Annotated in this window: 50 protein-coding genes (1 of these 50 cut by a window edge); 26 read left to right on the top strand and 24 right to left on the bottom strand. The window is 72.5% G+C overall.

Annotation, left to right across the window (positions count from 1 at the left end):
- The first annotated feature begins 182 nt into the window (after nucleotides 1–182).
- Together IE195_RS03470 and IE195_RS03465 are read left to right on the top strand one after the other, a co-directional pair.
- On the top strand, nucleotides 183–1454 hold the full coding sequence (locus tag IE195_RS03470) for a L,D-transpeptidase (protein ID WP_191267878.1): 1272 nt from the start codon (nucleotides 183–185) through the stop codon (nucleotides 1452–1454).
- 132 nt (nucleotides 1455–1586) lie between these two features.
- On the top strand, nucleotides 1587–2858 hold the full coding sequence (locus IE195_RS03465) for an FAD-binding protein (protein WP_191267877.1): 1272 nt from the start codon (nucleotides 1587–1589) through the stop codon (nucleotides 2856–2858).
- Nucleotides 2859–2890: 32 nt separating this feature from the next.
- Here IE195_RS03465 and IE195_RS03460 read toward each other — a convergent pair whose 3' ends face one another.
- The 13 genes from IE195_RS03460 to IE195_RS03400 all read right to left on the bottom strand — a co-directional run bounded on the left by IE195_RS03460 (nucleotide 2891) and on the right by IE195_RS03400 (nucleotide 15873).
- Entirely contained in the window at nucleotides 2891–4084 is a 1194-nt protein-coding gene (locus IE195_RS03460; protein WP_225942583.1) for a PP2C family protein-serine/threonine phosphatase, read from the bottom strand.
- 488 nt (nucleotides 4085–4572) lie between these two features.
- Complete coding sequence (locus tag IE195_RS03455) at nucleotides 4573–4803, bottom strand: hypothetical protein (RefSeq protein WP_191267875.1); 231 nt, start codon at nucleotides 4801–4803, stop codon at nucleotides 4573–4575.
- A gap of 25 nt (nucleotides 4804–4828) precedes the next feature.
- The gene (locus tag IE195_RS03450) at nucleotides 4829–5632 is read right to left on the bottom strand and encodes a RelA/SpoT-related domain-containing protein (protein WP_191267874.1); all 804 of its coding nucleotides are present in this window, start codon (nucleotides 5630–5632) and stop codon (nucleotides 4829–4831) included.
- A gap of 154 nt (nucleotides 5633–5786) precedes the next feature.
- Complete coding sequence (locus tag IE195_RS03445) at nucleotides 5787–8144, bottom strand: FtsX-like permease family protein (RefSeq protein ID WP_191267873.1); 2358 nt, start codon at nucleotides 8142–8144, stop codon at nucleotides 5787–5789.
- Complete coding sequence (locus IE195_RS03440; protein ID WP_191267872.1) at nucleotides 8141–8863, bottom strand: ABC transporter ATP-binding protein; 723 nt, start codon at nucleotides 8861–8863, stop codon at nucleotides 8141–8143. Before IE195_RS03440 ends, IE195_RS03445 begins: the two co-directional genes overlap by 4 nt.
- Nucleotides 8860–9387, bottom strand: coding sequence for a PadR family transcriptional regulator (locus IE195_RS03435; protein WP_191267871.1), 528 nt, complete (start codon nucleotides 9385–9387; stop codon nucleotides 8860–8862). The genes IE195_RS03440 and IE195_RS03435 overlap by 4 nt, the downstream gene beginning before the upstream one ends.
- 123 nt (nucleotides 9388–9510) lie before the next feature.
- Entirely contained in the window at nucleotides 9511–10803 is a 1293-nt protein-coding gene (locus IE195_RS03430) for a multidrug effflux MFS transporter (RefSeq protein ID WP_191267870.1), read from the bottom strand.
- A gap of 364 nt (nucleotides 10804–11167) precedes the next feature.
- Nucleotides 11168–11638 carry a hypothetical protein gene (locus IE195_RS03425; protein ID WP_191267869.1) on the bottom strand — a complete coding sequence of 157 codons (471 nt, stop codon included), beginning with the start codon at nucleotides 11636–11638 and terminating at the stop codon, nucleotides 11168–11170.
- Nucleotides 11639–12056: 418 nt separating this feature from the next.
- Nucleotides 12057–12803: a protein phosphatase 2C domain-containing protein gene (locus IE195_RS03420; protein WP_191267868.1), complete on the bottom strand. Its 747-nt coding sequence runs from the start codon at nucleotides 12801–12803 to the stop codon at nucleotides 12057–12059.
- 106 nt (nucleotides 12804–12909) lie between these two features.
- The gene (locus IE195_RS03415; protein ID WP_191267867.1) at nucleotides 12910–13704 is read right to left on the bottom strand and encodes a L,D-transpeptidase family protein; all 795 of its coding nucleotides are present in this window, start codon (nucleotides 13702–13704) and stop codon (nucleotides 12910–12912) included.
- A gap of 78 nt (nucleotides 13705–13782) precedes the next feature.
- Nucleotides 13783–14619: an ACT domain-containing protein gene (locus IE195_RS03410; protein ID WP_191267866.1), complete on the bottom strand. Its 837-nt coding sequence runs from the start codon at nucleotides 14617–14619 to the stop codon at nucleotides 13783–13785.
- A 160-nt stretch (nucleotides 14620–14779) separates the two neighbouring features.
- Entirely contained in the window at nucleotides 14780–15331 is a 552-nt protein-coding gene (locus tag IE195_RS03405; RefSeq protein WP_191267865.1) for a hypothetical protein, read from the bottom strand.
- On the bottom strand, nucleotides 15322–15873 hold the full coding sequence (locus IE195_RS03400; protein WP_191267864.1) for an RNA polymerase sigma factor: 552 nt from the start codon (nucleotides 15871–15873) through the stop codon (nucleotides 15322–15324). Before IE195_RS03400 ends, IE195_RS03405 begins: the two co-directional genes overlap by 10 nt.
- Before the next feature lie 203 nt (nucleotides 15874–16076).
- On the opposite strand from IE195_RS03400, the gene IE195_RS03395 reads away from it, so the two are divergent.
- The 13 genes from IE195_RS03395 (at nucleotide 16077) to IE195_RS03335 (ending at nucleotide 25769) form a co-directional block, all read left to right on the top strand.
- Nucleotides 16077–16595, top strand: a complete 519-nt coding sequence (locus IE195_RS03395; RefSeq protein WP_191267863.1) for an Asp23/Gls24 family envelope stress response protein — start codon at nucleotides 16077–16079, stop codon at nucleotides 16593–16595.
- Between the two features lie 36 nt (nucleotides 16596–16631).
- Nucleotides 16632–16817, top strand: a complete 186-nt coding sequence (locus IE195_RS03390; RefSeq protein ID WP_191267862.1) for a hypothetical protein — start codon at nucleotides 16632–16634, stop codon at nucleotides 16815–16817.
- Complete coding sequence (locus tag IE195_RS03385; RefSeq protein ID WP_191267861.1) at nucleotides 16811–17455, top strand: DUF6286 domain-containing protein; 645 nt, start codon at nucleotides 16811–16813, stop codon at nucleotides 17453–17455. Before IE195_RS03390 ends, IE195_RS03385 begins: the two co-directional genes overlap by 7 nt.
- Nucleotides 17452–18060, top strand: a complete 609-nt coding sequence (locus IE195_RS03380) for a hypothetical protein (RefSeq protein ID WP_191267860.1) — start codon at nucleotides 17452–17454, stop codon at nucleotides 18058–18060. The genes IE195_RS03385 and IE195_RS03380 overlap by 4 nt, the downstream gene beginning before the upstream one ends.
- Before the next feature lie 285 nt (nucleotides 18061–18345).
- Nucleotides 18346–19341, top strand: a complete 996-nt coding sequence (locus IE195_RS03375; RefSeq protein ID WP_191267859.1) for a dihydroxyacetone kinase subunit DhaK — start codon at nucleotides 18346–18348, stop codon at nucleotides 19339–19341.
- A gap of 14 nt (nucleotides 19342–19355) precedes the next feature.
- Nucleotides 19356–19982, top strand: a complete 627-nt coding sequence (gene dhaL / locus IE195_RS03370; protein ID WP_191267858.1) for a dihydroxyacetone kinase subunit DhaL — start codon at nucleotides 19356–19358, stop codon at nucleotides 19980–19982.
- A gap of 223 nt (nucleotides 19983–20205) precedes the next feature.
- Nucleotides 20206–20970, top strand: a complete 765-nt coding sequence (locus tag IE195_RS03365) for an SDR family oxidoreductase (protein ID WP_191267857.1) — start codon at nucleotides 20206–20208, stop codon at nucleotides 20968–20970.
- 62 nt (nucleotides 20971–21032) lie between these two features.
- Nucleotides 21033–21188, top strand: a complete 156-nt coding sequence (locus tag IE195_RS03360) for a hypothetical protein (RefSeq protein ID WP_191267856.1) — start codon at nucleotides 21033–21035, stop codon at nucleotides 21186–21188.
- A gap of 143 nt (nucleotides 21189–21331) precedes the next feature.
- A complete protein-coding gene (locus tag IE195_RS03355) occupies nucleotides 21332–22132 on the top strand; it encodes an ABC transporter permease (RefSeq protein WP_191267855.1) in 801 nt (266 codons plus the stop codon).
- Nucleotides 22125–23018, top strand: coding sequence for an ABC transporter permease (locus IE195_RS03350; RefSeq protein WP_373295625.1), 894 nt, complete (start codon nucleotides 22125–22127; stop codon nucleotides 23016–23018). Before IE195_RS03355 ends, IE195_RS03350 begins: the two co-directional genes overlap by 8 nt.
- Before the next feature lie 3 nt (nucleotides 23019–23021).
- Nucleotides 23022–24053, top strand: coding sequence for an ABC transporter ATP-binding protein (locus tag IE195_RS03345; protein ID WP_191267854.1), 1032 nt, complete (start codon nucleotides 23022–23024; stop codon nucleotides 24051–24053).
- A gap of 159 nt (nucleotides 24054–24212) precedes the next feature.
- Complete coding sequence (locus IE195_RS03340) at nucleotides 24213–24719, top strand: hypothetical protein (RefSeq protein WP_225942582.1); 507 nt, start codon at nucleotides 24213–24215, stop codon at nucleotides 24717–24719.
- Nucleotides 24720–24854: 135 nt separating this feature from the next.
- Complete coding sequence (locus IE195_RS03335) at nucleotides 24855–25769, top strand: DMT family transporter (RefSeq protein WP_191267853.1); 915 nt, start codon at nucleotides 24855–24857, stop codon at nucleotides 25767–25769.
- A gap of 128 nt (nucleotides 25770–25897) precedes the next feature.
- On the opposite strand, the gene IE195_RS03330 is transcribed toward IE195_RS03335, so the two are convergent.
- Entirely contained in the window at nucleotides 25898–26938 is a 1041-nt protein-coding gene (locus IE195_RS03330) for an Lrp/AsnC family transcriptional regulator (RefSeq protein WP_191267852.1), read from the bottom strand.
- A gap of 115 nt (nucleotides 26939–27053) precedes the next feature.
- Here IE195_RS03330 and IE195_RS03325 point away from each other — a divergent pair, with 115 nt between their 5' ends.
- A complete protein-coding gene (locus IE195_RS03325) occupies nucleotides 27054–28250 on the top strand; it encodes a M20 metallopeptidase family protein (protein WP_191267851.1) in 1197 nt (398 codons plus the stop codon).
- A 35-nt stretch (nucleotides 28251–28285) separates the two neighbouring features.
- On the top strand, nucleotides 28286–29695 hold the full coding sequence (locus IE195_RS03320) for an MFS transporter (protein WP_225942580.1): 1410 nt from the start codon (nucleotides 28286–28288) through the stop codon (nucleotides 29693–29695).
- A 70-nt stretch (nucleotides 29696–29765) separates the two neighbouring features.
- Here IE195_RS03320 and IE195_RS03315 read toward each other — a convergent pair whose 3' ends face one another.
- The gene (locus IE195_RS03315; protein WP_191267850.1) at nucleotides 29766–31496 is read right to left on the bottom strand and encodes a GAF domain-containing sensor histidine kinase; all 1731 of its coding nucleotides are present in this window, start codon (nucleotides 31494–31496) and stop codon (nucleotides 29766–29768) included.
- A gap of 315 nt (nucleotides 31497–31811) precedes the next feature.
- Between IE195_RS03315 and IE195_RS03310 the strand changes: the two genes are divergently transcribed.
- Nucleotides 31812–32630, top strand: coding sequence for a prolipoprotein diacylglyceryl transferase (locus IE195_RS03310; RefSeq protein ID WP_191267849.1), 819 nt, complete (start codon nucleotides 31812–31814; stop codon nucleotides 32628–32630).
- A gap of 370 nt (nucleotides 32631–33000) precedes the next feature.
- The gene (locus IE195_RS03305) at nucleotides 33001–34002 is read left to right on the top strand and encodes a hypothetical protein (protein ID WP_191267848.1); all 1002 of its coding nucleotides are present in this window, start codon (nucleotides 33001–33003) and stop codon (nucleotides 34000–34002) included.
- 272 nt (nucleotides 34003–34274) lie between these two features.
- Here IE195_RS03305 and IE195_RS03300 read toward each other — a convergent pair whose 3' ends face one another.
- The 3 genes from IE195_RS03300 to IE195_RS03290 form a co-directional block, all read right to left on the bottom strand.
- On the bottom strand, nucleotides 34275–35969 hold the full coding sequence (locus IE195_RS03300; RefSeq protein ID WP_191267847.1) for an LCP family protein: 1695 nt from the start codon (nucleotides 35967–35969) through the stop codon (nucleotides 34275–34277).
- Between the two features lie 461 nt (nucleotides 35970–36430).
- A complete protein-coding gene (locus IE195_RS03295) occupies nucleotides 36431–37120 on the bottom strand; it encodes a hypothetical protein (RefSeq protein ID WP_191267846.1) in 690 nt (229 codons plus the stop codon).
- A gap of 353 nt (nucleotides 37121–37473) precedes the next feature.
- Nucleotides 37474–38661 (bottom strand): ROK family transcriptional regulator, encoded by a 1188-nt coding sequence (locus IE195_RS03290; RefSeq protein ID WP_191267845.1) that lies wholly within the window; start codon nucleotides 38659–38661, stop codon nucleotides 37474–37476.
- Between the two features lie 206 nt (nucleotides 38662–38867).
- On the opposite strand from IE195_RS03290, the gene zwf reads away from it, so the two are divergent.
- The 3 genes from zwf (at nucleotide 38868) to eda (ending at nucleotide 42909) form a co-directional block, all read left to right on the top strand.
- Nucleotides 38868–40346, top strand: a complete 1479-nt coding sequence (gene zwf, locus IE195_RS03285; protein WP_191267844.1) for a glucose-6-phosphate dehydrogenase — start codon at nucleotides 38868–38870, stop codon at nucleotides 40344–40346.
- Nucleotides 40343–42193 carry a phosphogluconate dehydratase gene (gene edd / locus IE195_RS03280; RefSeq protein ID WP_191267843.1) on the top strand — a complete coding sequence of 617 codons (1851 nt, stop codon included), beginning with the start codon at nucleotides 40343–40345 and terminating at the stop codon, nucleotides 42191–42193. The genes zwf and edd overlap by 4 nt, the downstream gene beginning before the upstream one ends.
- A 77-nt stretch (nucleotides 42194–42270) precedes the next feature.
- Nucleotides 42271–42909 (top strand): bifunctional 4-hydroxy-2-oxoglutarate aldolase/2-dehydro-3-deoxy-phosphogluconate aldolase, encoded by a 639-nt coding sequence (gene eda, locus IE195_RS03275; RefSeq protein WP_191267842.1) that lies wholly within the window; start codon nucleotides 42271–42273, stop codon nucleotides 42907–42909.
- A gap of 192 nt (nucleotides 42910–43101) precedes the next feature.
- Here the strand turns inward: eda and IE195_RS03270 are convergent, their stop codons facing one another.
- From IE195_RS03270 to IE195_RS03255, 4 genes are all read right to left on the bottom strand, one after another.
- Nucleotides 43102–43881 (bottom strand): TetR/AcrR family transcriptional regulator, encoded by a 780-nt coding sequence (locus tag IE195_RS03270; RefSeq protein ID WP_191267841.1) that lies wholly within the window; start codon nucleotides 43879–43881, stop codon nucleotides 43102–43104.
- A gap of 74 nt (nucleotides 43882–43955) precedes the next feature.
- Entirely contained in the window at nucleotides 43956–44813 is an 858-nt protein-coding gene (locus tag IE195_RS03265) for an ABC transporter permease (RefSeq protein WP_225942579.1), read from the bottom strand.
- Nucleotides 44810–45853 carry an ATP-binding cassette domain-containing protein gene (locus IE195_RS03260; protein WP_191267840.1) on the bottom strand — a complete coding sequence of 348 codons (1044 nt, stop codon included), beginning with the start codon at nucleotides 45851–45853 and terminating at the stop codon, nucleotides 44810–44812. The genes IE195_RS03265 and IE195_RS03260 overlap by 4 nt, the downstream gene beginning before the upstream one ends.
- Before the next feature lie 139 nt (nucleotides 45854–45992).
- Nucleotides 45993–46562 carry a DNA-3-methyladenine glycosylase I gene (locus IE195_RS03255; protein WP_191267839.1) on the bottom strand — a complete coding sequence of 190 codons (570 nt, stop codon included), beginning with the start codon at nucleotides 46560–46562 and terminating at the stop codon, nucleotides 45993–45995.
- Between the two features lie 155 nt (nucleotides 46563–46717).
- On the opposite strand from IE195_RS03255, the gene IE195_RS03250 reads away from it, so the two are divergent.
- The 3 genes from IE195_RS03250 to IE195_RS03240 all read left to right on the top strand — a co-directional run bounded on the left by IE195_RS03250 (nucleotide 46718) and on the right by IE195_RS03240 (nucleotide 51417).
- The gene (locus IE195_RS03250) at nucleotides 46718–47287 is read left to right on the top strand and encodes a GNAT family N-acetyltransferase (protein ID WP_229826063.1); all 570 of its coding nucleotides are present in this window, start codon (nucleotides 46718–46720) and stop codon (nucleotides 47285–47287) included.
- Between the two features lie 520 nt (nucleotides 47288–47807).
- A complete protein-coding gene (locus IE195_RS03245; protein ID WP_191267838.1) occupies nucleotides 47808–49346 on the top strand; it encodes a type 1 periplasmic-binding domain-containing protein in 1539 nt (512 codons plus the stop codon).
- A gap of 100 nt (nucleotides 49347–49446) precedes the next feature.
- On the top strand, nucleotides 49447–51417 hold the full coding sequence (locus IE195_RS03240; RefSeq protein WP_191268065.1) for a M3 family metallopeptidase: 1971 nt from the start codon (nucleotides 49447–49449) through the stop codon (nucleotides 51415–51417).
- A 94-nt stretch (nucleotides 51418–51511) separates the two neighbouring features.
- Here IE195_RS03240 and IE195_RS03235 read toward each other — a convergent pair whose 3' ends face one another.
- Nucleotides 51512–52684 (bottom strand): S8 family serine peptidase, encoded by a 1173-nt coding sequence (locus IE195_RS03235; RefSeq protein ID WP_191267837.1) that lies wholly within the window; start codon nucleotides 52682–52684, stop codon nucleotides 51512–51514.
- 117 nt (nucleotides 52685–52801) lie between these two features.
- Nucleotides 52802–56749: a type VII secretion protein EccCa gene (gene eccCa / locus IE195_RS03230; protein WP_191268064.1), complete on the bottom strand. Its 3948-nt coding sequence runs from the start codon at nucleotides 56747–56749 to the stop codon at nucleotides 52802–52804.
- 358 nt (nucleotides 56750–57107) lie between these two features.
- Between eccCa and eccD the strand changes: the two genes are divergently transcribed.
- On the top strand, nucleotides 57108–57389 hold the beginning of the coding sequence (eccD, locus tag IE195_RS03225; protein WP_191267836.1) for a type VII secretion integral membrane protein EccD. 1116 nt of this gene lie beyond the right edge of the window; only the first 282 of its 1398 coding nucleotides appear in the window; it begins with the start codon at nucleotides 57108–57110; its stop codon lies off the right edge, out of view.

The raw sequence follows: 57389 nt of genomic DNA, 5'->3' as shown, positions 1-57389 counted from the left end.
CTGCGGCTGCCCCGGCCCCATGGCCCCGGTCGGGGCAGCCCTCCCGGAGGACCGGGTGGCGGGAACCCGGCGGACGAAACAGTTGAAACCACAAGAAAACTTCCGTCGGACGCGAACCCTTCCGGCTGCCGCAGGTCTTACTACGTGTGGAGAGCGCACACGGCAGTAGGAGGTCCGGCAGGATGTTCAGGTTCCCCCGAACGGCGGTTCGCCGGTACGGCATCGGGGCCGCGGCGCTCGCGCTGGCGACCGCGGCCTGCACCCCCACCGAGGCCGAGCCGCAGGCCACGACCGGGGGCGGTGACGTCTCCATCAGCGTCACGCCCGAGGCGGGTACCTCCGAGGTCGTTCCCAACACCCCCGTGCGGGTCTCGGCCGAGGGCGGCACCATCACCGAGGTGCGGGTGGACCAGGACGTCTCCGCGGAGGCCGGGAGCGAGGACCCCGCGCTGGGGGAGATGACCGGCACCCTCGGCGAGGACGGGGCCGACTGGGTCAGCGACTGGAACCTGCGCCCCGGGGCGCAGGTCACGGTCACCGCGGTCGCCGAGGGCGAGGACGGTACCGAGACCGAGGAGGTCGCGGAGTTCACCACCCTGGCCGCCGGAGCCGAACAGGGTCTGGACCTGGCCTCCAACTTCCCCAACAGCGGGCAGACCGCGGGCGTGGGCATGCCCGTCATCGTCGACTTCACCCAGCCGGTCACCAATCAGGTTCAGGTCGAGAACTCCATGGAGGTCACCTCCGAGCACCCGGTCCCGGGCTCGTGGCGGTGGCTGAGCGAGACCAGGGCGGTCTTCCGGCCCGAGGAGTACTGGGAGCCTTACCAGACCGTCACCGTCGACATGCACCTGGCGGGGGTGGAGGCGTCCGAGGGCGTCTACGGGCTGCGCGACTACCGGCTCGAGTTCGAGGTCGGCCGCGAACTGATCGCCACCATGCACGTGCCCGACCACGAGATGGTCATCAGCGTCGACGGCGAGCAGCAGCGCACCATCCCGGTGAGCAACGGCGCCGCGACCACCGACTTCAACACCACCACCAGCGGCAGCCACGTCCTCATGTCCCACCACGAGCGCGAGGAGATGGACTCCAGTACCACCGCCATCCCCGACGGCCTTCCCGGCTACAGCACCGTGGTCTCCTACGCGGTGCGCACCACCAACAGCGGCGAATACGTGCACGAGGCGTCCGGCAACCCCGACATCGGCACGGCCAACACCTCCAACGGCTGCACCAACCTGCGGATGGACGACGCCCTGTGGTTCTTCGAGAACACCCTGAGGGGCGACGTCCTGGAGACCACCGGTACCGACCGCCAGGTGGAGTGGGACAACGGCTGGAGCTACTTCCAGCTGGAGTTCGACGAGTGGCTGGCCGAGAGCGCCACCGGTGAGCCGCAGCTGACCGACGGGAACGGCACCCCCGGCCCCGTGCACGGCGAGGGCCTATGAGCCCGGCGGGGAGTGGAGACCCCGCGGGCGCCCGCCCCTCTTGGCGGAGGGCCTGACGGTATGCGCCGCCCGGTCTCTGGAACCGCTCCCGGGTAGGGTCTGGCACAGCCACCCCTACCTCCGGAGCGCGCCATGTCCTCCTCTGTGCCTCCCTCGTTCGAGCCGGTCCGTAACTGGGCCGGGAACCTCACCTACGCCAGCCCGCGGATCCACCGCCCCACCAGCCTCGGTGAACTCTCCGCCCTGGTCCGCGACAGTCCGCGGATCCGTGCGCTCGGCAGCGGGCACTCCTTCAACGGGGTCGCGGACTCCGGGCACGACCTGCTCCGGTTGGACGCCCTCCCCGAGGAGATCGAGGTCGACCCGTCCGCGTCCACCGTGACCGTCGCGGCTGGGGTCCGGTACGCCGAGCTCTCCGCCGCACTGCACCGGGAGGGCTGGGCCCTGGGCAACCTGGCCTCGCTGCCGCACATCTCGGTGGCCGGGTCCTGCGCCACCGGAACCCACGGCTCCGGGGACCGGCAGCGCTGCCTGTCCGCCGCCGTGCGCGGCCTGGAACTGGTCGGACCGGACGGCGGCACCGTGCGGCTGAGCCGGGACGGCGACCCCGGGACCTTCCCCGGAGCGGTGGTGGCGCTCGGGGCGCTCGGTGTCGTCACCCGGCTCACCCTGGAGATCGAACCGGCCTTCGAGATGTCCCAGCGGGTCCGGTTGGACGTGCCCCTGGACGAGGCGGCAGCCGGGTTCGACGAGGTGTTCGGTGCCGCCCACAGCGTCAGCCTGTTCACCGACTGGAACACGGACACCGGCCGGGTCTGGCTCAAGCACCGCGAGGGTTCACCGGAGGGCGCCTGGGGCGGGGGACGCCCGGCGGCCGACCCCCAGCACCCGGTGCCGGGGATGCCGACCGGGGCCGCCACGGAGCAGCTGGGATCCGTTGGCCCCTGGTTCGAGCGGCTTCCGCACTTCCGGCCCGAACTGCCCCCGAGCGCGGGGGAGGAGCTGCAGTCCGAGCTCTACCTGCCGCGCGCGGCGGCCCCGGAGGCCTTCGCCGCGCTGCGGGGGATCGGGCACCTGATCGCCCCGGTGCTGTACACCGCCGAGGTGCGCACGGTCCGCGCCGACGACCTGTGGCTCAGCCCCGCCCAAGGACGGGACTCGGCGACCTTCCACTTCACCTGGGTCCGGGACCCGGAGAGGGTGGCCCCCGCGCTGCGGGCGGTGGAGGAGGGGCTCGCCCCGCTGGGCGCCCGACCGCACTGGGGCAAACTCACCACGCTGCTACCGTCGGAGGTCGTCGGCGGCTACGAACGCGCCGCGGACTTCGCGGGCCTGCTGGAGCGCTTCGACCCGGACGGGAAGTTCCGCAACCCCTTCACCGACGCGCTCTTCCCCCGGGGCTGAGCAGAGCCCCGGGACTGGTCCGGCACCCCGGTTCAGGGGCCCAGCCACTCCATGAACAGGACCGTGGCGTCGTCCTGGAGGGTGTCGCCGTGGTGGCTGAGGATGTTGTGGATCAGCCGCCGCAGGGTCTCCGGGACGGGCAGGCCCTCCGCGTTGTGGCGGACGATGAAGTTCACGAACCGGTCCAGCCCGAACTCGTCGCCGCCCGGGTCGTGCGTCTCGGTGATCCCGTCGGTGAACAGCACCAGGCGGTCCCCCGGTCGGAGCTGCTCCTCGCACAGGGCCGCGCCCAAACCCAGGTCGACGCCGAGCGGGGAGCCCGGGAGGCAGTCGGGGAGGTCGACCAGGCGTCCGCCCCGGATGCGCACCGGCGGGTGGTGTCCGTGGCTGACCCAGGTCAGCTGCCCGGTCCTCATGTTCAGGTCGGCCATGAGGGCGGTCACGTAGCGGACGGTGCCCAGGTGCTCCACCAGGGTCGCCTCGATCGCTGCTCCCGTCTCCAGCAGGGTGGCGCCCTCCCGCCTGCTCTTGCGGTAGGCGGCGACCGCGAGGTTGGCCGCCAGGCCCGCGGTCACGTCGTGGCCCATCGCGTCGAACACGGCCACGTGCGCCACGTCGCCGTCGATCCCGTAGTCGAAGGCGTCGCCGCCGACCTCGTAGGCGGGCTCCAGCACGGCACTGATCGTCACCTGGTGGTTGGCGAACTCGCTCGGCGGCATCAGGTTCCACTGGAGTTCGGCCGCCACGCTCATCGGCCGGGTGCGGCACAGTCGGGCGAAGGAGTCGCTGTACTCGCGTTTGACCACGACCAGCATCGCGACCATGACCGCCAGTGCCCGCATGGCCCGCAGGGTGTCGTCACCGGACTCCTCGGCGTCCACGCGCAGCGTCCCGAGCCGCTCGGCCCCGTCCTGGAGGGGGAGCCACCACCGGTCGAGCCCGGGTCCGGTCTCGCTCAGCGGCGTGAGGGTCTCGAAGGACCGTCCGGCCAGGGTGCCGTTGATCGGAAGCTCGGTCTCCTCGTACTCGGGGTCCCCCCGGTCCTTGTCGTGGAGCAGCAGTCGTAGCACGTCCTGCTGGAGGTCCGCCACGTAGATCGCCACGTGGTGGAGCCCGGCCCTCTCGGCGCGTCCGCGCACTGTCGCGGGGAGCTGTTCGATCGTCGTCAGGTGCGAGTCCTCCAGCAGCCCGGCGAACATCTCGACCAGCTCGTCGTTGACGGCCATGTCGACCACCCGTGTCTCGGCTTGAGGGTCACTTCATACCCGGTCAGGGCACCCTCCCACCATTGTGCCGTGTTCGGATCGGGACGGCTGGGAGACACGGGGCGGCGGGCGCGGCCGGGGCCCGACATGACCGCTCAGCTCCGGTCGACGCGGAACAGGGTGGTGTTGCCGGACACCTCGTTGGTGACGGCCAGCAGCGGCACGCCCGGGACGGGTAGTCCCCGGCACTGACGAAGGCCAGCCCCTCGGTGCCCAGGTCCCCGGCCTCACGTCTGCCCGGCTCGGCGGAGAAGTCACGGTGGTCGAGGTACTGGGTGAAGCCCAGAGCTTGTTCCCGGCGAGGCGGCGGACCTCGGTCACCTCGGCCCAGGGCCATCCGAGTGGGTGGACGGCAGAAAGCGACCCTGGTCAGCTTCTGACCGAGAGTCGCGCTGCTGTTCGAGTCCGGACCCGCCCCGGTGTCAATCGTCTCTTTGGCGTATGAGCTCTCAGGCGATGCGGGCGGACAGTTCGTCGAAGTCCAGGAAGTAACGTCCGTGGCTGCGTCGCAGAGCTTCACGGTTCTCCGCACCGAGAACCACAACTTCGACCGAGGGGTTCCCACGGAACTCCCGCTCAGCCTCGAAGCGTGCCTCCAGAGCCTTTCGCCTGTGTGTGTACTCCTGCTCACGCACCATGCGACCGGAGGAACGGTCATACACCACGAGGAGGTTGGTCATGGTTTCAAAGGTACCTGACACGTGCTCACCTGTCTCGGATCGGTTCCAGCTCCAGTACGCCTGACTGGAGCTCCTCCAGGTCATGCTCAACTGTTTGCCAGTGCTCCTGTACTTCGGGGGAGTCAGGGGCCACCCCGTCCAGTTCGGCCTCTTCGAGCACTGCGATCAAGTCGCCGACGGTGAGGGCCAGACGCACCATGAGGACTCTCTGCGTATAAGCGGCGTCGGCGAGTCTGCGCATGATGAGGCGTCGATCCTCTGTCGGCTCCAGATCCAGGTCCAGGGCATCTCGCCAGTCGGTCGGTGCCTCGCCGTATCGGATTCCCCGGCCGAGGACGTCCGCCAGTTTCTCGAACATCTCCGCCCACTCGTGCTGCCAGGCCGTCCGAACCTGGATCTCCACGGGGAGACCGTCCGGGTAGGCGATGACGTGGACGGCGCGATAACCGGAGCTTGGCTGGTCACGGCGGTCGGTGATTCGGGGTTGCTTGGCCTGCCCCTGAAAGGCGCGCACGATTCTGGCGACCGCGTCGTCCTGTTCTCTGCGTCCACCCCTGATGATGACGCGCATGCCAGCGAGGTCCTGGATGCTTTTCAGCCACGATCCGCCGTGCCTGCGTAGTTTCTCCAGGATCGTTCCGGTGTTCTTGATACGTCCGGAAGGAGCGAAGCCCAGGTCCCGGAGCAGCTCCATGGAGTGCTCCAGGGCCTCGTCGTAGGCCAGGAGAAGCTCGTTGAGGCAGCCGAGATCATCTTCCGCAGGCTCGGCCTGGCGCACCAGACGTTCACCGAGCCGCACGATCTGCGACTTGCTCAGGGGGAGGGGCATACCCGAGTGATAGCAGCGTGTTGCGGAGCGGGCGGCTGCTTTCGGAAAAACCTCTGGTGAGCGAAGCCACTGAACGGCCGCCGGGCACAAACCCGGTCAGGGCCCCGGCCCTTCCCGTCGGAAGGGTCCGGGGCCCGGCCGAACACCCGCCGGTTCACTCCCAGCGCAGACCCTCCGGGCGCATGGTCCGCAGCAGCGCGGGCATCGCGAGCAGGGTGGTCAGGACCGCCACCCCTGCGCCCGCGCCGACGATGGTCAGGATGTCGGCCGGGGCGAAGGTCACCGGTAGCCCGGCCAACCGCTGGATCAGGGCCCCCGAAGCGGTCCCGGCCACCGCTGCCAGGGCGATGCCGAGGAGCACGGGGAGCACGGTCTGCCACAGCACCGAGGCCACCAGGGTGCGTCGCCGGGCGCCGAAGGCGGTCAGTACCGCGTGCACCCTCCTGCGTTCGCGGATCTGCTCGACCGTGCCCACGACCAGACCGGCGGCGATCACCGTCAGGCAGGCGAGGGCTCCGGCCATGAGCGCGTCACGCATCCTGACCATGGCGGGGACGGTCGCGCTGGCGGTCGGGACCTGTACTCGGGCCGTCGGGTCCAGGGCCGCGACGGCGGCCTTGAGCTCCTCCCCCATTCCGGCGGCGGACGGGTCGACCCGGATCCAGAGCGAGCCCGGTACCGCGATCCCCTCGGGCAGTGCGGCCGCCTCCTCAGTGGCCAGGATCGCGTTCTGCGCCGTGTACCCCATCGAGTACCAGGGGTGCTCGGCCAGCGGCCCGTCGAACTCGGTGAACTCGGGCACCGTCCACGGGGCCGCGTCCACCTCCTCGCCGCCTCCGACCATGAGCGTCCCCCCGGGTTCCAGCCCCGGTACCCCGCTGAAGGCGTCCCCGGGGGAGCACTCGGGCAGGTCGGCCATCTCCCGCAGGTAAGGGCAGTCGGCGACGAGGACGCGGACCTGGGAGCCGTCGTCGGTGACGCCGCCCACGCTGCTGTAGGCCAGGACCTCCTCCACCCCCCGCACCTGAGCCACGGCACCGGCCGGGTCGCTCCCGACCGGGACCGACCGCAGTTCGGTCTGGAGCTGGAACCCGGACGCACCGAACTCCTGAGCCGCGTACACCTCCTCGACGGTCTCCGCGAGCTCCACCGTGGAATCGTCCCAGGCGTTCGCGAACAGGCTCTGCAACGCGATGGCGCCCGCGACGGTGACCACGATCCCGTTGACCGCTCGGGTGGGCCCGCCGCCCGCCGCGCCTAGGCGGCGCAGGGCCAGCTGGAGGGAGAGGGGGCCGCCCGAGGCGCGGCCGAAGAGCCGGTCGACCAACCAGGGCAGCACGGCCGTCGTGCCGAACAGGGCGGCCAGGAGCCCGACCGACACCATCGGGACCCACTGGCCTCCGGAGGGGCTGAGACGCATGCTCGCAACGATGAGGGAGATGCCCAGCACGAACAGGAGCAGTCGCCACCACAGCCTGGGGCGGGGCCGCTCGGCGCGGCGTACGGTGCCCAACGGGTCGACCACCACACCGCGCAGGGAGCCGAGCACCACCCACAGGGCCAACAGCGGTACCGCGACGAACACCAGGGGGCCGAGCACCGGGTGCGGTGTCACGTCGGCGGTGTACAACCCGGACGAGATCGGCACCGACTCCACGATCGGGCGTCCGGCGAGAAAGAACCCCACTCCGAGCGCCAGGCCGAGCGCGACCCCGGGGAGGGTCTCCCCGGCCGCGATGCGCCGGGTGGCCCCGCGGTCGGCGCCCATCAGCCGCAGCGCTGACAGGCGCCGGTCGCGCTGCTCGCCGCCGAAGCGCACCGCCGCGCCGAGGAACACCACCACGGGGGTGAGCATGACGACGACGCCCACCGCGCCGAGCAGCAGGATGACGGGTTCGTCCCCGCTGGGACTCGGCTCCCCGCCGTAGCTGGTGATCCGGTTCCCGGCGCTGTCCAGGGTCAGGTCCTCGTCGCCGAGGTAGAAGGCCAGCTCGTGCGGCCCCATGAGGCCCTCGGGCCCGATCTCCCCGATCACGGTGTGGTCGAACCTGCGCTGGAGTACCTCGTTCTCCGGGTCCTCGAGGAGTTCGGCCAGGGCGGGGGAGAGCACGATCTCCCCGGGGCCGGGGATTTCGGCCACCCCCGGCGGGAGAGGAGGGCCGGACCCTTCCGCACGGACGACCCGGCCGAAGATCTTCCTGCCCTCGTAGTCGGTGTCGGCGATGCTGAACAGCAGGGTGTCCTCGCCCGCGGGGGGCGGCGGGTACTCCGCCACCTGGTAGTCGAAGCGGTCCGCGTGCCGCTCGTTCAGGTGGGCCATGACGGTCGGCAGGGCGGCGGCCAGAAGCAGGGCGGCGGTGGCCACGCCCACTCCGAGCGCCGTCAGCGCGGTCCGCAGTACGACCTCCCTGCCGCCGTGCAGGGAGAGCTGTGCGCCCAGCCAGAGGTCCTTGGGGAAGGACCGGCGGACCCGCTCCTGTCGGACCTCGGGGGTGCGTTCGCGCAGACTCATCCGAGACCTCCGAGGTCCCGGGTGCGGCCGTCCCGGACCACGACCTCGCGGTCGGCGTAGGCGGCGACCCGGGGCTCGTGCGTCACCAGGACCACGGCCGCCCCGCTGTCCCGGGCGGCTTCGGTGAGCATCCGGATCACCCGCTCCCCGTTGAGGGAGTCGAGGGCACCGGTGGGTTCGTCCGCGAACACCACCCGGGGGCGGGTGATCAGGGCTCGGGCCACCGCGACCCGCTGGCCCTGGCCGCCCGAGCATTCACCGGGGGTCTTCCCGGCGACCTCGGCCACGTCCAGCCGTTCCAGCCAGTCGAGGGCGGTGCGTTCGGCCCGGCGCCGGGGCTCCCCGCCCAGCCGCAGGGGCAGAGCGACGTTCTCGACGCAGGAGAGTTCGGGGACGAGCTGGCCGAACTGGAAGAGGAAGCCGAAGTCGGTTCGGCGCAGGTCGCTGAGCCGGGAGTCGGAGGCCTCGGCGAGGTCGGTGTCGTCGTAGTCGACACGGCCGCCGTCGGGCCGCACGATCCCGGCCAGGCAGTGCAGCAGGGTGGACTTGCCGGAGCCGGAGGGGCCCATGACGGCCACGATCTCCCCCGGGTACAGGGTGAGGGAGGCGTCCACCAGGGCGGTCGTGGGACCGAAGGAGCGGCTCAGTCCGGATGCGGTGAGCAGGGGTTCCGTGGCGTGCTCCGGGGCGGGGGAGTTCTGGGGGGCGGTGTGTGTCATCGGCCGCGTACCTCCCCGGCCAGGTCGTCGATCCGCGCGGCGGTCAGTTCCAGCCAGCGCAGGTCGGCTTCGAGGTGGAAGAGCGCGTGGTCGCAGATGAGTTGTTCGGCGAGGTCGCCGTCGGCCTTGCGGCGGGTGAGCACGCGCATCTGCTTGAGGTGCTCCGTCCGCTGGACGTCGAGGACCTGGTCGGCCGGGCGGCCGGTGAGCAGGGCGAGCACGACCTTGGTGTACAGGGTGCTCTGCAGGTAGGGCTCGGGGCTCTCGGGGGCGGCGAGCCATTTTTCGACGTCGGTGACCCCGGCCTCGGTGACGGTGTAGCGCTTGCGTTCGGGGCCCGCGCCGGGCTCGACCGCCTCCACCTCCACCAGGCCGTTCTTGAGCAGACGGGAGAGGGTGGCGTACACCTGGCCGTAGGCGAGCGGCCGCTTGGTAGCGAACTGTTCGTCGTAGGTCTGTTTGAGGTCGTAGCCGTGCTGGGGCCGGGTTTCCAGCAGCCCCAGGAAGGTTGGTCCGAGTGACATGCCAACGACTATACATGCGGTGTATACGCGCCGTGTATAGCTACGGCGAACCGGGGCCCCGACCCGTGCCGGTCCGGACGGACTCCAGCGGTCGGGGCCCTCGTTCCGGGGCGCCCCGGTGGTTCAGACCGCCGGAGCGGGGGTGCCGCCGCGCACGGCGGCGAACAGGAAGACCAGGGCGGCGCCCACCGCCGTCGCCAGCATCACCGCGGTCATGCTCGCCATCGTGGTGGAACCGGTCAGCCCGGCGGTGGCGGCCAGCGCCGAACCCGCGCCGAACTGGAGGGTCCCCAGGAGCGCCGAGCTGGTTCCGGCGATCTCCGAGGGCTGCCCGGACAGCGCCATCGCGGTCGCGTTGGGCGAGATGAGTCCGGTGAAGACCATCATCACGAACAGCGCAGCGGTGACCGTCACCAGGTCGGCCCCGCCGGTCAGGGACAGCAGCGCCATGGCCAGCACGGCGGCGACCGCGCCCACGAGCCCCAGGCCCAGTCGGCGGCGCAGCTCCATCCGCCGGATCAGCACCACGTTGACCTGGTTGCCGATGATCATGCCGAGCGTGGTCACCCCGAAGACCAGGCTGAACTGCTGGGCGCTCGCCCCGAACTGGGACTGCGACACGAACGAGAACGCCGAGATGTAGGTGAAGCTCATCCCGAAGCTCAGCGCCAGGACCGCCGTCGGGGCGATGAACCCCGGGTCGCGCAGCAGCCGGGCGAAGGTGCGGGCGAGGACGCGCGGGTCCTGTCGGCGCCGCTGTTCCCGCGGCAGGCTCTCCGGCAGGGCGAACAGGACGAGGGCGAACGTCACCGCGCCGGTCAGCCCCAGCGCTCCGAAGATCAGCTGCCAAGGCCCGAGCAGGAGCAGTTGCCCGCCCAGGAGCGGTCCGAGCATGGGCGCCAGCCCGGTCAGCAGTACGAGCCGGGAGAAGAAGGTGGCGGCGGTCTCGCCGTGGAAGACGTCCCGGACCACCGCTCGGGAGACCACGAGCCCGGTCGCCGCGGACAGCCCCTGGAGGAAGCGGAGCGCCATGAACGCCTCGGCCGAGGAGACGAAGACGATCGCGAAGGTGCTCGCGGTGAACACGGCGGTGCCCACGAGCAGGGGCGCGCGGCGGCCCCAGCGGTCGCTCAGCGGTCCGGTGACCAGCTGGCCCAGGGCCAGGCCCGCCATCACGGCGGTCAGGGTCAGTTTGACCCGTGACTCGCTGGCACCGAGGTCGGCGGCGATCTCGGGGAGCGCGGGCAGGTAGAGGTCGGTGGCCAGCGGGCCGATGGCGGACAGGACACCGAGGACGAGGACGAGCAGGGTGACGGAGCGTCGGGGCGTCGGGGTGACGGGACGGCGCGGTGCCGGGGCCGCCGTCTCCGGGCGGCTGCTGCGGCGCTTGTCCGGGCGCACGAGGGTAAGGCTCACGAGCTCTCCAAAGCAGGGCTGTGGAAGGTCGGGGTCGACCTGGGGTGATCTGCGGCGCCGTGAGCCACCTTCGGGTGGGGCACCTGCGGGACGGGTCCCACGCGGGGACACTCCGCGTGCAACGGGTGGCCATGGGATGGCAATCCCCGCTTGACCCGGGATCCCCGGTGATCCGAACCACAGGCTGGAATCCCCTGCCAGCGGGGGATTCGGGAAGCGGTGAGGCCGGTCACCGCGCGCTGCTCACCCGCTGGCCGCGCCCTCCACGAACGGGGGCGTCAGGTCGGCCGTTCCGCCGTCACCCTGCTCCGTCGTCTCGCCTATCCGTCGCCCTGCTGCCCCGCCGTTCCGGGGCCCGGCCGGGTCAGCCGTCCTGGCGCTGGGCGCGCAGGCGGGCCTCCTCCTCGGCGCGGCGCAGACGGGCGTCCTCCTCGGCGCGCGCGGCGCGGCGCAGGCGGTGCCAGGAGGTGGCCCAGCGGAGGCGTTCGCCCTCGTCCGTGCCGACGCACGCGGTCACGAAGGCCATCAGGAACACGTAGCCGGGGAGTTCGGTGCCCTCCAGTGCGCGCTGGAACTTGGTGGCGCTGACCACGCCGCCGCACTTGTACTCCAGTTCCAGGTACGACCAGTCGCCCGCCCACGCGAGATAGCGGCGCATGGTCAGCAGGAACTCCGCGGGGGTGTTCGCGTCCGCGGGGTCGGGGCGCTGCTCCGGTTCCGGGTGTGTGGTCTCGACGGGGGTGTCCATGGCTTCGGAGGGGACGAGGTCCAGCCAACCGGTCCGGGGGAGTGAGCGGTTGGGACCGGTCGGTTCGAGGACGCCCGGAACACTCACTGGGTCTCCTTTTCGGCGGTCGTCACGACGGCCAAGATTGCGAAAGGGTGCTCCAGCGCCCGTGCGGGGGGCGTGGGCAGAGGCTTCTCAGAACACCGACCATCGGCTGCGGGCGTTGTGGCGGGAACGCCGACCGATCGGTTACAGGGGAATCTACCGGATGGAGGCGGTGTGCGAAAGCGCCTGGTGTCCGGGTTTGCGGGAGGCGTGCGTCTCTTTCCGACACGGTCGCTTCGCCACGGGGTGTCCCGTTGGGAACTTTTCCCGGAAACCTAATCAAAGGTGATCTGGGGTGCCAGGAGAAACGTCTGTAATGACAGGAACATTCTTTTCCCTGTTCACTGCGGTATGGTCGAAAAACGATCTTTCGCCCCCGGGAAATGCCCTGTCTTAAATTAGGGGTTGAGGTTGTCCGTAACTACGGAGACCAGCACAGGGCCGTGGCGTCGTCCCGCACCCTCGCCCGTGGATGCCTTCGGCAGTCGGGATCCGCGGCCTCCAGCTCCCGGACCCGCTCCAGCAGGGCGCCGGGACCCCGGCGGCGCACCAGGGCGAAAGCGCCCTCCCAGGACAGGTCCCCGAACACCTCCACCACCCGGGTCGCGCCGTCGGTCATCGCCAGGAACGGCCCCCCGGGCACCGTCCCGGCCAGGGCCTCATCGGCCGCCCGGGGGTCGGCGCCCGCGGTCCAGAACCCGCCGGGAACGTTGCGCCAGGCGCGGACGGCGGTCCCCGGGCCCACCCTGGGCCGCAGGTCGTCCAGCCTCGTGTCCGCGATCGTTCGGAGGCCCCCGCCCTCCCCGGCCAGCAGCACCGAGTCCGACAGCACCAGGTACTCCAGCCGGTCCCCGCTGATTCGGACCGCGACGACCGTGGCCGAGGGCGTCTCCTGGTTCCCCAGGTCGCAGGTCCCGCCGTGCGCTGCCGACGCCGACCGGATCGCCTCCGCCAACGCCTCGCGCAGGTCCGCCCCCGCGTCCGCTCCGGCCAGCAGCAGGGCGCCCAGCCGGCGCGTGTACCAGGCGACCCCGTGCGAACAGCCGTTGTCGACGCCGGCGGGGGCACTGGCCCCGTCGAGCAGGACCGCGGCCGTGGCGGTCACCGCGGCGAAGTCCTCGTTCGGGTGGTCGGGGCGTCCGGGTTCCGTGGCGAGAAGGAAGGGCACGGAGCCCTCCTACCCGTGAGGGGCCACGGCACACGGGTGGTCCCCGGCACACGGAAGGCCCCGCACGCCCGGGATCCGGGTCGCGCGGGGCCTGCCGGGAGCCGGGTCAGCGCACCACCACGGTGGCGTACAGGTCCAGGTGGCCCTGTTGCCACAGCCAGTCCATGGCGGCCAGGCTCACCCGGGCGCAGCCCTTGGAGGCGGGCTGGGACGGAACGCTGGGGTAGCCGTGCACGGCGATCCCGCCGTTGAAGTACTTGGGCCGGTACAGCGCCCCGTACGGCCCGGGGTCCCAGGAGTCGACGTCGCGGAAGACCGTGTACTCGCCGGTGGGCGTGGTCGCGATCCGCTCGGAGCCGTCGGAGCCCTCGTAGGGCCTGCCGGAACCGGTGGAGGTGTGGATGACGCTCTCCACCGATCCGTCGGCGACGACCAGCATCAGCTGCCGTTCGAGGTCGATCTCCACCACCGAACCGGACTCCGTGCTGGCGGACGGGACCGCGCCCTCGGCGAGCGCGGCCCTGGTGTCGGGACCGACCAGGCCGTCCCGGGCGATTCCGGCGGCCTTCTGGAGCGCCAGCACGGCGTGCTCGGTGTGCATGCCGAACTGGCCGTCGACGCCGTCGATCCAGTAGCCGAGCTCGTCCAGCCGCCCCTGGAGTGCGCTCACCTGGGCGCCGGAGTCGCCCTTGCGCAGGTTCGCGGTCACGGCCGGAGCGCTCGGGGCGGCGGCCGGAGAGGAGGCCGCGGGAGCGGATGCGGAAGAGGAGCTCGGGACGGGGGAGGCGTGGGCCGGCGCGGCCGTCAGCGCCGGCCCCGCCGCCAGGGCGCAGGCCGCGCCGAAGGCGAGGGTGCTCGTTCGGAGGGGGTTCCTTGCGAAGGGTGATCGGGGGGAAACCATACGTCCCATTTACCCACAGGCCCGGCGCTGTCCCGGATTCGGGGCGGCCGGGTGCGGACCGGCCGGTCGGCGGCCCGGTCAGCGGTGGTACGCACGCTCGTGCAGGGAGCAGGCCACCTGGGCCAGGGCACGGCAGCGGGCGAACTCCACCGGGGTGAACGGGACGTCGGCGCGGTGGACGGTCAGGGTGCCGCCGCCGGGGGCGGGCAGGACCATCGCGGTGCCGGACAGTTCCCGTGCGGGGTCCTGCCGGTCGGGCACCCGGGTGTACCGGACGTCCTGGGCGGCGGCGAGGGCGAGCAGGCAGCGTTCGAGCGTGGTCGTTCCGGTGACCAGGGCGTCCACCATGGTGAGGGTGCGGCTGGTGGTGTCACTGAGTTCGTGGACGTCGGCGGTGCGCACCACGGCGTCACGCCCGCCGGCGTCCCGTACGGACCGGTGGAGCTCGGGCTCGCCCACGGAGGCGGGCGCGCTCACGAAGAACTCGTCGACGGCGTCGGTGCCGTCGGGGTGGACCTGCATCAGTCGGATGTCGACCCCCAGGGCAGCGAACCGCCCGGTCAGGGCGGCCAGTCCGCCGGGCACGTCGGCGACGGTGACCCGCACGCTCCAGAGCCGGTCCTCGGCCGGGGAGGCGGACCGGGCCCGTCCGGCCGCCGGGTCGGTCGCCCCGGCCGGGGGCGCGGCCCGGTCGCGGGAACGGCGGTGCAGGTGCCAGCGGTGCAGGGCGGAGAACGCGAGGAGGAGGGCCCCCAGCCCGATCAGGGTTCGCACCCCGCTGTCGCTGTGCCCCAGGGAGACCACCAGGAGGTGGGCCGCCCCCGCCGCGAACAGCAGGGTCCCCAGCTCCAGCACCTCGCGGCCGAGGAATCCGTGACGGTCGTCGGTTCGATGGCTGCCACTCGAAGCGTCCATGCCGCCGACGGTGTCAGGCCGAGGTTGCGTCCGTTCGTCGTTCTGTGTCGTCGCGGTAACGCGGAGGGTGACCTCGCTCACGGCGCCTCCCGTACCCGGGCCGGGGAGGAGCCGTGAACGGGGCGTCCGTGTTCGCGGGTGGTCCGGCCCCGTGTCCGGGTCAGGGGCGCCCGTGGCGTTCGATGACGTCGGTGACGTCGATGTCGATCCGCCCGACCCGCAGCCCCAGGCGGTTCTGGACGAAGGCGCCCATGGCCCGCCGCGCCGCGGCGGTGGCCTCGGGGATGACGGTGCCGCTCAGGACCCGGGCCGTGGCGGCGACGACCAGGCCGTCCGGGGTCTGTTCGATCCGACAGCGGCCGACGATCAGCCCTTCGGCCGGGTCCACGCAGGCGCGCAGCATCGCGGAGACCGCGGAGTGGCGGACGCGGGTGTCGCCGGGGCCGCCGCCGGGCAGCCGGAGGGTCTGCCTGGAACGCCCCTCGGCGCGCACGGTACGCATCACGTCGTCGAGGAGCCCGGGCGGCGCGGTGATCTCACCTTCGCTGTCCAGAGCCGCCAGCAGGGGCCGGAACTCCTCCGCGGCGGCCCGGCAGTGCGGGCAGGTCCGCTCGTGTCCGGTGACGGTGCCCTTCCGGAGGTGGTCCAGGAGCGCGTCGGCGGAGGTGCCGCAGGGTAGCTGGTCGTGGTCGTCGGACGGGTCTACCGCCATGGTTCGAGCGCCTCCACGAGATGGGTACGCGCGCGGTGGATGCGGCCGCGTACGGCGGTCGGGGTCGTGTCGACGATCTCCGCTATCTCCTCATAACCCAATCCTTCCAGTTCCCGGAGAACCCAGCAGATCCGTTGCGGGGGCGGGAGTCCGGCCAGGGCTCCGCGCAGCGCCTCGTGCAGGCCGGTGGCCAGGGCCCGGTCGTCGGGCCCCGCGCTCCGTTCCCTGAGTCCGGAGTCCTCCGCCTCGGCGGGGTCCTCGGGGCGGCGGGCGCGCAGGGCGTTCAGCGCGAGGCGGCTGACGATGCGGTGGAGCCAGGCCGGGAAGGTGTGCGGGTCCCGGAGGTCGGGCAGTCTGCGCCAGGCCGTGATGAGGGCCTCCTGGGCGGTGTCCCTGGCCTCGGCGGCGTTGCCGAGGGTGCGGAGGGCGATGCGGTAGACAACGTCCTGGTGGCGACGGACGAGGCTCTCGAACGCCTGGTCGTCGCCGTCCTGCGCTCGTTCCACGAGCACGCTCTCCGGTAGTGCGGTGTCCGTGTGCATCTGCGGGATTCAGCTTTCCCGAAGCCGGGGTAACTACATGTCGTAAGTAGTTAACTACATTAAGTAGCAGACTCACGATCGGTAAACGTGTTCCAGGTCACATGGATTCCTGCGTGAGCCGACCCCCCTCCCACGTGTCCTCCACACGACGGCCCGAACAGGGGGCCGCGCAGACCAGTCCGCACGGACCACAGGAGCACCCCATGGCAGCCAGGAACACCGCGAGCGCGCACACCGACATCCACCAGGCCCCGTCCGCCCGCAGCGACGAGTCCTCCAACCGCACCGACCTCGCCCGCACCGACCTCGCCCGCACCGACCGGTCCGAGGACAACGGCCGCACCGACATCGCCGACCACGTCGTCGCCAAGATCTCCGGAATGGCCGCCCGCGAGGTCCGCGGCGTCCACCGGATGGGCGGGGGAGCGGCACGCGCCTTCGACGCCGTCCGCGAGCGCATCCCCGGTTCCACCTCCACCAACGCCGCCGCCCGCGGCGTCTCCGTGGAGGTCGGCCGGACCCAGACCGCCGTCGACATCAACCTGGTCGTCGAGTACGGCGTCTCCATCCCCGACCTCGCCGCGGTGGTCCGCCGCAACGTCACCGCCGGTGTGGAGCGGATGACCGGCCTGGAGGTCACCGAGGTCAACGTGACCGTCGACGACATCCACCTCCCGGACGACGAAGCCCAGGAGGCACCGGCCGAGCCCCGTGTCCGCTGACGCGCCCCTCCCCCACAGCAGTAAGGAGTACGAACGATGTGGTCGATCACCGGCCTGGCCTACGGGTCCCTCCTCGGCCTGGTGGCCTACTTCGGCGGGTTCGGCGCCTTCCTCCTCGTCCTGGTCCTCGGCGCCGCCGGGTTCCTGGCGGGCCGCGCCTACGCCGGGGAGACGGACCTGGCCACCCTCTTCGCCCGCCAGGACGGGGGCGCGCGATGGTGAGCACGGCAGCCCCCAACCCGACGGCGCCCGGTCCGGGGACGCCGGGGCCGACCGTGTCCGGCCCCGAGGCGCGCTCCGCCCACCGCGTCGCGGTCCGCACCTTCCGTCCCCGGCGGTCGACCACCGCCGTCCTGGTCAGCACCGTCACCGTGCTGGTCGCCGGGGTGGCCGCCGCCGGGGTGATCGCCGCGCTGGTCGGGGCCCCGCTGCGGGGCGTCCCGCTGGAACGGGTCCCCGAACCGACCATCGGTGCCCGCTGGGGCGGGCCCGAGATGGTCATCGCCTCCGCGGCGACCGCCGTCGTCGGCCTGTACCTGCTGCTCACCGCACTCATTCCGGGCAGGGGCAGCCACATGGTGCTGCGCACCGACGACCGGGACCTGGTCATCGGCCTCTCCCGGCGAGGGCTGCGCCGGATGGCCGAAAGCACCGCCCGCGAGGTGGACGGTGTCGCCGGGGCCCGCGCCCGGACGCGGGGCCGCACCGTCCGGATCACGGTCCGCGCCCCCGAGCCCGCCGACGCCGGACTGCGGACGCGAGTGGAGGACGGGGTCCGGGAGCGCCTCCTCGAACTCGGGCCCGCCCGTCCGGTACGCGTGCGCGTGCGGATCCGCCAGGCGAAGGTGGGGCTCCGGTGAGGCGCTACCCGCACCGTGCCGCACGCCGGACGGCCCGGGGCAACCGGCAGGGGCTGGCCCTGGTCGGCGTGCTGCTGCTGGCTGCCGGCTCGGCCGTGCCCCTGCTGGTGCACGGCCCCTTCCACCTCCTCGCCTCGGGGAGCCCTGGGCAGGCGCCCAGAACGGCGGGGGAGCGGATCGCCCCACTGCTGGCCGCGCCGTGGGTCCCGTACGCCGCCGCGGTGCTGTCCGTGGGGGTGGTTCTGCTGGCCCTGCGCTGGCTGCTCGTGCAGGGGCGCTCCGCCCGGGTGCCCGAGCTCCGCCTCGACGAGGGGGACCGGGGCCGCACCGACGTCCTCGCCCGCGCCGCCTGCAAAGCCCTGACCAGGGAGGTCGTCAAGTACCCGGGTGTGTACAGGGGGCGGGCCCAACTGACCGAGTCCCCGCGCGAGCCCTGTCTGCTGGTGGACCTCGTCCTCACCGAGGACGCCGACCCCGTCGCCGTGTGGCAGCGGTGCCGCGACGACGCGCTCGCCCGGCTGCGCCTCTCCCTGGACCTGGACCGGCTGCCGACGGTGCTGCGCATCTCGGTCTCCGGGCAGCCGTCCGGCCGCAGACTCGCCTGAACCCGCGGCACACCCGCGCGGGTTCGGGTTGAGCGACGGGGGCGGTGCGGGCCCCGGGCCGCTGGGGAGGGCCCGGAAGGCCCCCGCCCCCGTCCGAACACACCCCTGACCCCTCCTCGGCCCCTGGACCGCGCGGCGCCCAACCGGGCGGTGCGCTCCGCAGCCGTCGTCCACAGGTGTCGCCCCGGACGGTCGAGCGGCCGGAACTGGGTAGGCAGGGGGATGGGACACGCGCCCTGTCCGTCGCGCGGTGCCCGGCCGAGGGATCCGACCCCAGGAGGCGGTATGAGCCGGTTCTTCATGAACGAACGCGAGACCCTGGTCGAACAGGCGCTGGAGGGGCTCGTCGAAGCCCACGGCGGCCTGGTCGACGTGCACACAGACCCCTTGTTCGTCACCCGGCGGGTGCCCGCCGCGGGCAAGACCGCCCTGCTGTCCGGCGGCGGTTCGGGGCACGAACCGCTGCACACCGGTTTCGTCGGGCCCGGCATGCTCGACGCCGCGGTGCCCGGAGACGTGTTCGCCAGCCCCACCGCCCTCCAGGTGCGCGCGGCGATCCGGGCCGTCGACACCGGTGAGGGCACGGTGATGATCGTCAAGAACTACACCGGCGACGTCCTCAACTTCTCCATCGCCGCCGAACTCCTCGCCGAGACGCACCGGGTCGAACAGGTGCTGGTGGACGACGACCTCGCCACCCAGAGCCAGGACGAGGGCGGCCCCGGCCGCCGGGGGACCGCCGCCGTGGTCGCGGTGGAGAAGGTGTGCGGGGCGGCCGCGGAGGCCGGGGCGCCCGTCGCCGAGGTGCGGGCGCTCGGCCAGGACGTGGTGGCGCGGTCGGCGACGCTCAGCGTGGCCTTCGAGGCCTGCACCAACCCGATGACGGGGAGGCGCTCCTTCGAGCTGGAACCCGGCGAGATGGAGTTCGGCGTGGGGATCCACGGTGAACGCGGTATCGAGACCCGCCCGGTCACGGAGGCCGCGGACCTGGTGGAGAGCCTGGTCGGCCCGCTGGTGGAGTCGGTGGGGGCCAAACGCGGGGACTCCGTGCTCGCGATCGTCAACGGGCTCGGCGCCACCCACGGACTGGAGCTCGGGGTGGCGGCCCGCGAGACCCGCCGGGTCCTCGACGGGCTGGGGGTGAGCGTCGCCCGGACCCTGGTCGGCCCGTACGTGACCTCGCTGGACATGAAGGGGCTGTCGATCACGCTCACCGTGCTGACCGACGACCTCGTGAAGTTCTGGGACGCACCGGTGCGGACCCCCGCGCTGGTCTGGTGAGCGAAGGAGTGCAGATGTCGGCAAGCAACGGGACGGAACTCACCGGAGCGCGGGCCAGGGCCTGGCTGCTGGCCTTCGCCGACCGGGTGGTCGCGGACGCGGACGAGCTCACCGAACTCGACAGACAGGCCGGTGACGGCGACTTCGGCTGGAACATCAGCTCGGCGCTCAAACGGGCCCGCACGGGTCTGGAGGAGAGCGGCGCGCAGGATCCGGCGGAGGTCTTCCAGGCCGTTTCGGACGCCTTCCTGGCCTCCGGCGGGACGAGCGGCCCGCTGTTCGGGCTGTGGTTCGGGCGGCTGGGGGCCGGGCCGTCGGCGCCCTGGAGCGTGGCCGACCTGGGGAGGGCCTTCGAAACGGCGACCGGCGCGGTGCGCCGGCTCGGCAAGGCCGAGGTGGGGCACAAGACCATGGTGGACGCGATGGCCCCGGCCGCCGAGGCGCTCACCTCGGCCGAGACGCACTCCTGGCGGGAGGCCGTGCGCGGGGCGGCCCGCGCCGCACGGGCCGGAGCCGACTCGACCAGCGGCATGATCGCCCACCGCGGCCGCGCCAGCTACCTGGGGGAGCGGGTGCAGGAGGTGCTCGACCCGGGGGCGGTCTCGGTGGCGTGGTTCTTCGAGGCGGCGGAGGGGGCCTGAGGGGCTTGCCGGGCCGCTCCGGCCCCGGTACGGAGCGCGAAAGGGGTCGTCCCGCCGCCCCGGCGCGGGGAGGCCCCGGCTCTGTGCTGGTCCGGCACCCGGCTCGGCCGGACGGAAGCGGATCGGATGCGGTCCGCCCACGGTCCGGTGGACGGCTCGGCAACCGCTATCGGTAGTCTCCTCCCTGCCGGGCCGAAGGCTGGGACGAACGAGGGAGCCGACCGTGGACACTGCCGGGAACACCGCGAACGACCACAAGGTCATCGTGATCACCGGGGCGGGCGCCGGGATCGGACGGGTGACCGCGCGGCGGCTGCTCGGGGACGGCCACTCGGTGGTCCTGGCCGGTCGCCGCAGGGAGAGCCTGGCGGAGACCGCGGACGGGAGCCCCGGGGCCACGGTGGCGGAGGCGGACGTGACCTCCGCCGAGTCGGTCCGGGCACTGTTCGGACTGGTCCGCGAACGCTTCGGCCGGGTGGACGTGCTCTTCAACAACGCCGGGGTGTTCGGTCCCGCGGCGTCGGTGGACGAGATCGGGGACGAGGACTGGCGCGAGGTCCTGGACACCAACGTCACCGGTTCGCTGAACTGCGCCCGTGAGGCCGCGCGGATGATGAAGGAGCAGGAACCCCGGGGCGGGCGGATCATCAACAACGGCTCCGTCTCCGCGCACGCGCCCCGGCCGTCGAGCGTGGCGTACACGGTGAGCAAGCACGCCGTCAGCGGGCTCACCGCCTCCATGAACCTGGACCTGCGCGGGTACGGGATCGCCTGCACCCAGATCGACGTGGGCAACGCCGCCACCGCTATGACCGCCGGGTTCGGGGCCAACGCCCGCCAGGCCGACGGCTCGGTGCGCCCCGAGCCCACCATCGACGCCGTCCACGTCGCCGACACCATCGCGCACATCGTCTCCCTGCCCACGGACGTGAACGTCCCGACCGTCACCGTGATGGCCCGGGAGATGCCCTTCGCCGGGCGCGGCTGAGCAGTCCCGGGCGGGGCCGACCAGCCGGGTCGAGCCGCACGGGTGGAGTCGGTCGGGTCGAGTTGTCCACAGGTCGACACACCGACCTGGCCCCGGAGCACTCCGGCGGCCTACCGTCGACACGGGGGAGCCTGCGCCCCGCCCGCTGCGTGCTGCCCACCCACCCCGACCCCACCGGCTGCACCGAACCCGCCCCGTCCGCCCGCGCCCTGTGCTAACGTCGCTTCCTCGCGGCGACCCGGACCTGGCCCCGTGGCCCAGGGACGTGCCGGACCCGTGTCCCTCCCGAAGCCCTCCCGGGCCCCTCGTGACGGAGACCGGACCCTTCTGCACGTTCTCCACCTGCCAGGGAGCCACGCCCGTGCGTGTCCACTGCGCGGTGTACGCCCGCGGGCTGCGCCGCTACTCGACCTACCGTGCGGCCGCCGTCGCCGGAATCCTCACCAACTCGGTCTTCGGCGTCATCAACGCCATGGTGCTGCTCGCCCTGTTCGCGGCCCGCCCGGAGATCAACGGCTACGACGCCGCCGACGCCGTCACCCAGGTGTACGTCGCCCAGGCCCTCATCGCGCCCCTCGCCATCATGGGACCGGCCCTCGAACTCAGCGAGCGCATCCGCACCGGCGCCGTCGGCACCGACCTGCTCCGCCCCGTCTCCCTGCTCGGCTGGTGGCTGGCGCAGGACCTGGGCCGCGCCACCTTCGACCTCCTCTTCCGCAGCGTGCCCACCTTCGCGGTCGGCGCGCTCCTGTTCACGCTCGCCCTGCCCGGCGACGCCCTGCGCTGGGCGCTCACCCTGCTGTCGTTCGCCCTGGCCACGGTGGTGGGTTTCGCGTTGCGCTACCTGTACTCGGTGGTGGGCTTCTGGCTGATGGACACCCGGGGCGTGTGGGCGGTCATGGGCCCGGTCGGACCGGTAGCCGCCGGAATGCTGCTCCCGCTCACCCTCTTCCCCGCCCCCGCCGCCGAGGTCCTGCGGCTGCTGCCGTGGGCGTCGATGGTGCAGATCCCCGCGGAGGTCCTCCTCGGTAAGGACACCCTGCCGGGCGGGAGCGTGTACGGCGGGCTGCTGTTGCAGGCGGGGTGGGCGGCCGTGCTGCTCGCCCTCGCCGCCCGGCTGACCACCCTGGCCATGCGCAGGGTGGTGGTCCAGGGTGGCTGACCTCCTCCCCGCGAACGCCCCGGAGGCGCCACGCCCCCCGCGCCCGCCCCGTCCCGGCCCGCGCGACGGTTTCCTCCGGGAGGTGCGCCGGGCCCTGCGCGCCTACGTCCTGCTCGCCTGGACCTGGTGCCGCGCGGTCGCCCAGTACCCGATGGCGCTGTCCCTGCTCACCTTCGGCGTGGCGCTCAGCTCGCTGGCGGAGATGGGCGCCGTCGCAGTGGTGTTCGGCCACGCCGGGACCCTGGCCGGTTTCTCGGTGTACGAGGGCCTGCTCGTCTACGCGCTGGCCGCCACGGCCTTCGGCACCGCCGACTTCCTGATGGGGTCGGTGGAGCGGCTGGGCGAGCACATCCGCTCGGGCAGCTTCGACACGATGCTGGTCCGCCCGGTCCCGCCGCTCGTCCAGCTGGCCACCGACCAGTTCTCCCCGCGCCGTCTCGGCAAGGCCGTCCCCGCGCTGATCGTGCTGGTGTTCGTGCTGGTCGTGTGCGATGTCGACTGGACCGCCGGGCGGGTGCTGATGCTTCCCGTCCTGGTGGTGTCCGGGGTCGTCATCTGCTGTTCGGTGTGGCTGCTCGGCGGCTGCCTCCAGTTCTTCGTGCTCGACGCCCGACAGGCCGCGAACTCGCTCACCTACGGCGGGCAGGCGCTCACCGAGTACCCCGTCGCCATCTACGGCCGGAGCCTGGTCCGGGCGGTGACCTTCGTGGTCCCGCTGGCCTTCGTGAGCTGGCAGCCCGCGCTCTACCTCCTGGACCGGCCCGACCCCACCGGCCTCCCCGGGGTCCTGCGTTTCCTCGGCCCCCTCGTCGCCGTCGTCCTCGCCCTGGCGGCCGCCCTGGTCTGGCGGCTAGGCCTGCGCCACTACCGATCCACCGGGAGCTGACCGATGCCCACCCACGAGAGCACCGCCGACGGGACCGCCACCCGTGAGCGCACAGCGGGCGAGACCGCCGCCGACGGGGAAGGCGGGCCGATCATCGAGGCGGTCGGGCTCGGCCGCGACTTCGTCCGCTCCGAGGGCCGGTTCCTCCGCAGGACCAGGCGCACCGTCAGCGCCGTCCGGGACGTGACCTTCACCGTCCGGCCCGGGGAGATCGTCGGCTACCTGGGCCCCAACGGCGCCGGGAAGTCCAGCACCATGAAGATGCTCACCGGTATCCTCACCCCGACCTCGGGCAGCGTGCGGGTCGCCGGGATGGAACCGTCCCGGCAGCGCACCCGCCTGGCACGGGAGATCGGGGTCGTGTTCGGCCAGCGCACCACCCTGTGGTGGGACCTGCCGCTGCGCGACAGCCTCACCCTCACCCGGCACCTGTACCGGGTGCCCGCCGCCGTGCACGCCGAGCGTCTGGCCGAACTCACCGAACTCCTGGAGCTCGGGCCGTTCCTGGGTACCCCGGTACGCCAGCTCAGCCTGGGCCAGCGGATGCGCGGGGACCTCACCGCCGCACTGCTGCACGCCCCGCGCCTGCTGGTGCTGGACGAGCCGACCATCGGGCTGGACGTGGTCAGCAAGTCGACCATCCGCGAGTTCCTGCTGCGGGTCAACCGGGAGCGGGGCACCACCATCCTCATCACCACGCACGACCTCGGCGACGTGGAACGGCTGTGCGACCGGGTGATGGTGATCGACCACGGCCGTCTGGCCTTCGACGGGGGCCTGACCGAGCTGCGCGCCACCGTCCCGACCCCGCGGGTGCTGGTGGTCGACCTGGTGGCCCCGGCGCCCGCGATCGAGGTGGCGGGCGCCACCGCGGTACGGGTGGACGGCCCGCGCCAGTGGCTGGAGCTGGCGGACAACCCGGCCCGGGTGATCGCGGCAGTCACCCGGCAACACGAGGTGGCCGACCTGACCCTGCGCGAACCCGACATCGAGGGGGTGGTGTCCGCCCTGTACCGAGGGGGCCGCGCGCCGTGACCCGGCCCGCCCGGGGCCGGACACCGCGGTCCCGGGCGGGCGCGAGGCCGGTGGCCCGGGCCCCGGGGCGGGAACGTGCGGGACAGGGAGCGCGCACCCCGGAAGGTGGTGGTATCACCACCATGGAAAAGGCCGCCCCCGCGCGCGAACCTGGGTCGTATGGACAGAACCCTTCCGAGCCCGGTGCGTTGGGCCACGATCCTGTGGTCGGTGGCGATCGCGGCCGGGATCACCGAGACCTCCCTCGCCGTCGCCCCCGGTCTGGCCGGGGGCGGGGCCGTGCCGTGGCTCGCCCTGGTCACGCGCGGGCTGCTCTACACCTTCTCCGCGCTCCTGGTCGCCTGGTTCTCCCGGGGACACGGGTGGGCGCGGATCACCCTGGTGGTGCTCATGACCGGGGTGGGGCTCGCGAGTGTGCTGGTCTCCATGGGGCTCGGGGTGTTGTCCGGGTTCGGGGTGTTCGTCGGACTGGGCTACGAGGGCCACGGGGCCGTCCTCCTCATCCGGGTCGCGCACACGCTCGTCTACGTCGGAGCCGTGGTGGTGGCGACGGTGTCGGCCTTCCTGCCCGGAGCCAACCGGTACTTCCGCGGGGCCCGGGGCGCGGTCGCCGCCCGGGACCTCCGGCACGCCGGGGCATCCCTCTCCCGCGCCGCCCTCGCGTAACGCGCACCGGCCGGGCCCGCACCGTCCGCGCGTAACGCGCACCGGCCGGAACCCGATCGCCTCCGTGTCTCCCCTGACCAGGCCCGCCACCGGGCTCCCGGCCCCCGTTGCCCAGGGCGGGAAGGGTCCGGGAGGATGGTCGATATGACCGCTTCGTCCTACGAGGTGTGGCTCGGAATCACCTTCGGTGTTCTGTCCTGCGCCGCCTACACGGCCGCCGCCGTGGCCCAGCGCAGGCTCGCAGTCCGTATCACCGAACCACTGACCGGACGCGGTCAACTGGGGTCGCTGCTCCGACACCCGCTCTGGTGGGTGTCCCTGGTGTTCAACGGGGGACGCGCCGGCTTCCAGGTGGCCGCGGTCAGCTTCGCGCCGCTGACCGTGGTGCAGCCCCTCGGCGTCCTGGTGCTGATCTTCGGCGTTCCCTGGTCGGCCAGGCTCGCGCACCGCCGGGTGACCCGGGCGGAGTGGCGCGGCACCGCCTACACGACGGTGGCGCTCGGGGCCCTGCTCGCGGTCACGGTCACCGGAGGTCGGGGCGGGGTGCTGTCCGCCGAGGACTCGGTGCTCGTGGGCGCCGGGACCGTCGCCCTGCTCGCCGCCGTCGCCTGGGGAGCGGGCCGGGTTCCGTCACCGGCCTGGCGCAGTTACCTGCTGGCAGCGGCCGCCGGTGTGGCCTTCGGGGTCTCCTCGGCGGCCGTGAAGACCGCCGTGTGGGCCTTCGGGGAGGGGGTGTCGGCCGGGATAGCGCATCCGTCGGCGCTGGCCGCCCCGGTGATCGCGGTCCTCGGGCTCTTCCTCGCCCAGGCCGCCTACCAGGGGGTCGACCTGGGGGCTCCGCTGGGCGTCACGACGCTGGCCAACCCGGTCGCGGCGGCGATCGTGGGGGTCTCGTTCATGGGTGAGTCCTATGCGGGCGGTTGGGCGGGCGGCGCCATCGCCCTGGTGTGCGCGTTCGTCGCGGCCTACGGGATCCGCCTGCTGACCGTCCCCTCCGCCGACGCCGCGCAGGCCGCTCGGCGCGCCCCGGAGCCGGACCCCCGCTCCTGAGCGCGCCCGTCGGCGCCCGGCCGGCCGTCCACAGCCTGTGGACGGCTCCCGGCCGCAGCGGCAAACGTTTCACCCCGCACCGCCGGGACCGCCGCTCCGAGCGGGGTTGCTTTCGTTGCGTAGTTTCGTCACGGCTGCGTCGCGTCTCGTGACCCGTGTCCGGTGTCCACCTCCCACGGGTCGACGGGAACCATCCCGGTCCGGAAACCGTGCTGGTCGAGCAGGTGCCCGCTGAGCTTCATCGGCCACAGGGCGATCGACCTGTCGCCCACCACGAGCTGCGGTGCGGTGCGCACGAGTTCGGCCTCGAACCGCTGGGCGTCCTCCACCGAACGGCTCCACGCCGCCACCATCAGGTTGTGGCGGCCGGTCACCCCCGCACACGACCGGACCTCGCGCATACTGCTGATCCGCTGGGCCGCCGCGGTGATCCCGTCCGGCGGCAGCTGCGCCCACACGATCACCGCGACCGGCCACTCCGACAGCGGCCGGGACACCTCGCAGCGGGCCTGCACGACACGGGAGGCGAACATGCGGCGGACCCTGCGGCGCACGGTGTCCGGTGAACTGCCACAGGTCCGGGCCAGGTCCGTGTAGGACGCGCGCCCGTCGACGGAGAGCGCCACCATCAACCGCCGGTCCAGGGCGTCCGGTTCGCCCGCCGGTTCGAGCGCGGGCACGTCCTGTGCGATCCGGTCCACCTGTTTGGGGTCCAGAGCGCGCAGCCGCCACCGGCTGCCCTCGGTGAACACCGCCCCGGCCACGTGGGTGCGGCTGGAACGGATGCCCTCCATCGTGTCCAGGTATCCCACGACCCATCGGGACAGCGTCCCCACGTCCTCCATCATCACCGTCAGCAGCAGGTCCCGGTCGCCGGTGACGTGTTCGACCGTGACCACGTAGGGGAGCGAGGTGAAGGCCCGGGCGACGTCGAGCAGGGCCCCGCTCACGCAGTCCACCTCAACGAACGCCAGACAGCCCTTCCCCTGCCCGCTCAACCCCGTACCGGGTGCCACGCTCACCCAGGCCGAACCCGACTCCGACATCCGCTGCCAGCGCCGGGCGGCGGTCACCGCGTCGATGCCGAGCACGTCACCGATCAGCGACCAATCGGCCCGGGGCGAGATCTGGAGGGCGTGGACGAGCTGCTGGTCCACGTCGTCAAGCATGCGGTTTGTCTGCACCTGTTGCTCCAGTTTTGCGAATTTCCTGCTTTTTTCGTCCACTTCCTGGCTCTCCACCCCATTCTGTCCTGCGAAGCACACGAGAGAAGGGCAGGTCAGGATGCTGATGGTCGATCGGGCGGAGAAGTTCCGCGAGGAGATGGTGGAGCTGCGCCGGGCCCTGCACCGCGAGCCCGAACTCGGACTGGACCTGCCCCTCACCCAGGACCGGATCCTCGCGGCCCTCGACGGCCTGCCGCTGGAACTCACGCTCGGACAGGGACTCACCTCGGTGACCGCCGTCCTCCGGGGCGGCAGGCCCGGCGGCGCGGTCCTGCTCCGAGGCGACATGGACGCCCTTCCGCTCCAGGAGACCGCCGAGGTCGACTACGCCTCCACCATCGACGGCCGCATGCACGCCTGCGGACACGACATGCACGTCGCCGGCCTGGTCGGCGCCGCCAGGATCCTCTGCGAGATGCGCGAGGAACTGCACGGCGACGTCGTGTTCATGTTCCAGCCCGGCGAGGAGGGGTTCAGCGGCGCCCCCAGGATGATCGAGGAGGGCGTCCTGGACGCTGCGGGCAAGCCCCTGGACGCCGCCTATGCCATCCACGTCGCCTCGAACCTGGTCCCGCACGGTGTGCTCGCCACCAAGTCGGGCGTGGTCATGAGCGCCTCGGACGCCATGGGGGTGACCGTGCACGGGGTCGGCGGGCACGGCTCGTCCCCGCACCACGGCAAGGACCCGGTCCCCGCCACCTGCGAGATGGTCACCGCCCTCCAGAACCACGTCACCCGCACCTACGACGTCTTCGACCCCGTCGTCGTCACCGTCGGCAGGCTCAGCGCGGGTTCGCAGAACAACATCCTCGCCGCCAGCGCCGAGTTCGACGCGACGGTCCGCAGCTTCTCCGAGACCAACCACGCGGTGCTCCAGGAACGCCTCCCCGCCCTGGTCAAGGGCATCGCGCAGGCGCACGGGCTGACCGCGGAGGTCGACTACGACGTCCAGTACCCGCCCACCGTCAACGACGACACCGAAGCCGTCTTCGCGATGGAGACCGTGCACGACCTGTTCGGTGCGCAGAGCGGGTTCGTCTCGCCGGTGCCCGCCTCCGGCTCCGAGGACTTCTCGTTCGTGCTGCGCGAGGTACCGGGGGCGATGCTCATGCTCGGCGCCGCCCCGGAGTGGACCGATCCGGTCACGGCACCGGCCAACCACTCACCGGACGCCCACTACGACGACGCCGTCCTGCCCCGGCAGGCCGCCCTCCTGGCCGAACTCGCGGTACGCCGCCTGGCCCGCACCGTCTGAACCCCCGATCCCCCACGCACAGAAGGGCGCGACCATTGAGTGAGCGCAGTCCCGGGACCGCCGAGCACACGGTGACGGGAGTGGTCGCCGTGGTCGGCCTGCTGGTCTTCTTCGAACTGACCAGCGGGCTGCTCCAGGGCGCCACCAACCCCCTGCTCCCCTCCATCCAGTCGGAACTGGGCGTCCCCAGTGCCCAACTCCACTGGGTGCACGCCGTCCAGTACCTGGCGGCGGCCGTGAGCGTCCCGATCTTCGGGCGGTTGGGCGACCTGTACGGGTACCGGCGGATGCTGCGGGTGGCACTGCTGTTCATCACCGTCGGCAGCGTGGTCGTGGCCCTCGCGCCCGACCTGACGGTGCTGCTGGTCGGCCGGGCCCTGCTCGGCCCGCTCGCCGCACTGCTCCCCCTGGAGATCGGCCTGGTGCGGGACCGCCTCTCACCCGAACAGAGCCGCCGGGCCATCGGCATGCTGGTGGGTTCGCTCACCCTCGGATCCCTCCTGGGAGCCCTGGTCGCCGGGATGGTGCAGGGCCTGGTCGGCGACGTCCGGGTGACCCTGGCCCTCCTCGCGGCGCTCGCGGTCGCCTGCCTGGCCCTGTCGTACTTCCGGATCCCCGAGTCCCGGAACAGGGCCGAGGGCGGTATGGACTGGCGCGGCGGGGTCCTCCTCGGCCTCGCCCTGGTCGCTCTGCTGGGTTCGATCTCCCAGGGCAACACCTGGGGCTGGACCTCACCGCTGTTCCTCGGCGGGCTCGTGGCGGCAGCGGTGCTGTTCGCGGTGTGGGTGCGGCTGGAACTGCGTACGGAGCACCCCCTCGTGGACGTGGCGGGCGTCGCCTCCGCCGCCGTCGCGCCCCACTACTTCGCCGGGGCGGTCCTGGGCGTGGTGCTGCTCGGCGGCCAGAGCGGCATCGTGCTCTACCTGTCGGCCTCGCCGGAGGACGTCGGATACGGGTTCGGGCTGGGGGTGATGGCCCTCGCCCTGGCGGTGATCCTGCCGTCGGCGACGGCCTTCGTCGGGGCCAGCACCATCGCGGCCGTCGCGGGACGGCTCGGTTACCGGCGCACGGTCTTCGTCGCGTTCTCGCTGATCGCCGGAGGGCTCACCGGCATGGCGTTCGCGTGGCAGCTGCTCCCGCTGTTCCTGGGCCTGTTCACACTGGTCGGGCTGGGCTGCGGGATGGCGTTGGGCGCGCTGCCGACCCTGGTGGTCGAGGCCAGCGCGGCGGACCGGGCGGGGAGCGCCTCCGCGGTGTTCAACAACCTCAAGACACTCGGCGGGAGCGTCGGCGGGGCGGTCTCCGCCGGTGTCCTCGGCTACTTCCTGACGGCCGGGACCGACGAACCCGCGCTCCTGGCCTACCAGGGGGTCTGGTGGGGTGTCGCGGTGCTCTCCCTGGCCACGGCCTTCGTGGCCGGAAGGGCCCGGAAGGCCTCGGCCTGAGCGGTCGACGGGCCCGGCCCCGCGGGGCCGGGCCCGTCGCGCGTGGTGCCCCCCGGCCTCCCGAGCCCGCTCAGGCCGCGGGGTCCTCGACCGGGACCTTCCACACGAGCACGGTGCCGCCGCCGGGGCCCCGGCCGGCGCTGAACACGCCGCCCAGGGCCCGGGCGCGCTGGTCCAGGTTGCGCAGACCGCTCCGGCGCCCCTCCTCGGGAAGCCCCACCCCGTTGTCGGTGACGGTGAGCGCCAGGGTGGTGGGCCGTCCGGTCGCGGACCTCTCCTCCACCGTCACCGAGACGTGCACCTCCGTGGCCCGGGCGTGCCGGGCGACGTTGGTCAGACCCTCGCCCAGGACCGCCAGCAGCTGTTCGCCCACCTCGTCCGGGACCGACGCGTCGATCGGCCCGTCCAGGCTCACCCCCGGGTGGCACCCCAGGCTGTGCGCGGTGCTCTCCGCCAGCCGCAGGATCCTCCCGCGCAGCGACGTGTCCCGTCTGCTCGGCGGGTTCTGGAGGTCGAAGATGGTCGACCGGATCTCCCGGATCGTGCCGTCCAGTTCGTCGATGGTGCTCTGGACCCGCTCCTCGGCCTCCGTGGAGCCGATCAGCCGGACCGTGCTCATCAGGGTCATCGCGGAGGCGAACAACCGTTGGATCACCACGTCGTGCAGGTCCTTGGCGATCCGGTCCCGCTCCTCCAGCACCACGATCCGCTCGCTGTCCCGCCGTGTCTCGGCCAGTTCCAGGGCCACCCCCGCCTGCACGGAGAAGGCGTGCAGCATGCGCCGCACGTTCTCGTCGAACGGCGCCCGGTCGGAGAGCTTGCCGAGCAGCAGTACCCCCCGGGTGTTCCCGGGAGTTCCCAGGGGAACCAGCAGACCGGGGCCGTAACCCCGGTGGGTGAGCATCGGGCAGTTGGCCAGCCGCAGGTCGGGCAGGGCGGTGGCCTCACCCGTCTCATAGACCAGCCCGCAGACGGAGTCGTGGATCTCCACCGGGGTCCCCAGGATCTCCTGGGCGATGGGGCCGTCCGCGAACTCCGCGAACAGGTGCCCGCGCGCGTGCGGGTCCGGCAGCATCACCACCGCCGTGTCCGCACCGCCGATCTCCCTTGCCTGGGCCGCCATGAACGCCAGCACCTCGTCGGTGTCGGCTCCCGACAGCAGCCGGGTGGTGATCTCGGTGGAGGCGCCCAGCCACCGCTCGCGCAGCCGGGTCTCCTCGTACAGGCGGGCGTTCTCGATCGCCACGCCCGCGGCGGTGGCCAACGCGGTGACGATGGTTTCGTCCTCCTCGTCGAACTCCCCGCCGTTCTCCTTCTCCGTCAGGTAGAGGTTGCCGAATATCTCGCCGCGCACCTGGATCGGCACGCCGAGGAAACTCGACATCGCGGGGTGCCCCTCGGGGAAACCGCCGAAGTCCGGGTGGTCGCGCAGGTCGGCCAGGCGCAGCGCGGTCCGTTCGTACAGGGGCGCGCCCAACACCCCCTTGCCGTGCGGGAAACGGCCGATCCGCTCGGCCTGCGCCCGGGAGAGACCGACCGGGATGAACTCGGTGAAGCTCCCGTCCTCACCGATCACGCCCAGCCCGGCGAACCTGGCCTCCGCCAGGTGCGCGGCGGCCTCCGTGAGCCGGCGCAGCACGGTCGCCAGATCCAGATCACCACCGATGGCCAGGACCGCCTGGAGCAGGGAGTGCACCCTCCCCTGGGCGGAAAGCCCCGGGTTCATCTGGGAGTGCACCTCGGAGAGGAGCTCCTCCAGGGGCCTGGGGGACAACCGGTGGCTCTGGGGGATCTCGGTCATGTGTGGGTCAACCTCCGCAGAGCCGTTGAGGGGTTGAGGGCTAATAGTTGAATTGTCGTTGGTTTTTTCCCGGTTTGCCACATCTGGCTGCTAGGAAGCTTGTCCGAGAGCCCGGAAATTCCCCGGGAATCGGGGGCGGCGGCTCGGCAATTCATGCTAACGTCACGGTCAGTCGGCGCACGAAGGCCTCTCTGACCTCGCGTCCAGCGCATGTAACCCCTGTTTTCCGGTGCTATTCGCACGCACACCTGATGTTGTCGCTCCTCGGCACTTCGCCGGGGCGGACTCGCTCCCACAGCGGAAGGAAACCTCCCGGTGTCTGGATACCACGGTACGGTCGGCGCCATCGGCGTCCGTCCCGCCGTGTGGCCGGAAGCACTCCGCCGGGCCCTGCTGCTCGCCGGCCTGCTCGCCGGAATCCTGTTCACCGTGTGGCTCGCCGCCGCGATCCCGGCGCATGCCGAGGAGGTACCCGTCACCGGGAACGCCCTACCCGGCGACACCGTCGTTGAAAGCGCCGAGACGCTCGGCGGTTCTATCAGCGGAGCGGTCACCGCCGTGGGCGACCAAGCCGCGAGGCAGGCCGACAGGGCGCTGGACGGAGCAGCCGAGACCGCCCGGGCGGTCGAGACCGAAGCGGCCGAACCCGTCCAGCAGGTCCGTGAAACGGTCCGGGACACCTCCCTGCCGCGTCCCGGGAACCTGCCCGAGGCCGTCATCCCCGACCCCGATCAGGTCACCGCACCCGCCCCGGTCGGCGACGGCGAGGACGCCCCCGCCGAGCCCCGCCGGGAGCAGGGGGCCGCCGCGCAGCCCGAGAAGTCGGCGGCGGACGAGCGGATCGCGGACGAGGCCCCCGTCACGGCGCGTCCGCAGACCGACCCCTCCGCCGAGGAGACCGGTACCCGCGAACGCGGCGGAACCGTCGACACCGGACCCCGCGGGGCCGAGACGGTCACCACCGTGGCCAACGGCACCTCTGCCGTCGGCGGCGGCGCCGCACCCGCGGTCGCCGGCTACCTGCAGACCGCCGGATCCCCGGCCCCCGCCCCCGGCCTGTTCGAGGCCGCCCGGCACGTCCTGCGCTCGGCCCCCGCCGACTCCGCGGACGAGCCGACCTTCTCCCCGGACTAGCGCACCACCGGACACGCGTCCCGCCCCGCAGGCCCCGAGCCGCGCGCGCCGCACGCGTCCGCTTCCCGCGCGCCCCTTCGACCGGCGCCCTCCCAGCGACACCCGTACCCAGTGACACCTGGGGGTTGACGTGAGCCCCGCACCTCGTTCGCGAGGTTCACGTCAGCCGGTGGTCCGCCAGACCGACCGACTGGATCCGGCCCGAACCCGACCCGCTCCCACCAGGGGCGGCGGGGTTCACCGGCCGGAGAGCTCACCCGTACGACCATCAGGCCCGGAGCCCCTGGCCAGGGACCCGGACCGCTGAACGGGGCACGACACCCGCTCCGTCGCGCCCCCGAACCGAACACACACTCCGGAAGGACATTCCATGTTCCACACCGCCCGTACCTCCGCCCGGACCCTGCTGGTGGCCGCCGGCGCCGCCGGATTCGTCGCCCTCGGCGCCGGTGTCGCAGGGGCTGACGCGCTCGGCGGTGCCACGGAGGGCCTCCCCCTGGGCGACCTGGGCAGCCAGGTTCCGTCCACCCTGACCGATGGCGTCACCTCGCCCGTCGGCGACCTGGTCAAGGTCCAGCCCGGCGAGCTCTCCGCCCAGCCCGAGCTGCAGCACCAGTCCGGCCAGGACGACGGCCCCCTCGGCCACGTGGTCGGCGACACCGTCTCCAGCGACAGCATCTCCGCGGACGCTCCGCTCCAGACCGGTGAGGAGAACTCCACCGGCGTCGGACCGCTGGAGCTGGACAGCGCCGCCGAGACCCTGCCGCTCAGCAGCGGGTCGGTCGACCCGGTCTCCACCCTGCTGGGCGGGACGGGCCTGCTCGACGGCCTGGGCCTGAACGGTGGCGGCCAGACCCTGCCGTTGAGCCACCCCGGGTCGCCGCTCCCCCTGGAGCAGAGCACGGACGTCGTCAACGACACCGCCGTCGAGCTGGGCGACCGTGTCGGCAGCGGTCTCCACGAGGCCAACCCCGAGCTGGTGGGCCTGGACGACATCGACCTCGCCCAGGTCGGCGAGACCGTTCCGATGAGCGACCCGGTCGGTCTCGACGCGGGCGAGAACGCCGACCTGACCGGCGGGCTCACCACCCTGCTGCCCAGCGACGTCAACGACACCCTGCCGATGAGCGGTGCCGGGACGGAGCTGGAGGGCGGGCTGCTGCCGCAGACCCCCGGCGGCGACCTGGTCGACGTCCAGGGCCTGCCGGAGCTGGGTGCCCCCGAGGTCGGCACCGAGCAGCTGCCCCTGGCCGGGGAACTGCCCGCCGACGACCTGCCCACCGGTGACCTGCTGCCGGTGGAGCAGCTGCCCCTCGCCGGGGAACTGCCCACCGGTGACCTGCTGGGTGAGGACCTGCCGAACATGTCCTGACCCCAGAACGTGCGCCCGCCACGACCGGCGGGCGCACACCGCCTCGGGCGGTGCGCGGGACCACCCCCGTCGACTGGGGCGCCAGGGGACTGTGGGGGTTCCCCGGCGCGTACCGGCGGGACGGCAGAGACCCCGCCGCCCGAGGCAGCCGCCCCCTCCCGGGGCCGTGACGACACCCCCGGTCCCGGGAGCGCGGGCCCTCTGCCGCAACGGACAGCACGGGCCCCCGCCGCATTCGCGCGGCGGGGGCCCGTGGCGTCGGTCGGGTCCGGCTACCAGTCGTTCTCGCCGGTGCCGAAACCGAGACCGTCCTGGCAGGGGTCGGACGTGGCGTCCCGGCCCACGCCCGGTCGGGCGGGCGTGTCCGGCACGGCATCGCCCTCTCCGACGGCAGCCTCCGAGTCCGCCGGGGTCGGCTCGGCCGTCGGCGGCTCCTGCGGGGCGGACGCGTCGTCGGCGGCGAGCAGTTCGGGCAGGCTGCGGTCCTCGCGCACCGCGGAGAACAGCTCGGCGGCCTCCGCCTCGTTCCACATGACCCGGTTGGGATCGTAGGGCGCCTGGTACCAGGGCACGGTGTGGAACTCGATGTCGGCCAGGTCCACGTCGGCCATCGTGACCGCCACGGACAGCATCCGGTCCAGGGTCAGCTCCCGGTCGGTGGCGCTGTGCCGCACCACCGCCTGGAGGATGCCGTTGAGCTTGCTCGGGCTCGTGAGTACGTCGCTGCTGGTCGCCTGGTCCGCGAGCGCGGCGAGGAACATCTGCTGCCGGTCGATGCGCCCCATGTCGCCGCCGTCACCGATGTCGTACCGGGCGCGGACGAAGGACAGCGCCTCGTTCCCGTCCAGGGTCTGCTCGCCGGCTTCGAGGTCCAGCTTGGCGCGGCGGTCCTGCATCGGTTCGGGAATGCACATGTCCACACCGCCGATGGCGTCCACCACGTCCCGGAAGCTCGCGAAGCTCAGGTGGACGAAGTGGTCGACCCGGATGTCCGTGAGGGTTTCGATGGTCCGCACGACGCAGGGAGGTCCGCCGTGGTACATCGCGGCGTTGATCATGCCGAAGTAACCGTAGGTCCCCTGGGCCTCACCGTAGGCGTCGCACTCCGGGAGCTGGACGAGGGAGTCACGCGGGAAGCTGATCACCGAGGCCCGGTTGTCCGGCGAGATGTGCGCCAGCATCAGGGAGTCGGACCGCTCGCCCTCGAACTCCGTGGAGTAGGCGGGGCTGTCCTCCTCGTACCCGTCCGAGCCGATGAAGAGGATGTTCACCGCGTCGTTGAGCCTGTCCGGACGCTCCTCCTCGTTGAGCAGCGCACCGATGTCGTGCTGCACCATGTCGGAGCGCAGGTAGTGGTAGTAGCCGTAGGCGGTGGCCACGCCGGCGCACATGACCAGGGCCAGGGTCGCGGAGGTCCACAGGGCGACCCTGCGCAGGCGGCCCCGTCTGTGCTTCTTCCCGGCGGGCCCGGCGTCGGCCTCCGGGGTTCGGTCCCCCGCGGCGCCGTCCTCGACCGCGGCGGTCCCGGCGCCCGCCTCGTCCGGGTCCGTCCCTGCTCCGGCACCCGCTCCGGCCGCGGCGTCCGCAGCGGTTGCGGCGGCGGGTGCCGTGTCCCGGTCGGACTCCGTCCCGGCCCCGGTGTCCGCGGGGCTTTCGGCACCCGCTGTGTCCGCGGCTGCGGTGTCCGCGGTGGTCTCGACCGGCACCCCGGTGTCGATGACCACGGTCTCCGGGGAGTCCTCCCCGTCCGCGGGGGGTGCGTCGTCCCGGTCGGGGCCCTCGGCGGAGGACCGTCCCGCATCCTCCTCAGGGGTCTCGGCCCCGGGGTTCACCCCCTCGTCGGCGGCCCGTCCGGTGTCGGGCTCGGCGGCACCCTCCCCGGCGCTCTCGGTCCGGGGAGGATACTCGGGGGTCTGGTCTGGTGTGTGGTCCGTGCCGGGATCGGCGGGGTTCTCGTCAGCGGGCATAGTGACAATCTCGGTGAGTTCGGACGGCTGGGTGCGCCAACGGCCGGACACCGACCCTGGCGGGTCACGCGTCCGTGTCCGAGAGGGGCGGAGGTCGCGCGGGGGATGCGCGCGGGCAGACCGGAATCCTGGCCGAAAAGTCACCGAGGGGGGATGGCGAATCCGTGAGGACAGCTGGAGCGGCAGCGGCCAGAGGGCGCTGAGAATACCGGAACCCGCGCGTGGCAGTGATCCTAGGTGAAGTTCCCGATGAGCGCGCGCTCGGGTTGTCCACGCGCGCGGTTCCTGACCACAATTGCGCCGCACAATTCCTTCGCCGGGGGCAGTCGCCTGAGGCTTTCCTGTCCGACTGTCTCATCCGCTCCCGCGCGAATCACCTCTGACCCGCCGGTGAAACACGGTTTCCCTCCGGTGAAACGGTGTTCGACGCAAAGATCATGCGTTGTCGTCCTCTGTTCGGATCAGTCGTCCCAGAAGGCGCTCTCCTTCTTGGGCTCCTCCTCGGTGGCGGTGGTGCTGTGCCCGCCGCTCTTCCCGCTCGGTTTGGCGGCGGTCTTGGCGGTCTTGGCGGTCTTGCGCGCGGTGCCACCGGTACTGCCGGTGCCACCGGCGGTCTTCGCGGTGCCGGTGTGCCGCGGGCGGGGGGTGACCGGGCTCTTCTCGATCGGTGCGCTGGGCCTGGGCGCCTCGCCGGAGTGGATGCTCAGGGCCTCCTCCTCCACGTTCAGCATCCTGCGCATCACGTCGGGCACCTCGGGCAGGCGGTCCGCGCGCAGGTGGGCACCGAGGACGTCCAGGGCGTGGTCGCACAGGACCCGCTTGGCGGCGGCGGAGCTGACGCCGCTCAACTGCTCGACCTCGGGCAGTTCGTGTTCGCGCAGCAGGCGGACGACGCGGCCGAGCCGCTCGCGGGCCTTGCGGTCGGTCATCGACATGACCGTGAGTTCCGCTTCACTCAGGAAGTCGGTGCCCTCGGCGGTGCCGTCGCGCTCCGCGATGAAGGCGCTGGTGAGGTTGCGCGCGGAGGTGCGGGTGGCGGTGCGCAGCTCGGAGCGGCGGATCTGCCGGGCGTGCACGGCGGTCACGACCACGCTGGTGACGAGGCTGATAGCGGCGCCGAGCACGATGAGCGCGGCGTCGTTGGTGAGCATTTCCACGGGAGACCTTTCCGGGCGGGGGGCCGCACGGGTCATGGTCACGGGGTGACGGGGATGTGCGGGGGTACTGGTCAGTACTCGGGTGCGTGACTATTCGGCAGATCAGTACTCGTTGTCAAGGGTCACGACGGGGCGGGCGCTCGTGGGGACGGCGCCTTCGCAGGTCAGTACGGACGGGGGCATTGTCGACACTTCGCCCTGTCTACCGCTTGCCCGCAGCCGGGACGGGTAAACGTCCCTGCCCACAGGCTGTGGACGGTGCCCCTGTCCGGGCAGCCCCTTCCGGCCGTTCCACCCGGGCCGGACCCTCTTCACCGGGCCCCGCCCGAGGGCGTCTCCGGTCGGCCCTAACCGGCCAGGAACTTGTTCACGGCCTCGGGCGAGAGGATCTCCTCGCTGACCACGGCCGCGCAGCCGCGCACACCGGCGTCGTCCCACAGGGTGCTCGACACGATCCGCAACTGACGGGTGGCCAGGGCGGTGCACTGCTGGAAGACCGCCTCGCGTACACCCGCCACCAGGTGGTCGTAGGCTTCGGACAGGTCGCCGCCGAGCACGATCAGCTCCGGGTTGAGCAGGTTGACCGCGCCCGCGAGCGCCTCGCCCAACCGCCGCCCGGCCCCGCGTACGAGGGTGACCGCGACCGGGTCGCCCTCCGCGGCCAACGACACCAGCTCCTTGAGCCCCGACACCTGCCTGCCCTGCTCCGCCGCGCGGACCAGCAGACGGCGCCCGCCCGCAATCGCCTCCAGGCAGTCGGTGTTACCGCAGCGGCACGGCAGGCCGCCCCCGTCGCGCACGGGGATGTGGCCGAGCTCCCCGGCCGCGCCCAGGGCGCCGCGCAGCAGGTTGCCGCCGGAGACCAGCCCGGCGCCGATCCCGGTGGAGACCTTCACGAACACCATGTCCTCGGTGTGGCCGTGACCGCCCGCGATGTGCTCTCCCAGCGCCATCACGTTCACGTCGTTGTCCACCGTCACCGGGACCGGGAAGCGCTCGGCGACCAGCGGGGCCAGGGCCACGCCCGCCCACTTGCCCAGGAAGGGGCGGTCCTCGGCCCGCCCGGTGTGGAACTCCACCGTGCCCGGCAGGCCGATGCCGGCGCCGCGGACGTCGTCGGGGGAGCGGCCCAGCTCGCGGAGCTGATCGGACCAGGTGTCCAGCAGCCAGGGGACGGTGGCGTCGGGCCCCTGCTCCATCTCGGGGGAGCCCGGGGCGCGCACGAGTACCCGGCCGTCGAGGTCGCACACGGCGGCCTGGCTGCGGGCCATGCCGAGGGCCCCGGTGAGGATCAGCCCGTGCGAGGCGTTGAACTCCAGCAGCGTGGGCGGCCGTCCCCCGCTGGAGGCCGCCCGGGTCCCCTCGGTGACCAGCCCGCTCTCGATCAGCTCGGTGACCCGCAGGGCCACGGAGGGCCGGGACAGGCCGGTCGCGCGGGCGATCTCCGCCCGGCTGGCGGCGGCGCCGGTGCGGATCATCTCCAGGATGTGCCCGCTGGTGGCGGTGGAGGACAAGCGTCCGGGGGTTCTGGCCATGCCTCATTGAACCATTCACTCGGCTGGGCGCCTCGAAGGCCGTTCACTTATGTAAATTTATGTTCTGAAGTGTGCTTGGTTTTTTACCATAGTGCGATTAGGGTCGAAACCGGGCCGTAAGTCCCCCAGGCAACAGCCCAGAGCCCCGGGCCCACCCGCCCCCGGAGCCCTCGTCGCTCATCTCCCCTCCCGCAGGAGCTAACCGAATGCCGCAGCAGCCCGACCCCCGTCCCACTGACCTGGTGGTCTTCGGCGGAACCGGTGACCTGTCCATGCGTAAACTGCTCCCCTCCCTCTACCTCCTGGACCGCGACGGCCACCTGGTCGGGGACACCCGCGTCATCGCGGTCTCCCGGGACGGTCTCACCGACGCCGACCTGCGTGACAAGGCGTCCTCCGCCGTCCGCGGCCACAGCGCCGTCCAGGTCGTCGAACCCGAGGTCCTGCGCCGCTTCCGCGGACGCCTCTCCCACGTGACCGTGGACGTCGGCGGGGACCCCTCCGGCTGGGAGGACCTCGCCGCCGCGCTCACCCCCGGACGCGACCGCGTCTTCTACCTCGCCGTGCCGCCGATGATCTCCGGCGCCATCTGCCGGGGCCTGCGCGACGCCGGCCTGGTCACCCCGGACTCCCGCGTGGTCATGGAGAAGCCCCTCGGCCGCGACCTCGCCTCCGCCCAGGCCGTCAACGACGAGGTCGGGGCGGTCTTCGACGAGGCCCACACCTACCGGATCGACCACTACCTGGGGAAGGAGACCGTGCAGAACCTGCTCGTGCTGCGGTTCGCCAACGTCTTCCTCGAACCCCTGTGGAGCTCCCGGTGGATCGACCACGTGCAGATCACCGCGGCCGAGACCGTGGGGGTGGGCGGTCGGCGCGGCTACTACGACTCCTCCGGCGCCATGCGCGACATGGTGCAGAACCACCTGCTCCAACTGCTCTGCCTCACCGCCATGGAGCCCCCCGCCAGCTACGACCGCGACGCCGTCCGGGACGAGAAGCTCAAGGTCCTCCAGTCCCTGAGACCCATCTCCGGGTCAGCGGTCGCCGAGCACACCGTCCGCGGCCAGTACACCCGCGGCACCGTCCACGGTGACGAGGCGCTCGGCTACCTGGACGAGGCGGGCGGCCCTCCGACCAGCGGCACCGAGACCTTCGTGGCCCTGCGCGCCGAGGTCGCCAACTGGCGGTGGGCGGGCGTCCCCTTCTACCTGCGCACCGGCAAGCGCATGTCGCACGCCCGCTCCGAGATCGTCATCCGCTTCCGCGACGTCCCGCACACGATCTTCCCCGGTGCGGCCACCGCGCCCGGAGCGGGCAGCCTCGTCATCCGCCTCCAGCCGGACGAGGGCATACACCTCACCATGCTGACCAAGACGCCCGGCGCCGGCGCGCTGCGGCTGCGGCCGGTTCCGCTGGAGCTCAGCTTCGCCGACACCTTCGCCACCCGCTCGCCCGAGGCCTACGAGCGGCTCCTGATGGACGTGTTGGCCGGGGACTCCACCCTCTTCATGCGCCGCGACGAGGTCGAGGCCGCATGGCGGTGGGTGGACCCCATCATCGAGGCCTGGAACGGCCTCGGCACCGCACCCGAAACCTACCCCGCCGGTAGCTCCGGCCCCGCAGGAGCACAGCGGCTCATCAGCCGGACCGGTCGCATGTGGCACGAAGAGGAGCAGACATGACCGCGCACACCCCCAGCACCAGCGCCCCGGGAGCAGGGGCGAAGACCCACCCGGTCGTCGCCGAGGTCACCCGGCGCCTGGCCGAACGCAGCGCCCGGACCCGTTCCGCCTACCTTGACCGCATCCGCGAGGCCGTCGCCCAGGGCCCGGCCCGTACCTCCCTGGGCTGCGCCAACCTCGCGCACGGGTTCGCCGCCTGCGGGGTCGGCGACAAGCTCTCCCTGGCCGGCGACGTCACCCCCAACCTGGCGATCGTCTCCGCCTACAACGACATGCTCTCCGCCCACCAGCCGCTGGAGACCTACCCGGCCCTGATCAAGAAGGCGGTCTCCGAGGCGGGCGGCGTCGCCCAGTTCGCCGGCGGGGTGCCCGCCATGTGCGACGGCATCACCCAGGGCCGCGCGGGCATGGAGCTGTCCCTGTTCAGCCGGGACGTCATCGCGATGGCCTCCGCCGTGGCCCTGTCCCACGACATGTTCGACGGCGCGCTCATGCTCGGCGTGTGCGACAAGATCGTGCCGGGCCTGCTCATCGGGGCCCTGTCCTTCGGCCACCTCCCGGTGGCGTTCGTGCCGGCCGGGCCGATGCACTCCGGTCTGCCCAACAAGGAGAAGGCGCGGGTCCGCCAGCAGTTCGCCGAGGGCAAGGTGGACCGCAAGGAGCTCCTCCAGGCCGAGTCCGCCTCCTACCACTCGCCCGGTACCTGCACGTTCTACGGCACCGCCAACTCCAACCAGATGCTCATGGAGGTCATGGGCCTGCACCTGCCCGGGGCCAGCTTCGAGCAGCCCGGCACGCCGCTGCGGGAGGCTCTGACCGCGGAGGCCGGGCGCCGGGTGCTCGGGCTGACCGCCCTGACCGACCACCACACCCCGGTCGGCGAGCAGATCGACGAGAAGGCCGTCGTCAACGCGGTGGTCGCCCTGCTGGCCACCGGCGGCTCCAGCAACCACACCCTCCACCTGGTCGCCATCGCCCACGCGGCGGGGATCCAGCTGACCTGGGACGACTTCGCCGACCTGTCGGAGGCCGTGCCGCTGCTCACCCGCATGTACCCCAACGGCGCCGCCGACGTGAACCGGTTCCACGAGGTCGGCGGCATGGCCTTCCTCATCGGTACCCTGCTCGACGCGGGGCTGCTGCACGAGGACGTCCGGACGGTCGCCGGGCCGGGGCTGAACCGCTACCGGCAGGTGCCCCAGCTCGCCGAGGACGGGGCGCTGACCTGGGTGGACGGTCCCGTGGAGAGCTCGGACAAGACGGTGCTGCGCGGGGTCGAGGACCCCTTCGCCCCCGACGGCGGGCTGCGTATGCTCGCGGGCAACCTCGGCCGCGCCGTGATCAAGGTGTCCGCGGTGGCACCCGAGCGGCACGTCGTCGAGGCCCCCGCCAGGGTGTTCGCCGACCAGGCCGAGCTCCAGGCGGCCTTCACCGCCGACGAGCTCGACGGCGACTTCGTCGCGGTCGTGCGCTTCCAGGGCCCGCGCGCCAACGGCATGCCCGAACTGCACAAGCTCACCCCGCCGCTGGCCGTCCTCCAGGACCGGGGCCAGAAGGTCGCGCTGGTCACCGACGGCCGCATGTCCGGTGCTTCCGGCAAGGTGCCCGCGGCCATCCACGTCTCCCCCGAGGCGGAGGCGGGCGGACCGCTCGCCCGGGTCCGGGACGGCGACGTCATCAGGCTGGACGCGGTCCAGGGGACACTGGAGGTCCTGGCCGACCTGGAGGGCCGCGAGGACGCCCGGCCCACGGTGGACTCCTCCACCGGTACCGGCCGCGAACTGTTCGCAGCCCTGCGCGGAGCGGTCGGACCGGCCGAGACCGGGGCCGGGGTCTTCGGCCACTGAGTCCCTTCGTCCGTGATCCCGACCGCGAGGCGTCCGTACGCCCCGCCCCTTTGACCCGAGACCCCTTGGAGACAGCCATGACGACGTTCCCCCGCTCCGGTGCGGACGTCCTCGCCCTCGCCCCGGTGATGCCCGTGGTGGTGGTCGAGGAGGTCGAGCACGCGGTCCCGCTGGCCCGCGCCCTGGTGGCGGGCGGCCTGCCCGGCATCGAGGTGACCCTGAGGACCCCGGCGGCCCTCTCCGCGATCGAGCGCGTCGCCGAGGAGGTGCCCGAGGCCGTGGTGGGCGCGGGCACCGTCGTCAACGGCGAGCAGGCCGCGGCCGCGGCCAGGGCCGGGGCCCGGTTCCTGGTCAGCCCCGGGTGCACCCCGAACCTGGCCCGGGCGATGGCCGACACCGGCCTGCCCGCCCTGCCCGGGGTGGCTTCGGTGTCCGAGGCGATGGCCCTGCTGGAACTGGGCCTGACCGAGCTCAAGTTCTTCCCCGCGGAGGCCTCCGGCGGGGCGGCGTTCCTGAAGTCCCTCAACGGGCCGCTGCCGCAGCTCCGCTTCTGCCCCACCGGCGGCATCACCGCCCGGACCGCCCCGGACTACCTCGCCCTGCCGAACGTCGGCTGCGTGGGCGGTAGCTGGCTGACACCCGCGGACCTGGTCGCCGGGGGACGCTGGGACACGGTCACCGAGCTCGCCCGGGAGGCGGCCGCACTGGGCTCCTGATCCGGAGCCCGTGGAACCCTGGAACCCTCCTGTGAAGGCATGCAATAGTCTGCATGTCCATCCGGGAGGGTTCCGTCATGCTCGTCCACCCGTGGGACGCCGCGGTCGACGACGAGTGGCGGGCGCGGATCGCCCGGGGCCGCGGAACAGCAGAGGCGGCGGATCGGGGAGCGGGCCCCTGGCGGCCGACGGTCAGGAGGAACCCGCAGCCGGTGCGGAACGGGCGTCCACCAGGACCTGCACGCCGTCCAGGACCCGCTCCAGACCGAAGGAGAACTCGTGCTCCGGGGCGTGGACCGCCTGGTGCGCCCGGCCGACGGCGGTACCCACCCGGGAGGCCGTCGGGTACCGGGAGCCGTCGACCAGCGCGGCCAGCAGCGGGTCGTGGGTCCGCCACCACTGCTCGTCGTCCATGCCGGACTCCCGGGCTACCTGCTCGGAGCCCAGGGTCTGCCGGGCGGAGCTCTCCACGTAACCGTTGACCAGGTTGACCGTGGAGTCCATCTCGACCTCGCTCAGGCCGAGCCCGTCCACCGCGGAGAGCTCGTGGTCGTACTTGGCGATCACGTTCGGGCCGAGCAGGCGCACGGTGACGGTCTGGAGCATCCACGGGTGGCGGATGTACAGCTTCCGGTTGGCGTGCGCGATCCGGCGGAGCCGGTCCCGCCAGGCGCCGGAGCGCTCCTGCGTGTCCAGGTCGGCGTAGGCGGTGTCCACCATCAGGTCGATGAGCTCGCCCTTGCCCGGCACGTAGGTGTAGAGCGACATCGTGCCCACGTCCAGGGCCTCCGCGACCCTGCGCATCGAGAGCGCGGCCAGCCCCTCGGCGTCGGCCAGGGCGGTGGCGGCCGCCACGATCCGGTCGACGTTCAGCCCCGGCCTGCCCCGGCGGCGGCTCGCGGGCTCCTGGGTGCGCCACAGCAGGGCCAGGCTGCGCGCGGGGTCGCCACTCTTGCTGTGCTGCGGGGACATCGGTCCGTCCTGGTACTGGTTCCGTAGGGCGTACGGGCCAGTGTACGCCGGGCGGGGGCACGGCCCGGGCCGGATCAGCCGTCGAGGTTGCGGTACCGGTGCACGCACAGCGGTGCGAACACCGCGACCAGCAGCAGCGGCCAGACCACCGCCATCAGGAGGGCGTTCTGCGCGACCCAGCCGTCCCCGGCCGCCGCCGGGTTGCCGAACAGCCCGCGTACGGCGGCCACGGTGGACGACATCGGGTTCCAGTCGGCGACCGCGCCCAGCCAGACCGGCATGGTCGCGGTGGCCACGAAGGCGTTGGAAAGGAAGCCGATCGGGAACTCCAGGGTCTGGATGACGGCGATGCCGCCCTGGCCGCGCATGACCAGGCCCACGTAGACGCCGATCCACACCAGGGCGAAGCGCAGCAGGAGCAGCAGCCCGAACCCGGCCAGGGCCGCCCCCGCGCTCCCGTGCCACTGCCAGCCCACGAGCGACCCGAACCCGATCAGGACCACCAGGGCGGCCGCGGAGCGGAGCATGTCCGCCAGACAGCGGCCGACGACCACGGCGGAGGCGGACATCGGCATCGAGCGGAACCGGTCGGTGACCCCGCGGGCGGAGTCGGCGGCCACGGCGGTGACGGTCTCCCCGAGGCCGAACACCATGACCATCGCGAACATGCCGGGCATGAGGTACTCGGTGTAGTCCCCGCCGCCCGGTACCGACATGGCGCCGCCGAGCAGGTACACGAACATCAGCACCATGAGGACCGGGAAGAGCAGCCCGAAGAGCGGCTCCCACGGCTGGCGCAGCCAGTGCGTGACGTCGCGCCGGGCCACGGTCCAGCCGTCGGCGGCGGCCCAGGCCAGGCGGTGCAGGGGGCCGCTCGGCGGCGCGGGGGCAGGGACGGCGGGCGCGGCGGGGCGCGGGGCGGTGCGGTTCATCGCCGGGCCTCCTGGCGGGTGTCCTGCTGCTCGGGTGCGGCGGTGCCGCCGGTCACCCGGGCGGCAGCGGGAGAACCGGTACCCGCGCGGGGGCCGGTCAGGTGCAGGAAGACCTCGTCCAGGCTGGGGCCGCGCAGGACCACGTCCGCCACGGCCACCCCGCCCTCGTCCAGGGCGCGCACGGCCCGGGTCAGGGAGGCCGCGCGGTCGTCCACCTCGGCGCTGATCCGCCGCTCCTCCGGGGCGGTGCGCACGGAGTGCCCGGTGGCCTCCTCCACCAGTGCGGCGGCCCCCGCCAGGGCGTGCTCATCGTGCAGGACCACGTCGATCCGGTCCCCGCCGATCCTCGACTTGAGCTCGGCGGGCGTGCCCTCCGCGATCACGTGCCCGGTGTCGACCACCGAGATCCGGTCGGCCAGCCGGTCGGCCTCCTCCAGGTACTGGGTGGTGAGCAGGACGGACGTGCCCCCGCCGACCAGACCGCGCACGGCGGACCAGACCTCGTCGCGGCCGCGCGGGTCGAGGCCCGTGGTGGGTTCGTCGAGGAACACCACGGGCGGGTCGAGGATCATCCCGGCGGCCAGGTCGAGCCTGCGGCGCATCCCGCCCGAGTAGGTGCCGACCGGACGTTTCCCGGTGTCGGACAGGCCGAAGCGATCCAGGAGTTCGGCGGCCCGGCGGGCGGCCGCCCGGCCGCCCAGGTGGTGGAGGCGGCCGAAGAGCTCCAGGTTCTGGCGGCCGCTGAGGACCTCGTCCACGGCGGCGTTCTGGCCGACCAGCCCGATCCGGTGGCGGACCCGGGCGCCCTGCGCGGCCACGTCGTACCCGGCGACCTCCGCGGTGCCCTCGTGCGGGCGGAGCAGGGTGGTGAGCACGCGGACCGCCGTGGACTTCCCGGCGCCGTTGGGCCCGAGCAGGCCGTGGACGGTGCCCCGGCCGACCTCCAGGTCGAACCCTCGCAGGGCCCACCTGTCCTTGAACCTCCTGCCGATCCCGCGTGCGCTGACGGCTGGCGCTGTGCGCGCCGGTGCTGGTGCCATGGGGTCCCTCCTCGTTCGTACCTCGTACAGTACGGCGTACGGACAAGGGAACGCGGGAGTCCGGGAAAATAATTCCTTAGGGCGTAAAGTTTTCTGGTGCCCTCTTTCCGGGGCGGGTCGGGAGGGGCTTCGGGCGGGCCTACCCGGGCTTGGCGGGACAGTCCTCCAGGTGGTCCTCGACCAGGCCGGTGGCCTGGAGGTAGGAGTAGACGATCGTGCTCCCCACGAAGTTGAACCCCCGCTTCCTGAGGTCCTTGCTCAGCCGGTCCGACAGGTCGGTGGTCACCGGGACCTGCCCGGCCGAGGTCCAGTGGCCGACGACCGGGCCCGGCACCCATCCCCACAGGTAGGCGTCGAAGCTCCCGAACTCCTCGCGCACCGCCAGGAAGGCCCGGGCGTTGCGTACCGCGGAGGCGACCTTGAGGCGGTTGCGGACGATCCCGGGGTCGGCGAGCAGCCGATCCGTCTCCGCCTGCCCGTAGGCGGCGATCCGCCCGTAGTCGAAACCGTCCATCGCGCGGCGGTAGTTCTCGCGTTTGTTCAGCACCGTGGACCAGGACAGGCCGGCCTGGGCGCCCTCCAGGACGAGCATCTCGAACAGGTACCCGTCCTCGTGCGAGACGCGCCCCCACTCGGTGTCGTGGTAGGCGGTCATCAGTTCGGACGCGTTCCGCGCCCAGGCGCAGCGGCGGTCGTCGGTGTCGGTCACAGGTGCTCCCCGAAGAGGCGGTACGGACGGCTGCGTCCATCGTCCCGGACGGCTCCGACGGTCCGCGGGCCGCCGGACGGACGGGAGCCCGGTCAGGGACGCGAGGCGGGCGGAAACACGTTGTACCGGGTGCCCGCGGGGGGAAGGATGGAACGGTGACGGACACGGACACGGACCCACCATTCGGACCGCGACGCACCAGCACGCCCCGGATACGGCTGGTGGAGATGGTCGAACCCGTGCTCGCCGCCCTGGCGAAGGGGGACACGGAGACCGCGGGCGCGCTGCTCGGCACCGACCTCGGGGAGCACTTCGCGAGTGAGGAGATGCGCTGGCTGAGCCGGTACCGCCTCGGCCAGCTCCGGGCCGTGCCCAGTCGGGCGGGCTGGCTCGCGTACGTGGTCGTGGACGCCGACGACGGCCGGGCGGTCGGCCACGCCGGTTTCCACGGTCCCCCGGACGAGCGCCGGATGGTGGAGATCGGGTACTCCGTCGTGCCCGAGGTGCGCCGCCGCGGCTACGCGCGGGCGACCCTGGTCGAGCTGCTCCGCAGGGCCGACGCCTCCCCGGAGGTCGCCACGGTGCGGGCCTCGATCCGACCGGACAACGCCGCCTCCCTGGCGACCATCGCAGGTTTCGGCTTCGAGCGGGTCGGCGAGCAGTGGGACGACATCGACGGCCTGGAACACGTCCACGAACGCCCCTCACCCCCGCGGTCCGGTTAGCCCTCCGGAGGGCCACGGGCGAGTGCTCCGGTGGGTCACCGAAACCGGATGCGGAGTGCGGGGCGACTGCCCGCGCGGGGGAGCGGCCGGGTCCCCCGGGGCCGGGTTCCCCAAGGGTCGGGGACGCCCGCGGGACCGGGCAACTGACACCTTCGTGTGAGCTGTCGCACCCCATGTGACCAGAGCCCCGAGAGGGTCTTCGGATGGGGTGCGGGCCGGGAATCGGACGGTTCCGTCCGAGAGGTAGGGGAGCGGGGGAACAGTGTGGGGGGCGTGGTTCAGGCCTCAGGTCCCGAAGCCGACTTGAGGTATCAGAAGTGATTCCGGTGATTTTTAGTGCGAAAAGTGAGGGAGTTCTTATAACGCCTGCGTTACGAAAGGCGGAGCCACTCATACATCGAGGAAAAACGCGCATCATGGGTCCTTGACCGTCCAGCGGACGGACTCCGGAAGCCCCGCCGGAGGGCGGACCGGAGGAGCCGCAGGGGGAAGCGGACCGCAGAGGGAGAGGTGACCACGGATGGCGGACACGGGTGGTAAGGACTGGAAACGAGCCCTGCTGCTGGGATCGGCGGCCGCACTCGCCGTCGCCCTCGTCGTCACCACCGTGGCCCTGTGGGACCGGTTCACCTGCGGCGGTCCCGGCAACGGGGTCCGGGAGACCGGCGGCCAGTGCGTCGGCGTCACCGACGGCTCCCACGTCTTCCACGAGGACTTCACCGACGTCCAGGAACTCATCAGGCAGGAGAACGAGCGCGTCGACGCCCTCTCCGACAGCACCCCCGTGGTCCGGATCGCGTTCCTCGGCATCCTGACCTTCGACCGGGTCAGCCCGATGGACCCCGAGCGGATGCGCCGCTCCCTGGAGGGCGCCTACACCGCCGTCATGCGCGCCAACCACACCCGTGACTTCGCGGACCCGACCCCGCAGATCCAGCTGGTCCTGGCCAACATCGGTAGCCAGCAGCGCCAGTGGGAGCCGGTCGTGGACGAGCTCGTGGCCATGTCGCGGGACGAGGACCGCCCGCTGGTGGCCGTGACCGGCATGGGTGTGAGCATCCAGAGCACCCGCGAGGCCGCGGCGCGGCTGAACGAGAACAACATCCCGATGGTCTCCTCGGCGCTCACCGCGGACGGCCTGGCGCACGGCCCCGGAGGGCTGGACGACGCCGGGGCCGAGGGGGAGCCGGCCCTGCCCGGCGTGATCCGGGTGCTCCCCAGCAACACCGAGTACGTCAGGGCGCTCGACGCCTACCTCGACGGGCTCTCCGAACCGGTCCGGGCGCTCATCGTGCACGACCGGACCGAACCGGACCTGTTCGTCTCCACGCTGTACGAGGCCTACCAGGAGCAGCTCCACGACCACATCGACGGCTCCACCCAGCAGTACGACGGCACCACCGTCGGCGACGCCCCGGTCAGCGGACTGTTCCACGACGTGACCCAGAACGTCTGCGGCGCCGGGGTCGACACGATCCTGTTCGCCGGACGCTCCCCCGACCTCGACGAGTTCCTGGCCGCCCTGGCCTCGAACAGGTGCGGCGGGTCCCGTCCGCTGCGCATCCTGTTCGTCGCCACCGGCCTGAGCGTCCTCGGCGACGAGGAAACCATGGCGCTCCTGGCCGAGAACGACATCTCCCTGGTGTACGCCTCCGGGACCGACACCCGGTGGGAGACCGCCGACCCCGCCTCGGACGCGGTTCCGCCCGGCTACCCGGACTTCCGCGACGCCTACCTGGAGTACGCCCCGGCCGCGCGCGTCGACGGGCTCAGCAACGGCTACGCGCTGGTCACCCACGACGCCGTGGCGGTCGCCGCCCACGCGGTACGGATGACCAACGGGCTGGGGGCCGAGGGGAGCACCCCGACCCCCGCCGAGGTACGGGCCAGGCTGATGCTGCTCAACTCCGCACACGACGTCCGCGCCGGCGGCGGAACGCTCACCTACAGCCCGGAGGGCGCCGGGGAGGCGACCGGACGCTACGTCCCCATCGTGGAGCTGCCCATGGCCGACGCGGAGGAGCCGCTGCCCGACCCGCACGTCGTCGGGGACGGGTGAGCCGAACCCGGGTGACAGCGAGCGGTCGGCACGGTAGAACGGCACGAGCGCCCAGGCCGTGACCAGCGCCCCGGCCCCGAAGAACGAGGAGCACCACCCCTTGACCGCCAACCCGTTCCTGTCACCCAGCGAACTCCCCTACCGGCTGCCCGACTTCGCGGCGATCCGCGAGGAGCACTTCCTGCCCGCCTTCGAGCAGGGGGTCGCCGAGCACCTCGCCGAGGTCGACGCGATCGTCGCCAACCCGGAGCCCGCGACCTTCGACAACACCATCGCGGCACTGGAGCGCTCCGGTGCGACCCTGAAGCGGGTGGAGACCGTCCTGCACACCCTCGCCGGGTCCGACGCCACCGAGGGCATCCGGGAGATCGAGCGGGAGATCGCCCCCCGCGCCTCGCAGCACGCGGACGCCGTATCCCTGAACCGGGACCTGTGGGCCCGCATCCAGCAGGTCACCACCGACGACCCGCAGGAGGCCTGGCTGCTGGAGCGGTACCGCCTCGACTTCGTCAAGGCCGGGGCCGGCCTCGGAGACCGGGAGCAGGAGCGACTGCGCGAGCTCAACACCCGGCTCGCCGAGCTCGGTACGGAGTTCTCCGCCAACGTCGTCCGGGCGACCGGTGAGGCCTCCCTGGTCACCACCGACGCCGCCGACCTCGACGGTTTGGACGAGGCGCAGCTCAGCGCGATCGAGAAGGACGGGGAGTACGTCCTCCCGCTGCTGAACACCACCGTGCAACCCGCCTTGGCCCAGCTCACCGACCGTGCCACCCGGGAGCGCCTGTACACGCTGAGCGTCGGGCGCGCCCCGGAGAACCTGGAGATCGCCGCCCGCACGGCCGAGCTGCGCGCCGAGCGGGCCCGGCTGCTGGGATACCCCGACCACGCGGCGTACAAGGTGGCCGACCAGACCGCCGGAACCGTCGAGGCGGTCGAGGAGCGGCTCGGACAGCTCGTCGGCCCGGCACGGCGCAACGTCGAGAAGGAGGCCCGGGTGCTGGCCGAGTACGCCGGGCACGACATCGAACCGTGGGACTGGCCGTACTACACCGAGCAGGTGCGCAAGGCCCGGTACGACTTCGACGAGAGTGTCCTGCGCCCCTACTTCGAACTCGGCCGGGTGATCGAGGACGGCGTCTTCCACGCGGCGACCCTGCTCTACGGCGTCACCTTCACCGAGCGCCCCGACCTGGCGGGGTACCACCCCGACATGCGCACCTGGGAGGTCCTCGACGGGGACGGTTCCGCGCTGGGCCTGTTCCTGCTGGACCCCTACGCCCGTCCGACCAAGCGCGGCGGCGCGTGGATGCACAACCTGGTCGACCAGTCCCTCCTCCTGGACGAGCGGCCGGTCGTGGTGAACAACCTGAACATCACCAAGCCCGTCTCCGGACCCGCCCTGCTCACCTTCGACGAGGTCGAGACGGCCTTCCACGAGTTCGGCCACGCCCTGCACGGGCTGCTGTCGGCGGTGCGCTTCCCCAGGGTCGAGGGCACGAGCGTGCCGCGCGACTTCGTCGAGTTCCCCTCGCAGGTCAACGAGATGTGGGCGCTGTGGCCGGAGGTGCTGTCCCACTACGCCAGGCACCACGAGACCGGTGAGCCGGTGCCCGACGAACTCGTGCGTCGGCTGACCGCGGCCAGCCGGTTCAACCAGGGTTTCGCCACCTTCGAGTACCTCGCCGCCGCGCTGCTCGACTGGGCGTGGCACCGCCTGGCGCCCGGCGAGACCGTCGAGGACCCGGCCTCCTTCGAGGCCAGGGCCCTGGAGGCCGCGGGCGCCCTGCACCCGCTGGTGCGTCCCCGCTACCGGAGCACGTACTTCCAGCACATCTTCTCCGACGACGGCTACAGCGCGGGCTACTACTCCTACGTGTGGAGCGAGGTCCTGGACGCCGAGAGCGTCGAGTGGTTCAAGGAGAACGGCGGACTGACCCGCGCGGGCGGCGACCGCTTCCGGGAGAGGGTGCTGTCCCTGGGCGGCAGCGTCGACCCGATGGGGGCGGTCACCGACTTCCTGGGCCGCGAGCCCGGCATGGAGCCCCTGCTGGCCCGCAAGGGCCTGAACTAGGCCGACTGCCCGGCCGGGCCACCGGCCCGGCCGCGCGGGCGGCCCGATCCGCCCGCACGCCCCGGCCCCTGCCGGGGCTCCTCGGCGGAAGGACTCAGGCCGGGGTCGTGCCCCTGCGGCGTCGGACGGCCGCGGCTCCCACACCGCAGACCGCCACGAGCAGAACGGTGCCCCCGAGCACGGCCAGGACGCGGCCCCGGGTCGGTTCCGCGGGCAGGTCCAGCGCGAAGGACTCCGTTCCGGGGCCCTCACCCGAGGAAACCGGCCCGAGGGTCCGGGTCAGAGCACCCACCGGGTCGAGGGCCCCGGCGCCGAGCCCCGCACCGGCGTCCGGGTACGCCGACACCGTGAGGCGCTCGGCCGTCCGCGCGGCGTCGAGTTCGGGGTGGTGGGACCGGACCAGTGCCGCCGCACCGGCGACGAAGGCCGCGGCTACCGCGTCACCCTCGGCGACCGCGTGGCCGTCCCCGCCGGGCGCCGGGCCCAGCACGGCCTGCCCCGGGGCGGCGAGGTCGGGCGCCGAGAAGCGGCCCTCCTCCCCGGAGGCGGGCACGGCGTTCAGCGGGGAGCCGTCGGTGCCGGTCGCGACGACCCCGAGCACCTCGGTGCGGGTGGCCGGGACGGCGGCGTGGACGTCGCCCCGCACGACCGCCGTGGAGGGGGCCACCACCAGTACGTCCGCCTCGGTGGCGGTGTCCACGGCGGCGTCCAGTTCGGGGCTCCCCAACGGGATGGCGACAGCCACCAGGACGATGTCGGCGCCGTCGCCGACGGCCTCGGTGATGCCCTCGGCCACCGCGTCGGCGTCGGTGAGACCGCGGTCGTCGGTGACGGGCACCGACGACACCCGGGCCTCGGGCGCCACCCCCACCAGAGCGCTGCCCGGCTGCGGGCGCGCGGCGACGACACCGGCCAGGAAGGTCCCGAACCCGGTGCAGTCCTCGCCCGCCCCGTCCACCGCCCCCGCCAGGGCGGCGGAGGAGTCGTCCACGCCCGTGCCCACGATGGCCACGGTCGTCCCCGCCCCGGAGGAGGTGGACCGCGCCCGAGGGAGCCCGAGGGCGTACTCGGTCCACACCTCCTGGTCGACCACCTCCTCGGAGGGGCCGGTACACGTGTCCCCGGAGAGCGCGGGCGCGACCCGGGGCAGCGCGGGCGCGACCTCGTCCTGCGCCGCCGCGGGCGTTCCAGCGACCAGGAGCAGCGCGGCCGTCGCGCACACCCCGGCCCCGACCCGTATCCGGTTCCGTTTCGTTCCGTTCGCCACCGGGCCTCCCGCTCCTGTCCACCGGTACCGCCGACCGCCCGAACCGCTCTGCCTCCGGCAGGGCGGCCGGTGCCTGCCTCCTCACACGTGCGGGGCGCCCCCGTACGCGCACAGCCCTCAGCCCCGGGCGGCGGCCTCCTCCGTCTCGGGATCGAGCGCCAACTGCACCTTCACCGGGTCGCGGCGGTCGAAGCGCAGCGCCCGCCCCGGAGGCAGCCGCTGCGGGCGCAGCGATCCGAACAGCACACCCTCCGAGGGCGGGCAGGACAGCACCATGCTGGGGGTGTTGGCGTCGATGAGCATCCGCAGGGCCGGTTCGCCCATGGCGCGGCTGAAGCCCCCCGCCCCACGCGCCAGGATCAGGTGCAACCCGATGTCGGCGCCCTGGGGCAGCATGTCCATCAGCGGTGTCAGCGGACCGCCGCCGCCCCCCGAGCTCAGCAGGTCGTAGTCGTCGATGACCACGAACAGTTCGGGCCCGTTCCACCACGAGCGCTCGCGCAACTGCTCCGGGGTGACCTCCGGCCCGGGCAGCCGGGGTTTGAGCGCCTGTGCCGCGGCCTGCATCATCTCGCGGGCGCTCTCCCCGGTCACCGCGTAGCCGAGCCGCTGCTCCTCGGGGATCGCGTTGAACAGGCCGCGCCGCGGGTCCACGACGACCACGCGCGCCTCGGTGGCGCTGTAGCGCTCCCGGATGGTGCGGGTGACCAGCCGCAGCAGGTTGGTCTTGCCGCTCTCGTCGTCGCCGACGACCAGCAGGTGCGGCAGGACCGAGAAGTCGTGCCACAGCGGTTCCAGGCGCCGCTCCTCCAGCCCCAGTGCGATCCGCGGTCCTTCCTCGGTCGGCGGGAGGTCCGCGGCCGGCAGCGACAGGGGCAGCATCCGCACCGGTGGGGCCGACGGGCCCGTCCACTCCCGGGTGACGGCCTCCACGACGCCCGCCACCGACGCCTCGGCTCCCTCCGCCACCTGCGGCAGGGCGGCCAGGAAGTGTTTGAGCTCGGAGGTCAGACCGCGCCCGGGGATCCTGGGGACCTTCTCGGCCTGGCGCATGTTGATCGCCGAGTCCACCGCGTCCCCCAGGCGGAGCTCGAACCGGGTGACCAGCAGGTCGCGCAGGCTCGACTGCACGTCGGCCCAGCGCGGCGAGGCCACGACCAGGTGGATGCCGTAGTTGAGGCCGCGCTGCGCGATCTGCACGATGTCGGGGATGAGGTCGAGCATGTCCGAGCGCACCGTGGCCCAGCCGTCGATGACCAGGAAGACGTCCCCGTAGGGCTGCTCGGGGAACTCCCCGGCGGACCGCCGGCGCCGGTAGGCGCCGATCGAGTCGATGCCCTGTTCGGCGAAGAACTGCTCGCGTCGGCTCAGCAGCGCCGTCATCTCCGCGATGGTGCGGACGATGCGCTCGGTGTCGATCCGGCCGCAGATACCGCCCACGTGGGGCAGGTCCGCGACACCGCGCAGCGTGCCGCCGCCGAAGTCCAGTATGTAGAACTGCACCTGTTCGGGCGTGTTGGTGAGTGCGAGCGCCGTGATCAGTGAGACCAGGAGGGTGCTCTTGCCGCTCTGCGGTCCGCCGATGACCGCGGTGTGCCCGCCGGCGCCGCGCAGGTCGGCGGTCAGCGGTGTGCGCAGTTGCTCGAAGGGGCGGTCCACCAGGCCCACCGGTACGGACAGGACAGGTTCGGCACCCCAGGCGGGCAGTGCCCCAGCCCCGTTCGCCCGGAGCAGCTCCGCGACCGTGGGGGGATCGCCCAGCGGGGGCAGCCACACCTGTCGGCCGGGCGGTCCGACGTCGCGCACCGCCTCCAGAGCTGTCTCCAGGAGGGTCGCGTCCGATCCCTCCTCCGGTTCCGGTTCGGGCTCCACCGCGGGTGCGGGAGGACCGGCGACGTATCCGGTGAGGAAGGGGGCGATCTCGCGTGCGGCGGTCGACGCCCGTGCGGCGCGGCGCTTGGCGCGGTAGGGGCCCGACACGTAGGCGGCCTTGAACCGCACCAGCTCCTCGGTGTCGGACTTGAGGTAGCCCGATCCGGGCGCCGGGGGGAGCTGGTGGGCGTCGGCCACCCCGAGCACGCCCCGGCTCTCCATCGCCGAGAACGTGCGCAGCGCGATCCGGTAGGACAGGTGGCTCTCCAGCTGGTGCATACGGCCCTCGTCCAGCCGTTGGGACGCCAGCAGCAGGTGCACGCCCAGGCTCCGGCCCAGCCGCCCGATCATGACGAACAGGTCCATGAAGTCGCGGTGGGCGGCGAGCAGCTCGCTGAACTCGTCCACGACCACCAGCAGCGTGGGCATGGGCTCCATGGCCGGGTCGCTCCTGCGTCCCTTCTCGTACTCGTGCACCGAGCTGAAGTTGCCCGCCGAACGCAGGAGCTCCTGGCGGCGCACGAGCTCGCCGTGCAGGGCGTCCCGCATGCGTTCCACCAGGGCCGTTTCGTCGGCCAGGTTGGTGATCAGCGCCGAGGTGTGGCTCAGCCGGTCCAGGCCGATGAACGTGGCGCCGCCCTTGAAGTCCACCAGCACGAAGTTGAGCGTCTCGGACGAGTGGGTGAGCGCCAGGGACAGCACGAGCGTGCGGAGCAGTTCGCTCTTGCCCGATCCGGTGGCGCCGATCAGCATCCCGTGCGGCCCCATCCCGCCCAGTGCCGACTCCTTGAGGTCCAGCTCCAGCGGAGCACCCGAGGCCGCGATACCGATGGGCACCCGCAGCCGGCTCTCCGGGCGCTCGCGCTCCCACTCGCGGGCGGCGTCCCAGGTGTGCAGGTTCGGGATGCCCAGCAGGGTGGTGAGGTCGAAGTCCGTGGTCAACGGCTCCACCACGTCGGCGGCGACGCTGACCCGGTAGGGCGCCAGCATGCGGGCCAGGGAACGGGCACGGGGCAGGTCCAGCGCGTCCGGACGGCCGAGGGGGGAGAACGTCTCCCGCCCGGACCGGTCCAGCTCGCTCATCTCCAGCGAATCCGGTGTGACCCGCAGGGCCAGTGTGTGCGGGGCGCCGTCCCAGGCCCGTTCGGCGCCCACCTCGATCACGATCGCGTTTCGAAAGCCTCCGCTGAGTAATCTCGACCCTTGTGGCACGGCTCCGCCGTCGACGATGATGACCGTGAAGGGTTCGTCACGACCGGGTGCCGCCTGCGGATCGAAGGGCGGCCGGTCGGCCAGCTCCGGCCCGACGAGCCGTTCGAGCTCCATGGCGTCCGAAGTGATGAGCCGCAGGGGGCCGGCGCCGTCCCGCTCGGTCGGGTGCAGGCAATGCGGGAGCCATTTCATCCATTCCCAGTCGGGTATTCGCTGATCGTTCACGCAGGCTGCCAGGCGCAATTCATCTGGAGCGTGAAAAACTGTGATCTGCCCCACGAGCGCGCGCACAATCGCACGGCTGGATTCGGCGTCTCCGCGCAGGCCCAGATGGGCGAACCCCCGTAGATAAAGTGAGACCGGCAGGTCTTCGACGGTGGCGTAGGCGTTGATGAAACGGCGCAGCGCGTGCGCGCACAGCGGCTCCAGGTCCTCCACCGGTTTGGTCGACAGGGGAGCGATGCGGGTCTGGAGCGGCTGCTCGCCCAGCGCGATGCGGACCTCGGCGAAGTCGTCGTGCCCACCGCGGCGCTCCCAGAGCCTGCTCGTGCGCACCAGCGACCACAGCGCGGCGGGGTCGGGCCCGTTCCAAGCGCGAGCCTCGCGTTGGGCGGCCACGATCCCCCGCACCCGGCCGCGCATCTGGCCGAGGTAGCGCAGGTAGTCCCGGCGGTCCCCGGAAAGCCGCTGGCTGCGCTCGATCCGGGTGCGCAGGAACTGTCCGCCGACCATGGCCACCGCCCCGACCAGCATCATCCCGCCGGCGATGAAGGGCATCGCCGTGCCCAGGGCGCCCCCGCCCGGCCGGATGAACATCATCACCATCGCGAGCGAGCTCAGCGCCATCGGCAGGTACATGAACACGCCCGAGATGCTGTTCTCGTGCTCGGGGAGGACCGGGGGCTCCTGCAGGGAGAGCTCGCCCTCGGGCGGCTCGGGGCCGGGTCGGCGGGCCGGCCTGCGGATGAGGATCGTGCTGATCAGCGTTTCCCTTCTCTTTCCCCTGGTCCGGTGGGTGCGGCAGGGGCGCAGGGCGGATCGGCCCTGGTGAATTCCGAGGGCTCAATTGGGCGGGTGTCTGGAGTCGGATTCGGTTTCCGGCGGCGGGTGCGGCGCGCTCAAATGAGCACCGGTAACCCCGGGGCAGAGTTTTCCAAAGCGTCATGACCGGCATTTCGGAAGTGGTGCTACTCTAGCCCAGCATTTCGCGATCGGGTGCGCCGTCCCGCCTTCGGGCGTTCTGGCAAGGAATGGCGAACCCTGACCTCGTCCCTTCCCGGGGTGTCTTTATCACACCCCGCATTCCGACCCAGCCACCGTCGTCCAGTGAGGAGGGCCGATGCCGGACGCCGTCACCGCCGACCTGTGCCGCCTGGTCGTGCGCGCGCCCAACGCCGTCTTCGAGATCGCGGTCCCGTGCGACCTGCCGCTGGCCGAGTTGCTGCCCACGTTCGTGCTCTACGCCGAGAACGAGAACGAGGACCTGGACGAGAGCGGGCTCGAGCACGGCGGATGGGTGCTCCAACGGCTGGGGTCACCGCCGCTGGACGAGGGCGAGACGGTCGAGACGCTCGGTCTGACCGACGGCGAGACCCTCCACCTGCGGGAGCGCTCCAACCAG

The organism is Nocardiopsis terrae (genome assembly GCF_014651695.1).
Lineage (GTDB): Bacteria > Actinomycetota > Actinomycetes > Streptosporangiales > Streptosporangiaceae > Nocardiopsis > Nocardiopsis terrae.
The sequence above is the reverse complement of the archived record's forward strand: the minus strand, read 5'-3'. Positions and strand labels throughout refer to the sequence as shown.

Bases quoted from the DNA above. Each gene is read 5' to 3' on its own strand.
- IE195_RS03295 (WP_191267846.1), bottom strand. From the start codon at position 37,120: ATGCTCACCAACGACGCCGCGCTCATCGTGCTCGGCGCCGCTATCAGC.
- IE195_RS03405 (WP_191267865.1), bottom strand. From the start codon at position 15,331: ATGGCGGTAGACCCGTCCGACGACCACGACCAGCTACCCTGCGGCACC.
- IE195_RS03335 (WP_191267853.1), top strand. From the start codon at position 24,855: ATGGTCGATATGACCGCTTCGTCCTACGAGGTGTGGCTCGGAATCACC.
- IE195_RS03390 (WP_191267862.1), top strand. From the start codon at position 16,632: ATGTGGTCGATCACCGGCCTGGCCTACGGGTCCCTCCTCGGCCTGGTG.
- IE195_RS03400 (WP_191267864.1), bottom strand. From the start codon at position 15,873: ATGCACACGGACACCGCACTACCGGAGAGCGTGCTCGTGGAACGAGCG.
- IE195_RS03385 (WP_191267861.1), top strand. From the start codon at position 16,811: ATGGTGAGCACGGCAGCCCCCAACCCGACGGCGCCCGGTCCGGGGACG.
- eda (WP_191267842.1), top strand. From the start codon at position 42,271: ATGACGACGTTCCCCCGCTCCGGTGCGGACGTCCTCGCCCTCGCCCCG.
- IE195_RS03265 (WP_225942579.1), bottom strand. From the start codon at position 44,813: ATGAACCGCACCGCCCCGCGCCCCGCCGCGCCCGCCGTCCCTGCCCCC.
- IE195_RS03460 (WP_225942583.1), bottom strand. From the start codon at position 4,084: ATGGCCGTCAACGACGAGCTGGTCGAGATGTTCGCCGGGCTGCTGGAG.
- IE195_RS03410 (WP_191267866.1), bottom strand. From the start codon at position 14,619: ATGGACGCTTCGAGTGGCAGCCATCGAACCGACGACCGTCACGGATTC.
- IE195_RS03340 (WP_225942582.1), top strand. From the start codon at position 24,213: ATGGACAGAACCCTTCCGAGCCCGGTGCGTTGGGCCACGATCCTGTGG.
- zwf (WP_191267844.1), top strand. From the start codon at position 38,868: ATGCCGCAGCAGCCCGACCCCCGTCCCACTGACCTGGTGGTCTTCGGC.
- IE195_RS03470 (WP_191267878.1), top strand. From the start codon at position 183: ATGTTCAGGTTCCCCCGAACGGCGGTTCGCCGGTACGGCATCGGGGCC.
- IE195_RS03450 (WP_191267874.1), bottom strand. From the start codon at position 5,632: ATGCCCCTCCCCCTGAGCAAGTCGCAGATCGTGCGGCTCGGTGAACGT.
- IE195_RS03465 (WP_191267877.1), top strand. From the start codon at position 1,587: ATGTCCTCCTCTGTGCCTCCCTCGTTCGAGCCGGTCCGTAACTGGGCC.
- IE195_RS03330 (WP_191267852.1), bottom strand. From the start codon at position 26,938: ATGCTTGACGACGTGGACCAGCAGCTCGTCCACGCCCTCCAGATCTCG.
- IE195_RS03440 (WP_191267872.1), bottom strand. From the start codon at position 8,863: ATGACACACACCGCCCCCCAGAACTCCCCCGCCCCGGAGCACGCCACG.
- IE195_RS03455 (WP_191267875.1), bottom strand. From the start codon at position 4,803: ATGACCAACCTCCTCGTGGTGTATGACCGTTCCTCCGGTCGCATGGTG.
- IE195_RS03300 (WP_191267847.1), bottom strand. From the start codon at position 35,969: ATGCCCGCTGACGAGAACCCCGCCGATCCCGGCACGGACCACACACCA.
- IE195_RS03415 (WP_191267867.1), bottom strand. From the start codon at position 13,704: ATGGTTTCCCCCCGATCACCCTTCGCAAGGAACCCCCTCCGAACGAGC.
- IE195_RS03445 (WP_191267873.1), bottom strand. From the start codon at position 8,144: ATGAGTCTGCGCGAACGCACCCCCGAGGTCCGACAGGAGCGGGTCCGC.
- IE195_RS03315 (WP_191267850.1), bottom strand. From the start codon at position 31,496: ATGACCGAGATCCCCCAGAGCCACCGGTTGTCCCCCAGGCCCCTGGAG.
- IE195_RS03395 (WP_191267863.1), top strand. From the start codon at position 16,077: ATGGCAGCCAGGAACACCGCGAGCGCGCACACCGACATCCACCAGGCC.
- IE195_RS03325 (WP_191267851.1), top strand. From the start codon at position 27,054: ATGCTGATGGTCGATCGGGCGGAGAAGTTCCGCGAGGAGATGGTGGAG.
- IE195_RS03245 (WP_191267838.1), top strand. From the start codon at position 47,808: ATGGCGGACACGGGTGGTAAGGACTGGAAACGAGCCCTGCTGCTGGGA.
- IE195_RS03375 (WP_191267859.1), top strand. From the start codon at position 18,346: ATGAGCCGGTTCTTCATGAACGAACGCGAGACCCTGGTCGAACAGGCG.
- edd (WP_191267843.1), top strand. From the start codon at position 40,343: ATGACCGCGCACACCCCCAGCACCAGCGCCCCGGGAGCAGGGGCGAAG.
- dhaL (WP_191267858.1), top strand. From the start codon at position 19,356: ATGTCGGCAAGCAACGGGACGGAACTCACCGGAGCGCGGGCCAGGGCC.
- IE195_RS03260 (WP_191267840.1), bottom strand. From the start codon at position 45,853: ATGGCACCAGCACCGGCGCGCACAGCGCCAGCCGTCAGCGCACGCGGG.
- IE195_RS03345 (WP_191267854.1), top strand. From the start codon at position 23,022: ATGCCCACCCACGAGAGCACCGCCGACGGGACCGCCACCCGTGAGCGC.
- IE195_RS03290 (WP_191267845.1), bottom strand. From the start codon at position 38,661: ATGGCCAGAACCCCCGGACGCTTGTCCTCCACCGCCACCAGCGGGCAC.
- IE195_RS03305 (WP_191267848.1), top strand. From the start codon at position 33,001: ATGTTCCACACCGCCCGTACCTCCGCCCGGACCCTGCTGGTGGCCGCC.
- IE195_RS03270 (WP_191267841.1), bottom strand. From the start codon at position 43,881: ATGTCCCCGCAGCACAGCAAGAGTGGCGACCCCGCGCGCAGCCTGGCC.
- IE195_RS03435 (WP_191267871.1), bottom strand. From the start codon at position 9,387: ATGTCACTCGGACCAACCTTCCTGGGGCTGCTGGAAACCCGGCCCCAG.